Source organism: Ornithinimicrobium cerasi, from assembly GCF_003702705.1.
Taxonomy (GTDB): domain Bacteria; phylum Actinomycetota; class Actinomycetes; order Actinomycetales; family Dermatophilaceae; genus Ornithinicoccus; species Ornithinicoccus cerasi.
The window spans coordinates 54972-109803 of sequence record NZ_QZMN01000007.1 but is presented as its reverse complement, the minus strand read 5'-3'; the positions used below and the strand labels follow the sequence as shown (position 1 = coordinate 109803).

Genomic DNA, 54832 nt, shown 5'->3' with positions numbered 1-54832 from the left:
ACGCCGGGGACGGCATACCCCGGGACCCACCGACCGAAGGACTGCATGACCGCCACGCCGCAGGAGAACCCCACCACCGCCGAGCGCGCCCGCCGGGCGTCCGTGCTGGAGCGCCGGGCCGAGGCCCTCGTCGACGACCGCGACATCGAGCTGCGGGGCGACGACTGGGGCAGCTGGGGGGAGGACGGGGACGAGGGCTACGACGGTGACCAGCTCGACCGCGAGGAGCGCGCGGCGCTGCGCCGTGTGCAGGGCCTCTCGACCGAGCTCGAGGACGTCACCGAGGTCGAGTACCGCCAGCTGCGGCTGGAACGGGTCGTGCTCGCCTCCGTCTGGGAGGACAACGGTCGTACCACCGCCGAGGACGCCGAGAACTCGCTCCGCGAGCTGGCCGCGCTGGCCGAGACGGCCGGCTCGACGGTGCTCGAGGGCGTGATGCAGCGGCGCCTCAAGCCGGACCCGGCCACCTGGCTCGGTTCGGGCAAGGCCAAGGAGCTGCGCGACATCGTCGCCGCCGAGGGCGCGGACACCGTCGTCTGCGACGGTGAGCTCGGGCCGTCCCAGCGCCGCGCGCTGGAGGACATCGTCAAGGTCAAGGTGATCGACCGGACCGCGCTCATCCTCGACATCTTCGCCCAGCACGCCAAGAGCCGCGAGGGACGGGCCCAGGTCGAGCTGGCCCAGCTGCAGTACCTCCTCCCGCGGCTGCGCGGCTGGGGCGAGTCCATGTCCCGGCAGGCCGGTGGACGGGTGGCCGGCGGTGAGGGCATCGGCTCGCGCGGCCCCGGTGAGACCAAGATCGAGCTCGACCGGCGGCGCATCAACACCCGCATCGCCAAGCTGCGCCGCGACATCAAGGCGATGAAGACCGTCCGCGACACCAAGCGGTCCTCGCGCAAGGACAACAAGGTGCCCAGCGTGGCCATCGTCGGCTACACCAACGCGGGCAAGTCCTCGATCCTCAACCGGCTCACCGGTGCGGGCGTGCTCGTGCAGAACCAGCTGTTCGCGACCCTGGACCCCACGGTGCGGCGGACCGAGTCCGCCGAGGGGCGCGTCTACACCCTGACCGACACCGTCGGCTTCGTGCGCTCGCTGCCCCACCAGCTCGTCGAGGCGTTCCGCTCGACCCTGGAGGAGGCGGCCGACGCGGACGTGCTGCTGCACGTCGTCGACGGGTCCCACCCGGACCCCGAGGGGCAGGTCGACGCCGTTCACCAGGTGCTGTCCGAGGTGTTCGAGAAGCGCGCGGGCGCCCCGGCGGTGCCGGAGATCGTCGCGGTCAACAAGGCCGACCTGGCCGACGAGGAGGTGCTGGACCGGTTGCGCCGCGCCTACCCGCGTGTGGTCGTCGTGTCCGCGCGGACGGGGGAGGGGATCGGGGACCTGCTCGTCGCGATCGAGGACGCGCTGCCGCGACCGCAGATCCTCGTCGACGTTCTCGTGCCCTACTCGCGGGGCGACCTCGTCGCCCGCCTGCACGAGGAGGGTGACGTCCTGTCCGAGGAGCACACCGGTGACGGGACCCGGATGAGCGCCAAGGTCGACGAGGACCTGCACGGGCACCTGGGCGGCTACGCGGTCTGAGCCTCGCCGACCGCTGTGGCAGGGTGAGGCGCGTGGATCCCCATACCCCCGCGCCCCCCGGCCCGACGACCGCCGAGCACGGCCGCCTCGCCGACGCTGACGACTCGAGGGCACCCTGGCGGCGGTGGGGCCCGTACGTCTCGGCGCGGCAGTGGGGGACGGTCCGCGAGGACTACTCCGCCGACGGCAACGCCTGGGAACACCTCCCCTTCGACCACGCGCACCTGCGCGCCTACCGCTGGGGCGAGGACGGGATCGCCGGTCTCTGCGACCTCGAGGGGCACCTCAACGTCGCCGTGGCCATGTGGAACGGGCAGGACGACCGGCTCAAGGAGCGGTTGTTCGGGCTGACCAACCCTCAGGGCAACCACGGTGAGGACGTCAAGGAGTACTGGTGGCACCTGGAGGGGCTGCCCACCCACTCCTACGCCTCCGCGCTCTACCGCTACCCGCAGGCTGCCTACCCCTACGAGGAGCTGCTGCGCGTCAACGGCGAGCGAGGCGTGCGCGACCCCGAGCACGAGCTGGCCGACACCGGGGTGCTCGCCGAGGACCGCTTCTTCGACGTCGTCGTCACCCACGCCAAGGCCGCGCCGGGGGACCTTGTCGTCGAGATCACCGCGACCAACCACGGGCCGGAGGCGGCGCCGCTGCACCTGCTGCCGCAGGTGTGGTTCCGCAACACCTGGTCCTGGGGGCTGGACGACTCACGCCCTGTGCTGTGGCGCGACGACACGGCGGCCGCGGACGGCACCGTCGTGGTCCGGGCCGAGCACGCCACGCTGGGCCCGGTCACCGTGACGGCCGACGGATCACCGCGAACCCTGTTCTGCGAGAACGACACCAACCTGGCAGCCCTCTACGGCGAGGACGCGGTGCCCCCCGAGCACACGTCATACCCGAAGGACTCGGTGGGACGCGCGGTGGTGCACGGGCAGCCCGACGCCTGCAACCCCGAGGAGCGGGGGACGAAGATGGCGTTCTGGTGGGTCTTCGACGCGGTCCCCCCGGGGGAGAGCGTCACCGTGCGGCTGCGCCTGACCGAAGGGGAGGCGCCGGCGCCCGACGCCCCCGACGCCGACGAGCTGCTCGCCCTGCGGCGGGCCGAGGCCGACGAGTTCTACGCCGCCGTCCTGCCCGAGGGCACCGATGCGGAGGACGCCCTCGTCGCCCGTCGGGCCTTCGCCGGGCTGCAGTGGTGCAAGCAGCTCTACCTCTACGACGTCACCCGGTGGCTGGCGGGCGACCCGGGCCAGCCGCCGCCGCCCCCGGAGCGGACCGAGCGCAACAGCGACTGGGGACACGTCAACTTCGCCGAGGTCATCTCGATGCCGGACGAGTGGGAGTACCCCTGGTTCGCCACCTGGGACCTGGCCTTCCACTGCGTGGCCTACGCGCACGTGGACCCCTCCTTCGCCAAGTGGCAGCTGCTCCTCATGTGCCGCGAGTGGTCGATGCACCCCAACGGCCAGCTGCCCGCCTACGAGTGGAACTTCTCCGACGTCAACCCGCCGGTGCACCCCTGGGCCGCCTGGCAGGTCTACTGCATCGACGGGTCCCGCGACCGGGTCTTCCTGGAGCGGGTCGTGCTCAAGATGCTGCTGAACTTCCCGTGGTGGGTCAACCGCAAGGACGCCGACGGCAGCCACGTCTTCGAGGGGGGCTTCCTCGGGCTGGACAACATCGGCCTCTTCGACCGGTCCGACCCCCTGCCGGACGGGCAGCGGCTCGAGCAGGCCGACGCCACCGCCTGGATGGGTCTGTTCTGCCTGAAGATGCTGCGGATGGCCATGGAGCTGGCGCGCAGGGACCCGGCCTGGGACGAGATCGCCACGAAGTTCCTCGTGCACTTCCTCTCCATCGCGCAGGCGATGGACGACCTCGGCCGCGGCCACGCCCGGCTGTGGGACGAGGAGGACGAGTTCTTCCACGACGTCCTCACCACGGAGGACTGTGGCGTGCACCGCATGCCGGTGCGCTCGATGGTCGGCCTGCTTCCCCTGTCGGCGGTGGCTATCGTCCCGGACTGGGTGGTCCACGAGCTGCCCGACCTCACCGACTTCTTCGACGGCTGGACCAGGCGTCGTCCCGAGCTGGGGGACGCCCTGCTGCACACCAACCACGACGGGTACTCCCTGCGGACCCTGTCCATGGTGGATCGCCGCCAGTGGCGGGCGGTGGTGCGGCGGATGCTCGACGAGGCCGAGTTCCTCTCGCCAGGCGGCCTGCGCTCGCTGTCGGCCGCCCACCGCGACGGGGTGCAGGTGCGGATCGGTGGATCGGAGCTGTCCCTGGCCTACGTGCCGGGCGAGTCCGACTCGGGGATGTTCGGGGGCAACTCCAACTGGCGCGGCCCGGTGTGGCTGCCGGTCAACGCCCTGCTCACCGACGCCCTGCGCACCTACGGTCGCGGCGCCGGGGTGGGTCGGCCGGTGGAGTACCCCACCGGCTCGGGTGAGGAGGTCGCGATCGAGGAGGTCGCGAGCCGGGTGGAGCAGCGGCTGGTCGGACTCTTCCGTCCGGGCCCGGACGGTCGGCGCCCCTCGACACCGCAGCACCACCCCTCCGGCCCGCTCTGGGACGCCCACCCGACCTTCAGCGAGTTCTTCGACGGCGACTCCGGCGTCGGACTCGGTGCCTCGCACCAGACCGGTTGGACCGCCCTGGTGGCGCACTTCATCTGCGCCCCCGACGGCATACCCAACCGCTGAGGGGGACTGCGGCGCGCCTACGCTGACCGCATGGTCCGGGTCACCCAACGCCGACGCGTCACCCGCCTCACCGCCGGCGGCGACGTGCGCGAGCGCGCCGACGTCCTGGCCGGCGAGGAGCCGCTGGAGGTGCGGGTCAACGGCCGGGCGCTGTCGGTCACGATGCGCACGCCCGGCGACGACTTCGACCTCGTCGTCGGGTTCCTCCACGGGGAGGGGATGCTCGCGGGCTGGGCGGACGTCGCGCAGATCGACTACCGCTCGGGCATCGGGGCCGACGGGCTGCGCGACTACAACGTCGTCGACCTCACGCTCGCCGACGGCGTCACCCCGCCGGACCCGTCCCTGGAACGGCACGTCTACACGTCGAGCTCGTGCGGGGTGTGCGGGACCGCGTCCATCGACGCCGTGCGGCGCGAGGGCGTGCATGACCTTGGGGTCGACGCCACGACATACCCTGTGGCGCAGCTGCTCTCGTTGCCTGACCGGCTGCGCGAGAGGCAGCTGGTCTTCGACCGGACCGGGGGGGTCCACGCCGCGGGGCTGTTCCTCCCGACCGACGGCGGGCTGGACCTGGCCTGCGTGCGCGAGGACGTCGGGCGCCACAACGCCGTGGACAAGGTGGTGGGGTGGGCGCTGCGCGAGCACGGTATGCCGTTGCGCGGGGCCGTGCTCCAGGTGTCCGGGCGGGCGTCGTTCGAGCTGGTGCAGAAGGCGGCGATGGCCGGGGTCCCGGTGCTCTCCGCCGTGTCGGCCCCCTCCTCGCTCGCGGCGCGGCTCGCGGAGGAGGTCGGGATGACCCTGGTGGGGTTCAACCGGGGGAGCAGCCTCAACGTCTACACCGGCCGGTACCGCGTGGTCCCGGACGGTGAGGCATGAGTCCGCGCGGGCCACGAGCCCCCCTCGCGCCCGCCGAGGTCGAGGTGGTCCCGGCCACGGGGCGCTTCGCGGACGTGGCGCGGATGGTCGGTCCCTCCGTGTCGGGGGGCCAGGCGTGCTGGTGCCTCTCGCACCGGCTCCTCACGGCCCAGCTCAAGGACGGTGGGACCGAGCGCCGGGAGGAGGTCATGAGGGAGCTGTGCGAGGGGCCGGTGCCGCCCGGGCTCCTCGCGTACGTCGACGGTGAGCTCGCCGGCTGGGTGGGGGCGGCCCCACGCTCGTCGATGAGCTACGTCGAGAGCTCGTCCAGACTGGTCAGGGCCCACGACGACGACGTCTGGGTGGTCATCTGCCTGCGGATCCGGCCGAGTTCCGCCGGCGCGGTCTGACCAGGCTGCTCATCGAGGCGGTCGTCGCGGAGGCCGCGCGGTCCGGTGCGGACGCGGTCGAGGCCTACCCGGTCGACCCCGAGGGCGGGAAGGTCGACCAGACGCTCGCCTACGTCGGCCTGACGTCGTGGTTCGAGGACGCCGACTTCGAGAGGGTGCTTCAGACGGAGGCGACGAGCGCCCGGCTGAGGCGCTGGCTGGTGCGGCGCAAGCTCTCACACCGCATGACGGCGCAGACGTGTCGGTTCGTGGTGCCACGATGGGGCCATGGCTGGCAGAGCACCGACGACCGCGCCCACCGACGTGCTGCCCACGGCATTCCTGGACACCCTGGACGAGCGACGGGCCGCGGAGGGGCGCGTCCTGCTCGCGCTGATGGCAGGGGCCACGGGCAGCGAGGGGGTGATGTGGGGACCGTCGATGGTCGGCTACGGGTCGTTCCACTACCGCTCGCCGAGCGGCGGGGCTGAGGGCACGTGGTTCCGGGTCGGCTTCTCGCCGCGCAAGGCCAGGATCACGCTGTACGGGCTGCTGGGTCACCCGCGCAGCGAGGAGCTGCTCGCGCGGGTGGGGAAGCACACGCTGGGCGTGGGCTGCGTCTACGCGACCCGGTTGGAGCACCTCGACCTCGACGTGCTGCGTGAGCTGGTGGCCCACTCCTTCCAGGACGTCACCGCGGTCGAGGTGGTCGACGACTGACGGCTGTGGACGACAGTCGGGGCTGTGGGTAGCAGCGCCTACGCTGAACCCATGCCCTCGGTGCCGGACCTCCCCACGCTGCTGCAGGCCGCCGTGACCGCGGTCGGCGGGGTGGAGCGCCCCGGCCAGGTGCAGATGGCGCAGGCCGTCGAACGGGCGGTCGAGCGGGAGGAGCACCTGCTCGTGCAGGCGGGGACGGGCACGGGGAAGTCGCTCGCCTACCTCGTCCCGGCCATCGCCCACGCCATGCGCACCGGGAAGCCCGCCGTCGTCGCGACGGCGACCCTGGCGCTGCAGGCCCAGATCGTCGACCGGGACCTGCCCCGCATCGCGGACGCGCTGGAACCGCTCGTGGGGCGGCGGCCGACGTTCGCGCTCGTCAAGGGGCGGTCCAACTACCTGTGCCAGCACAAGCTCGTGGGTGGCTTCCCGGAGGACGACGAGGAGACGCTGCTGTCCGTCGGATCGGTCGACCGCGAGCGCTCGCGGCTGGGGGACGAGGTGGTCCGCCTGCGCGCGTGGGCCGACCTCACCGAGTCCGGCGACCGCGACGAGCTCGTGAAGGGGGTGGGCAACCGGGCGTGGCGGCAGGTGTCGGTCTCGGCGCACGAGTGTCTGGGGAGCCGCTGCCCGGTGGTCGCCGAGTGCTTCGTGGAGCGCTCGCGAGAGGCGGCGAAGGAGGTCGACGTCATCGTCACCAACCACTCCTTCATGGCGATCGACGCCTTCGAGGGCCGGTTCATGCTGCCCGAGCACGACCTGCTGGTCGTCGACGAGGCGCACGAGCTCACGGACCGGATCACCTCGACCATCACCGACGAGCTGACCTCCGGCTCCGTGTCGGTCGCGGCGCGCCGCGCGGGCAAGGGGGAGGCCTCGGCCCGGCTCGGGGAGACGGTCGACCTCGTGGCCGACGCCCTCGCCGACCTGCCCGAGGGCAAGCTGACCGCCCTGCCCGAGCGTCTCGTCACCACGCTGCAGCTCGTGCGCGACGCCGCCCGGGACACGCTGTCGGAGATCAGGCCGGACAAGGGCGCGGAGGTCGACGGGGGCAAGCAGCTCGCGCTGGCCGCCGTGGACGAGGTGCACGACACCGCAGCCCGGGTGCTCGAGGAGCGTGAGCTGGACGTCGCGTGGGTCACCCACGACCAGCGACGTGGCGCCGTGCTGCGGGTGGCACCCATGAGCGTGGCGATGCTGGTGCGCGAGAAGATTTTCAGCGAGCGGACGGTCGTCCTGACCTCGGCCACCCTCGAGCTGGGCGGCACCTTCGACTCCGTCGCCGGCACCATCGGCTTGCGGGGAGCGGGGTCGCCGGCGTGGGAGGGGCTGGACGTCGGCTCACCCTTCGACTACCCGCAGCAGGCCATCGCGTATGTCGCGCGGCACCTCCCGCCGCCGGGCCGGGACGGGGCGGCCCCGGTGGTGTTCGAGGAGATCGAGGCGTTGGTGCGGGCGGCCGGGGGGCGCACGCTCGGCCTGTTCAGCTCGCGGCGGGCCGCCGAGGCCGCCGCTGAGGAGATGAGGCGGCGGCTGGCGGGCGACGGCATCCGGGTCCTCTGCCAGGGGGACGACCAGACGCCCACACTCGTGCGCGACTTCGCCTCCGACGCCCGCACCTGCCTCTTCGGCACCCTCTCGCTGTGGCAGGGGGTCGACGTGCCCGGACCTGCCTGCCAGCTGGTGATCGTCGACCGCATCCCCTTCCCCCGACCCGATGACCCGCTCTCCTCGGCCCGGACCGAGGCGATCTCCCGGATGGGGGGCAACGGGTTCATGGCGGTGTCGGCGACGCACGCTGCGCTCCGGCTGGCCCAGGGGGCGGGCCGGCTGGTGCGGCGCTCGGACGACCGTGGTGTGGTCGCGTTCCTCGACTCGCGGATGATCAGCGCCCGCTACGCCGGCTTCCTGCAACGCTCGCTCCCACCCTTCTGGCCGACCACGGACCGCGACCTCGTGCTGGAGGCGCTGCGGCGTCTGGACGCGACGGCCCCGGAGGTGGTGCCCGTCTCCGCGCCCGGGGCCCGGGGGATCGGCGGCGCGCCGCTCCAGGGCCCGGCGGCCACCGTCCCGGTCGCGCGCTCCCCGCGCACGGCAGTGACCGGGGGCCACGCCTGGACCGACGAGCAGGACGAGGAGCTGCGCGACGGGCTGGACGCCGGTGTCGCGGTCGAGGAGCTCGCGGAGCACCTCGAGCTGGCGCCGGACCTCGTCACCGCACGCATCAACCAGCTGGGCCTGGAGGTGCCGGTATGAGTGCCGGGGAGCCCGCCCGGTCGGTCTGGCACCTCGCCGAGCAGCGGCACTGGGAGGCCGCCCTGGCGTCGGGCAGCTACGAGCGCTCGACCCTCGGTGCGACGCTGCAGGAGGTGGGCTTCGTCCACGCCTCCTTCCCGGAGCAGCTGCCCGGGGTGGTCAGGGCGCACTACGCCCGGGTGGCCGAGCCGCTCGTCGTCCTCGAGGTCGACCCGCAGCTGCTCGATCAGGCGGGCGTGCAGGTCCGGCTCGAGCCGGGGGACCCCGACGACCCGGGCTCGGAACGCTTCCCCCACCTGTACGGTCCGGTGCCCGTGTCGGCGGTCACCCGCACCCGGCCGGCCGCCGTGGACCGCGGCTGGCTGGAGCTGGGGCCGTGGGAGGCCACCCGTCAGCCGAGGACGTAGGCGGCGGCGTTCAGCACGACGACGCCGACCATCACGGCGATGAGCAGACCGGCGGGCACCCAGCCGCGGGCGTCGCCCCGGCGGCCCGCCCGGTGGGCGAACCACGAGGCCAGCGCCGCCGGCACCGCGTTCAGGGCGAGCGCCGGTCCGGCGGAGGCGACCACGACCCACAGCGCCGGCCGTCCGTCGACGGCAGGATCGCCGAGGACGGAGGCCAACCACTCCCCCGACGACGAAGGCCCCCACGGTGGCCACGGGCAGGAGCAGCAGGCACAGCCAGGCGTTGCGGACGTCCTTCGGCCGGTCGTGAGCGGTGGTGCTGAGAGTGGTGGTGGCGGCCATGCCGTACCTCCTCCGACGAGGGGCTCGGGGGGTACCGGACCTGTCCCCATCCTACTCCTACGCGTCGTCGTAGTCAGGCCCGCTGTGGACGCGCACGGGAGCATGTCGGTGACGCGTGGCAGGCTGTCGCCGTGACCTCCCCACCCACGCTCGCCCTCGTCACCGGCCCGGAGGAGATCCTCGCCGAGCGCGGGGTCGCCTCGGTCGTGGAGGCCGTGCGCACGTCCGAGCCGGAGGCCGAGGTGGTGCGCCTGCAGGCGGCCACCTACGAGCCGGGTGAGCTGCTCGTCCACGCCAGCCCCAGCCTCTTCGGCGGGTGGACGGTCATCGACGTGCACGACGTCGACGAGGCCGACGACCCGCTCGTCGACGACCTCCTGCGCTACCTCGCCCGCCCCGAGGACGGCGTGACCCTGGTCCTGCGCCACAAGGTCGGCAACCGCGGCAAGAAGGTCCTCGACACCATGCGCTCCTCCGGGGCCCGCGTCATCGAGGCGAAGGCCATCAAGTCGGAGAGGGACAAGACCGAGTTCGTGCGTCACGAGTTCCGCGAGGGGCGACGCCGGATCGCCGAGGAGGCCACGGCCGCACTGGTCCTCGCGGTGGGCAAGGACGTCCGGGAGCTCGCCGTCGCCTGCGCCCAGCTCATGCGCGACGTCTCGGGCACCGTCGAGGTGGAGGACGTCCACACCTACTACGGGGAGCGGGTCGAGACCACCGGCTTCAAGGTGGCCGAGGCCGCGCTCGCCGGGGACGAGCGCACCGCGGCGAGCCTGCTGCGCCACGCCATGAACGGAGGCCTGGACCCGGTGCCGATCGTCGCGGTGCTGGCCATGCAGCTGCGCCAGGTCGGCAAGGTCGCGGCTGCCGGACGGGGCAGCTCCGCGCAGCTGGCCCGTGACCTCGGGATGGCCCCCTGGCAGGTCGACCAGGCCCGCCGGGTGGCCTCGGGCTGGGACGGGCCCCGTCTGGGGCGGGCGATCGAGGTCGTCGCGCGCGCCGACGTGGACGTCAAGGGAGGGCTGCGGACCGGGGCCACCGTGCGCAGCCCGGAGCATGCCGTGGAGCGGGCGGTCCTGGAGATCTGCCGCCTGCGCAGCGGCTGAGGGACGACACGACCCCGAGGACGGTGGCGCGGGGAGGTCGTCGTGGGCAGGATGGGGCGCGTGCACCCCGAGAGCGGTGAGGGACGGGCCGGCCGGCCCGCGGCATACCTGGACGCCGTGGACCGGGTGGCGGCGAGGTATGCCGCGCTGCCGGCCGACCGGCCCGTGCGGTTGGCCAAGCGCACGAGCAACCTCTTCCGCGCCCGGGCGGGAGACGTCTCTCGGCTCGACCTGTCCGAGATGGTGGGGGTCCTCGACCTGACGGAGGGGGAGGGCGGAGGTCCCGGGACGGCGCTCGTGGGCGGGCTGTCCACCTACGAGCGGCTGGTCGAGGAGCTGCTCCCGCGCGGCCGGATGCCGCTCGTCGTGCCGCAGCTGCGCACGATCACCCTCGGTGGCGCGGTCGTGGGCCTGGGCATCGAGTCGACGTCCTTCCGCAGCGGGCTGCCGCACGAGTCGGTCCTGGAGGCCGACGTGCTGACCGGTGACGGCAGGGTGGTGACCGCCCGTCCGGACGGCGAGCACGCCGACCTGTTCCGCGCCCTGCCCAACTCCTACGGCACCCTGGGCTACTGCCTCGGGCTCGTCGTGGAGCTCGAGCGGACCGCGCCCCTCGTCGAGCTGCGCCACGTGCGGCTCGCCGACCTCGACGAGGCCTGCGCGGTCGTGGCCGCGGTGATGGGCTCCGGCGAGCACGAGGGGCAGCGGGTCGACTTCCTCGACGGGGTGGTCTTCGGTGCGACCGAGACCTACCTGACCCTGGGGTGGTGGACCGAGGACGCGGGCGGGCGCACCCCGTCGGACTACACCGGTCAGCAGATCTACTACCGGTCGCTCCAGCACCGGCGCTCCGACCTGCTCACCGCCGAGGACTACCTGTGGCGGTGGGACACCGACTGGTTCTGGTGCTCGCGAGCGTTCGGCGCCCAGGACCCACGGCTGCGGCGGGTATGGCCCCGGCGGTGGCGGCGCAGCGACGTCTACTGGAGGGTCATGGCCCTCGAGCAGCGCTACCACGTGCAGCGTCAGCTCCGGCGCCGGCGCGGTCGCCCGGACCAGGAGCGGGTCGTCCAGGACGTCGAGATCCCGCTGGCGCGCACGGCCGAGTTCGTGCGCTGGTTCCTGGCGACCGTCCCGATCGAGCCGCTGTGGCTGTGCCCGGTGCGGCTGCGCGACGACCGGGTCTGGCCGCTCTACCCGATGCGGCCGGGGGAGGACTACGTCAACGTGGGCTTCTGGTCCGCCGTGGACATCGCGCCCGGTGGCCGCGACGGCGACGTCAACCGGATGATCGAGGACAAGGTCACCGAGCTCGGCGGGCACAAGGGTCTGTACTCGACGGCGACCTACGACCGCGACACCTTCGACCGGCTCTACGGCGGCGACGTCTACGCGCGGGTCAAGGCCGCCTACGACCCCGGCGCCCGGCTGCCCACCCTCTACGACAAGGCGGTTCGAGGACGATGACGATGACGGCGGCAGAGATCTTCGAGACGCTCGCCGGGCCGGTCGACGGGCTGCGGGTGGAGGCCTACGACGGGTCGACGTCGGGTGATCCTGCGGGCCGGGTGCTGCGCCTGCGCAGCCCCCGGGCGCTGCACCACCTCCTCACCTCTCCCAGCAGCGAGCTCGGCTTCGCCCGCGCCTACCTCATGGACGACCTGGAGATCGTCGGGATGGAGGAGGCCAACCCCTACCCCGAGCTGGTCCTGCTGCGGGACAAGGTGCGACCCACCCGGCTGCGGGGCCAGGACGCGCTCCGGGTGGCCGCCGCCGTGCGCCAGCTTCGGCCCTCCCTGCCCGAGCTGCCGCCGGAGGAGATCCCCTCGCGGACGCGGCGCCTGGCCAACGGGGTACGGCACGGCCGGCGCCGCGACGCCGTCGCCATCGCCCACCACTACGACGTGTCCAACCGGTTCTACGAGATGGTCCTGGGTCCCTCGATGACCTACACGTGCGCGGCATACCCCGACCCCGGCGCCAGCCTCGAGGAGGCCCAGGCGCACAAGCACGACCTGGTCTGCCGCAAGCTGGGCCTCCGGCCGGGTATGCGCCTGCTGGACGTCGGCTGCGGGTGGGGCGGGATGGTGCGGCACGCCGTCGAGCACTACGGCGTCACCGCGCTGGGGGTCACCCTGTCGCGGCAGCAGGCGACGTGGGGGCAGGAGATGGTCGAGCGGGCCGGCCTGGCCGGACGGGCGGAGATCCGCCACAGCGACTACCGGGACGTGACCGAGCGCGGCTTCGACGCCGTCTCCTCGATCGGTCTGACCGAGCACATCGGCGTCCGGCACTTCCCCGCCTACTTCCGCTTCCTGCACGACCGCCTGCGCGACGGCGGGATGCTGCTCAACCACTGCATCACCTGGCCGACGAGCACCAAGGACGGGATGTCGCGGCGGGCGTTCGTGGATCACTACGTCTTCCCCGACGGCGAGCTCGGCGCGTCCGGCACGATCGTCACCCAGGTCGAGCGCGCGGGGCTGGAGGTGCGTCACCACGAGAACCTCCGGGAGCACTACGCCCGCACCTGCGCCGCGTGGTCGGCGAACCTCGCGGCCAACTGGGACGCCTGCGCCGCGGAGGCCGGTCGCGGCCGGGCGCGGGTCTGGGGCCTCTACCTCGCCGGCTCGAGCCTGAACTTCGAGCGCAACGGTATGCAGCTGCACCAGGTGCTCGCCGTGCGCACCTCGGCGGACGGGGAGTCGGGTCTGGGGCTGAGGCGCGTCGTCGTGTGAGGACGGTGCCCGGGGCCGGCGCCTCGGCCGGCCCGGTGCCGACTTGGGCGGGGGGCCGGGGCGCTGCTACCGTAGACCCTTGCGGGCGCGCCTGGTCGTGCGCGCACGGAGCACCACCGCGCACGGCTCAGCCGCCAGGGCATCCCCACGCCTCAGACCTGGACCGTGCGGCCGTCGCCCTCACGACATCAGACCACCATCACGCAGGAAGAACACTTCGTGGCAAACATCAAGTCCCAGATCAAGCGCGTCAAGACCAACGCCAAGCGCACCGAGCGCAACCGCGCCTACAAGTCCGAGCTGCGCACCTGGATCCGCAAGTTCCGCGAGGCCGCGGACACCGGTGACACCGCGAAGGCGGGCGACGCCCTCCAGGTCGCGTCCAGGAAGCTGGACAAGGCCGTGACCAAGGGCGTCATCCACGCAAACCAGGCCGCCAACAAGAAGTCGGCGATGGCCAGGAAGCTCAACTCGATCGGCGCCTGAGCCGATCGCCGGGACCTCGGGTCCCGGACCAGCAGTGCCGACAGGGCGCTCACCCCGGCCGGGGCGGGCGCCCTGTGCGCTACCATCGGGTGATCATGACCCGTTGCGTGCTCCTCCTTGTCCAGCCGCGCTGACCACGCACCACCCAGCGCGGCTGACCCCTCTGCCCGAGGGGCTTTTTTGTGCACCGAGGCACCCACGACGAGCACGAGCAGACGAAGGACGAGGACGAGATGAGCGAGCGGATCCCGGCGCACCGCTACACGGCCGCGCTGGCGAACGAGATCGAGGCGCGCTGGCAGGACCGGTGGGAGTCCGAGGGGACCTTCCGCTCCGCCAACCCGGCAGGCCCGTGGGCGGAGCCGCAGGACCCCCGCCTGGGCCGCAGCCACGTCATGGTGATGGACATGTTCCCCTACCCCTCCGGCACGGGGCTGCACGTGGGCCACCCGCTCGGCTTCATCGCCACGGACGTCTACTCGCGCTACATGCGGACCACCGGGGCCAACGTCCTGCACACCATGGGCTTCGACGCGTTCGGCCTCCCCGCGGAGCAGTACGCCGTCCAGACCGGGCAGCACCCGCGCGTGACGACCGAGGCCAACATGGAGATCTACCGCGCCCAGCTGCGCAGGATCGGGATGGGCCACGAGCAGCGACGCAGCTTCGCCACCATCGACCCCGACTACTACCGCTGGACCCAGTGGATCTTCACCCAGATCTACGAGTCCTGGTATGACGAGTCCGCGCCGGCGCGCAGGGGCGGCGGGACCGGCCGGGCCAGGCCGATCAGCGAGCTGGTGGCCCAGCTCGAGTCGGGCGAGCGCTCACCCGAGCGGTGGGACGACGAGGGTCGGGCGCTGACCTGGGGCGAGCTGTCCGCCGTCCGGAGGGCCGAGGTCCTGGACGGCTACCGGCTGGCCTACGTCTCCCAGGCGCCGGTCAACTGGTGCCCCGGGCTGGGCACCGTGCTCTCCAACGAGGAGGTCACCGCCGACGGGCGCTCCGAGCGCGGCAACTTCCCGGTGTTCAAGCGCAACCTGTCCCAGTGGATGATGCGCATCACCGCCTACGCCGACCGGCTGGTGGACGACCTGGACCGGCTGGACTGGCCGGAGAAGGTCCGGCTGATGCAGCGCAACTGGATCGGCCGCTCGGTCGGCGCGACCGTGCGCTTCAGCGCCCGGACACCGCTGGACGACGCGGTTGAGTGGCCCCTCGAGGTCTTCACGACGCGCCCCGACACCCTCTTCGGGGCGACCTTCATGGTCGTCGCGCCGGAGCACCCGTCGCTGCCCGAGATCGTCCCCGACGCCTGGCCGGAGGGGACCGACCCGCGCTGGAGCGACGGCGCGCCCGACCCGCGGACGGCCGTCGCGGCATACCAGCGGGTCGCGTCGACGAAGAGCGACGTGGAGCGTCAGGCGGACGCCAGGACCAAGACCGGCGTGTTCACCGGGGCCTTCGCGACGAACCCGGTCGACGGCCTGCAGATCCCCGTCTTCGTCGCCGACTACGTGCTGATGGGCTACGGCACCGGGGCGATCATGGCGGTGCCGGGCCAGGACCAGCGGGACTGGGACTTCGCCGTCGCCTACGGGCTGCCGATCATCCGCACCGTGGAGCCGGCCGAGGGTCACCCGCAGGACCAGGCGTTCACCGGGGAGGGCCCGGCGATCAACTCGGCCAACGACGAGGTCAGCCTGGACGGGCTGGGGATCGCCGAGGCCAAGGAGCGGATCATCGCCTGGCTGGTCGAGCGGGGGCTGGGCCGGGAGACGGTGACCTACCGCCTGCGTGACTGGCTGTTCAGCCGCCAGCGCTACTGGGGCGAGCCGTTCCCGATCGTCTGGGACGAGGACGGCGTCGCGCACAGCGTGCCCGACGAGATGCTGCCGGTGGCGCTGCCCGACGTGCCCGACTACAGCCCCCGCACCTTCGAGCCCGAGGACGCGGACAGCTCCCCGGAGGCGCCGCTGGCGCGCGCCACCGAGTGGGTCGAGGTGGAGCTGGACCTGGGCGACGGCCGCGGGACACGCCGCTACCGCCGCGAGACCAACACGATGCCCAACTGGGCCGGCTCCTGCTGGTACTACCTGCGCTACCTGGACCCGGCCAACGGCGAGGCGCTCGTGGACCCCGCGGTGGAGCGCTACTGGATCGGCCCCCGCCCGGCGCCGGTCGCGGCCGCACCCGCCGGGGCGAGCGACCCGGGCGGCGTGGACCTCTACGTCGGCGGCGTCGAGCACGCCGTCCTGCACCTGCTCTACTCGCGCTTCTGGCACAAGGTGCTGTTCGACCTGGGGTACGTCTCCTCCGAGGAGCCGTTCCGACGGCTCATCAACCAGGGGATGATCGAGGCCTACGTCTACCGCGACGCGCGCGGGTTCCCCGTGCCCGCCGCCGAGGTGGAGGAGGTCGCGGACCCGCACGGCGGGGCGCCGACCTACACCTGGGAGGGCGAGCCGGTCACCCAGGAGTACGGGAAGATGGGCAAGTCGCTGAAGAACGTCGTGACCCCCGACGAGATGTGCGAGCAGTACGGCGCCGACACCTTCCGCGTCTACGAGATGTCGATGGGCCCGCTGGAGCAGTACCGCCCGTGGGAGACCCGGGCGGTCGTGGGTTCGCAGCGCTTCCTGCAGCGGTTGTGGCGCAACGTGGTCGACGAGGAGACGGGTGCCGTCACCGTGGTCGACGTCCCGCTCGACGAGGCGACCGACCGGGCCCTGCACCGCACGATCGCGGGGGTGCGCGCCGACTACGAGGCGCTGCGGACCAACACCGCGGTCGCCAAGATGATCGAGCTGAACAACCACCTCACCAAGCTCGAGAAGGTGCCCCGCGAGGCGGTCGAGCCGCTGGTCCAGATGGTCGCCCCGGTGGCGCCGCACCTGGCGGAGGAGCTCTGGGAACGCCTGGGGCACAAGGACTCCCTGGCCTACGCCCCCTTCCCCGAGGCGGACCCGGCGAAGCTCGTCGAGGACACCGTGACCTGCGTCGTCCAGGTCCGCGGCAAGGTGCGCGACCGGCTCGAGGTGCCCGCCGACGTGGACCCCGCCACGCTGGAGGCGCTGGCGCTGGCGAGCCCCCGGGTGCAGGCCGTCCTCGACGGGGCGCCGGTCCGCAAGGTCGTCGTTCGCGCGCCGAACCTCGTCAACGTCGTCGTCTGACCCGGCGATGACCGTCCACGTCGTCACGGACACCACGGCCTGCCTGCCTCCCGCCAGGGCGCGGGAGGCGGGCGTGACCGTCGTCCCGCTGCACGTCACGGTCGCCGGGCGCGGCACGGTGCAGGCCCGGGAGATCACCCCCTCCGAGGTCGCCGAGATCCTGTCGCGCGGCAAGGACCGGGCGTCGACGTCCCGGCCCTCGCCGGGGGAGCTCGTCGCGGCCTACCGCGACGCCGTGGCGCGCACGGGTGCGTCGGCGGTCGTGTCCGTGCACCTGTCCGGCAAGGTCAGCGGCACCGTCGAGGCGGCCGAGCTGGCCCGCGACGAGCTCGTCGGCGAGGTGGAGGTCGAGGTGGTGGACTCCGGGGTGCTCGGGATGGCGATGGGGTATGCCGTGTGCGCCGGCGCGCAGGCGGCCGCCGCCGGGGCGACGGCGGGCGAGGTCGCCGCGGTGGTGCGCCGGCGGGCGGAGGCCAGCCGGACCTGGTTCTGCGTCGACACGCTCGAGCACCTGCGCCGGGGCGGTCGGATCGGCCTGGCCCAGGCCCTGCTCGGGTCGGCGCTGGCCATCAAGCCGCTGCTGACGATCCGGGACGGCGAGGTCCACCCGGTGGAGAAGGTGCGGACCCGGGCCAAGGCCCACGCCCGGCTCGTCGAGCGGGCCGTCGAGGCCGTCGAGGAGGCCCGGGCGGAGGGGCACGAGGTGCAGGTGGCCGTGCTGCAGCTCGCGGCGGAGGAGACCGCCGCCCGGCTGGCCGGCGAGGTCGAGAAGCGCACCGGCCTGGTCCCGGACCTCACCGAGCTCGACCCGGTGGTGAGCGTGCACGCGGGGCCCGGCACGGTGGGGATCGTCGTCGCCCCCGTCGTCTGAGCGGCGCCCCCCAGCCGAGCGGGGTGTGCGGGGGCGGGAGCGCTGCTACCGTCAGCGGTATGCATGGTCAGCGATTTCTGGGCCCCCGGCCGGGTGACGGCCGAGGGGTCCGCTGCGTGCCCGCAGCCGGCTGACGAGCCTCGGTAGCGCCCGGTCGGGGGTGGACCCTCCCCCTCCCGCAGCCGCTCCCGAAGGACCAGCCATGACCACGACCTACCTGACCCCCGACGAGCTCCACCACGCCCTCACCCTGCGCGACCTCAGCGACCCCGCCCACGGGCGGCACGCCATACAGGTGCTGCTGGAGGAGGTCCTCCAGGCCCTGGCGGGGCGGTGGGGCAGCACCGTCCGCGTCGTCCGCACCCCGCCGCTGGTGTCGGTGCGCGACAACTACGACCGTCTCGGCTACGCGGACCGGGACATCACCAGGGAGGCCCGCTACAGCCGCTACGCGAGCCCGACCACGATGCTGCGCAGCCACACCAGCGCCGACCTGCCGGCCACCCTGGAGGGTTATCGCACCGGCGACGGGGAGGTCGACGAGCTGATCGCCGTCCCCGGGCTGGTCTACCGCCGCGACGTGGTGGACCGGACGCACGTCGGTGAGCCGCACCAGGTCGATCTCTGGCGGCTGCGCTCGGCGTCCGGGACGGGCGAGGATGAGCTCAGCGAGATGCTCGGCGTCCTCGTCGGGGCGGTGCTGCCGGGCGCCCGGTGGCGGTCCACGCCGGCGGTCCACCCGTACACGCGCCACGGGCGGCAGGTGGACGTGCTGCACCACGGCGACTGGCTCGAGCTGGCCGAGTGCGGGCTGATCCACCCGGACGTGCTGCGGCGGAGCGGGCTGGACCCGGAGCGGTGGTCCGGGCTGGCGCTGGGCATGGGCCTGGAGCGCGCGCTGATGCTCCGCAAGGAGATCCCGGACATCCGCTACCTGCGCTCGGGAGAGCCGCGGATCAGCGCGCAGATGGGTGATCTGGAGCCGTGGCGGGAGGTGTCGTCACTGCCGCCGGTGTCGCGGGACCTGTCGGTGGTGGTCGGTGCGGACCTCCCGGACGAGATCCTCGGTGACCGGGTGCGCGCCGCCGTCGGGGACCGGGTGCAGGACGTGGAGAGCGTGGAGGTGCTCACCCGGACCGGCTGGGAGCAGCTCCCCGAGCCCGCGCGGCGGCGGCTCGGGCTCCGCCCGGACCAGACCAACGCGCTCGTCCGGCTCACGCTCCGGCCGCTCGGGCGGACGCTCACCGGCGCCGAGGCCGACGACCTGCGCAACCAGGTGTACCTCGCCATCCACGAGGGTCCGTACCTCGAGCTCGCCTGAGCGGCGGTGCCATTAGCGGGGCTTATGATCGGGGCATGCTGGATGCCGCGGGCCTGCGGGTCATGAGAGCCATCGCCGAGGCGGGGACCTTCACGGCCGCCGCCCAGTCGCTCGGGTACACCCAGCCGGCCGTGTCGCAGATGGTGCGTCGCCTCGAGGAGCGGACCGGGACGGTGCTCGTCGAGCGCTCGGGCCGGGTGGTCCGGCTCACCGAGGCGGGTGAGCTGCTGGCCCGGCACGCCACCGAGATCCTCGGGGCGCTGGAGCGGGCGGAGGCGGAGATCTCCTCGATCGCCGGCCTGCAGAGCGGCCGGGTGCGGCTGATGGCCTTCCCGTCGTCCTCGGCCACGCTGGTGCCGCAGGCGCTGGCCGCGCTCCGGCGCGACCACCCCCACGTCACCGTGCAGTTCACCGAGGCGGAGCCTCCGGAGTCGCTGGCCGCCATCCGGGCCGGCAGCGTCGACCTCGCCGTCGCCTTCTCCTACGAGGGCACCGACGCCGGTCGGGGCGAGGACGACCTCGCGGGCCTGGAGGTGATCGACGTGCTGACCGACCCGGTGATGCTCGTGCTGCCCCAGGACCACCCGCTGGCCGGTCAGGACGAGGTGGAGCTCGCCGACCTGGCCGCCGACACCTGGATCGCCGGGTGCCCCCGGTGCCGCGGCCACCTGCTCACCCTGTCCAGGCAGGCGGGTTTCGAGCCTGACGTCACCTTCGAGACCGAGGACTACGTGGCGGTGCTGGGCCTGGTGGCCGCCGGCCTGGGCGTCGCGCTGGTGCCCCAGCTCATCCTGCACACGGTCTCCCACCCCGAGGTCGTGGTGCGTCCGGTCTCGCCGCCCTCGCGGCGGGTGGTCCAGGTCGTCACCACTCCCGACCTCAAGCGGGTGCCCGCCGTGGCCGCGACCCTCGGGGCGCTCTGCGCGAGCGCGCGGGAGCTGGACGCCCGGACCTACGACTGAGGGCCGCGGCGACGTCGCCCGCCGGTGCGTCGGCGCGGTGCGTGGGCCCGCTGCCGTGGCCCCCGGGTCACCGGCCCGCCCTGGTCACCGGCCCGCTGCGTGGGCCTGGCTACGCCGGTCTGCTGCGTCAGCCCCGCTCACCGGCGTCGGTGCACCACGAGGTGCTCGCCGTCGGTGATGATCGCGACGTCACCGTCGAGATCGGTCCGCAGCACGACCATGCCGGCGTCGCGGAGGAGGTCGAGCGTCCGCGGCGCCGGGTGTCCGAAGTCGTTCTCCACCCCCACGCCGATCAGCGCCACCTCCGCGTCGGTACCGACCACCAGGTCGTCGTCCTGACGGGCGGAGCCGTGGTGGGCCACCTTGAGCACGTCGTAGTCGCGGGCCTCGACGACCGGGCGGACCGGCCGTGCCCCCTCCGGCTCGAGGTCCCCGGTGAGCAGGACGGCCAGACCTCCGACCCTCGCGTCCACAACCAGGCTGCCGTTGTTGGCCGCCGACTCCCCGACGACCGGTCGCGGACCGGGGGAGAGGGTCTCCAGACGTGCCCCGCCGGCCACGACGCGCGCCCCGGTGCGCAGCTCGACGACGGGCACCCCGACGTCCGAGAGGTGGCGCAGGGTGTCGGTCGCCGACGCGGCAGGGTCCCGGACCGGGCTCACGTAGGCGACGGCGACGGGCAGACCGTCCAGACCTGGCAGGCCGGTGACGTGGTCGGCGTGGAAGTGGCTGAGCAGGAGGGCGTCCAACCTGTCCACCCCGGCGTCGCGCAGGCAGCGGCGCACCGGGTCCGGGTCGGGTCCGGTGTCCACGAGGACCGCTGACGACGGACCGGAGCGGAGGAGGACGGCGTCCCCCTGGCCGACGTCGCACCCGATGACCACCCACCCGGGCGGCGGCCACGCGGTCAGCCGTGGGTCGGGCCACAGCAGCGCCAGCGCCCCGGCCAGCATCCCCCAGCCCGCCCAGGGTCGACGGCCCAGCTGGTGGCGCCACCAGGGTCCGGTGAGCAGCACCACCAGGGTCACGCCGGTGAGGAGCCACGCGCCGGCCACCCCGTCGACCCAGTCGAGGGTGCCCCACGGCAGCTCGGCGCAGGCCCTGGCGACCCGGCCGATCAGCCAGGCCGGCAGCGCTGCCGCCCAGGCCACGAGCCGTGCGAGCGGGACGGAGAAGGGGGAGACCACCGCGGCCAAGACGCCGAGGACGGTCGTGGGTGCGACGAGGGGTGCGGCCAGCAGGTTGGCCACGACCGCCACCGTGGTGACGCTGCCCTGGAGCAGGACGATGACGGGGGCGCACGCCACCTGAGCCGCGAGCGGCACGGCGACTGCGTCCCCGAGGAGGCTGATCCGGCGTGGCAGCCGGGCGGCGATCGCGTCGCCCCACGGGCGTGACCAGAGCACCAGGCCGAGCGTGGCGAGGGTGGACAGCGCGAAGCCGTAGGACCGGGCCAGCCACGGGTCGACGCACAGCAGCCCCACGACCGCCACCGCCAGGGCCGGCAGGCTGACCCGGCGGCGTCCGGAGGAGAGGGCGAGGAGGCCGACCGACCCCATGACGCCTGCCCGGAGCACGGACGGCTCGGGCCGGCAGAGCAGCACGAACGCCACCAGGCCGAGCAGCACGAGGGGGGTGCGCCATCGCCTCGGAACCCCCAGCCGGGCCACGAGCAGGGCCAGGGCGCCGCAGATCATCGCCACGTTGCTCCCGACAAACGTCCGTCAAGGATATGGGTCCGGTTGCACCTGTCGCTACGCTCTGAGCCATGGCGCCCGAGGATGACCCAGATCGCACGTGGCCTGCCCTGGCGAAGGTGACCGAGGCCGGACTTGAGCTTGAGAGGGCTCGGGCCCTGCTCGTCGCGCGCGCCAAGGTGGCTCTGGCGGCCGGCGCCGACGAGGCGGCCGTGGCGGAGTCCGCTGGGGTCGGGGTGCGCACGCTGCGGTTGTGGCTGACGGACCGGGCGCCGCACGCTCGGGGCTGACGTGGAGACGAAGAATTGCCCCCGCCCTTCCCGGAGGAAGGACGGGGGCAGGAGGGGCGGCGGGGGTGGCCCTCACGCTCACTGCGCGGCCAGCCGATGCCCGCCGCCGGTCTAGTGGACGCAGCCGGGGTGATGCAGCGCGTGCCAGGCGACGCGGGCGAGACCGCGCGCGGGAGCGAGGAGCAGCCCGGCCACGGTGGCGGCGAGGAAGAGCGCCAGCTGGGCGGACCCGTGCTGCACGCTGGTCAGGCCCAGGTCGGTGTCGGTCGGTTCGGTCATCGTGCGATCACTCCCATGAGGGTCCAGAGCAGGACGAGGCCGCACGCCGCCCAGGCCAGGAAGCGTGCGACGTCGCCGAGCACGGGGTCATCCCCGCGGCTCGCCCGGGTAGTGCACCGCACCGTCGGCGATGCCGTCGCCGTCGTCGTCACGGTGGTCGCCACCGGGGGTGACCTCGATGACGTCGCCTTCGCCCGGCTCGATGATGGCGTCCTGGGACGGGGTGTGCGTCGCGGCGGTGTAGCCGAGGCCGGCCGCGAGGAACGGCACGACGGCGAGCGCGACGGTGAGCCACTCGGGGGCGGGTGCGTTGATCGCGGCGTATCCGACCTGGGTGGCGCCGACGGCGAGCGAGAGCACGCCGAGCACGGCGTAGACGTAGACGCGGACCTTGGCGGGCATGGCGAGCGTGGTCATGGCTTCTCCTACTGTCCGGCCGCGACTGCGGCGGCGTTCAGCTGGGTGTCGGTGACGGCGGTGACGCCTCCGACCGCTACGACGTAGTCGGGCGCGAGGCGGTCGATCTCGGCGAGGACGGCGGCGGTGACTCCGGACCCGCCGCGGGGCACGAGGAGGACGGGGCCGTTGAGGTCGTGCGAGCCGAGCGCGAGGGCGTCGATCCCGTCTCCCGCAGTGATGTACACGGCCGTCCCGGTCGGGGTGAAGGCGATGAGTGCGGACACGATCTTGAACATGGCAGTGCTCCTAGAGTCCGGCCGCGGTGCGTGCGGCGTGGTATGCGGCGGTGGTGAGGACGGTCGTGGACCCGACGGTCACGGCTTGGCCTCGGTGCCGATGGTGAGGCGCACGTCGGCCTCGATCCTGCCGAGCGCGGACGCGACGGCCGCCTCGACGGTGGCGGAGATGGCGGCCGGGTCCAGGCCCTGCTTCGAGGCGAGCGCCTCGAGGGCGACCTTGTAGCCCTCGACGCTGGCCTCGACCTGACGGAGGCGGGCGTTCGTCTCGGACCCGCGCTGGCCGTTCATGGCGAGGTAGGTGCGGGCGTCGGACCTGACCTGCGTGGCCGGGTTGACGATGGTGGCGTCCCACACGCGGGCGGGCAGGCCGTCGACCTTGGTGGACAGGGCGTCGAGGGCGGTGAGCAGCTTGGTCATGATGACCTCCAGGTGTGCGGTAAGGGCGGCGGCGTCCTTGACGTCGCCGGTGTATCCGGTGTCTGCTGCCGTCTGCGTGGCGGCGGCGGTGGTCAGCGGCCCCGCGGAGCCGTCGACGTCGAGGGTGTGGCCGAACTCGTTGAGCAGGGTCTGCAGGTCCTTGACCTTGGGGTCGGGCGTGGGCAGGCCGGGGGTGACGACCTCGCCGCGGGTGCGGATGGCAAGCTCCTCGCGGATGAGGGGGAGCATCCCGGGGCCGCCCCAGTGGCGCTTCTCCCAGGGGAAGGTGGTGGCGAGCGCGGTGCCGACCTGGCCGGCGTCGTTGCGGTTGGCGTTGTCGAGGACCCAGTGCTCGGTGAAGCCCATCGGCCGACGGGTGCGGAGGTGCTCGAACACCTGGGCGCGGTTGAGGATCACCTGCAGGGGCCAGCCGAGCTTGGCGACGTACATGGCCCAGACGGCCGCGCCCATGCGCAGCTGGGCGAGGACGAACCAGTCCGGCTTGGTGCGCCAGTCGGTGCCCATGATGCCCATCTCCTGGCCGATCAGGAGGGAGTTGGGGTCGGCGGGTGCGTCGGAGACGCCGTGGGTCCAGGTGCGCTTCCACGTGGGCAGCAGCGGCACCCAGGAGTCGCGGTCGACGCAGTCGGGCCAGGACGCGCCGCGGTTGGCGGGGTTGAGGCCCCACGCGGTGACGTTCTCGGCCGACTGGTCGGCGGTGTTCTCGGCCAGGAACTCGGCGGTGACGGCGATGTGCTGGACGCCGCCGATCTGGGGGGCGTCGCCCCACGCGGCGCCGTACCGGTTGTTCTCGTAGACCGCGGGGTAGCCCATGCGGGGCCGCTCGAGGCCGGGGTAGTAGTCGATTTCCCCGAGGTCGGTGGCGCGGGTCTCCTGCAGGCTGTAGGACAGCGTGCGGATGCCGTGCATGGTGCGGGTGGTGGGCATGACGGATCACCCCTTCCAGGGCGGGTCGGGTGGGGCGGCGGTGACCGGCGGTCGCCGGTCAGTCGGTGGTGTGGTCGCGGTCCTGGCCGTCGTCGGCCGGGTCGGGCACTGCGTCGGTGGGGGCGGGGGGGACGAGCGGGAGGTCGGCCTCGGTGAGGCGGTGCCGCAGCGTGTAGGGGATCGGCAGCCACGGCGGGACTGTGCCCGCCGCGACACCACGGGCGGTGGCGAGGGTGTAGTCGACCAGCTCGGCGTTCTCGGCGATCGCCTGCTCTGCCACGTGGTGGGCGTCGCGGGCGGTGCTGCGGACCTCGGCGACCTCCTCGCGCAGGGCCCGGATCGTCTCGTCCTGGCGGTCCATCCGCTCGCGCGCGTCCCGCAGCTCGGCGTACATCTCGGCGTAGGGCGCGGTGCGGGCGGCCTCAGCGGTCGCGCGCGCGGTCTCGGCGGCGGTCTGGGCGGCGGCCTCGGCTGTGGCGCGTGCAGCCTCGGCCTGGGCCTGACGTGAGGAGCGGGCCGTGTACATGACCCCGATCACGCCGGCGATAGCGGTGATGGCGGTCCCGAGGATGGCCAGCCACGGGCTCACCCCCTGCCCCCTCGCGCCTCACCCTCACGCGCCACGGCCGGGCGGGGCGGGTGGTCGGGCCAGCCGGCGCAGAGGAGCACGGTCCCGCACATGAAGAGGTAGAGGACCGCGGCCCACAACCCCCGGGGGTAACCGGCCTCGCCGCCGGGGACCAGCCACACGACCCAGCCCCACAGGAAGGACACGGCGCGGATGAGCGGCGGCAGGAGCAGGAGCGCCCAGGCGGCCGTGTCCCGCAGGCGCCACGCGTGGACGATCCCGAACACCGCGGCGACGTACCACTCGCCGACCCGGACCCACGTGGGCCACTGGGTGTGGATCAGGCCGGGGACCTCGACGACGGGGCCGATGACGATCCCGGTCCCGACGTAGGCCCACAGGCCGGCCATGAGCAGCAGCATCCCGCCGCGCCTGCCCAGGCGCGGGTACCAGGTCTGGGCGTCGGGCACGGGGTCCTCCTCGAGCTGGTGGGGGTGTCACATAGCCGGACGTTCTGGGACAGGTCAGGGGGTGCTCGGCCGCGTCGGTAGACTCGACCCTTATGAGCAGAGCGGGGAACGTCGGTCTTGGTGTGCTGGCAGCGGTCGCGGTGGGGGCCTCAGCGTTCGCGTTCGTGACCGTGAACCAGCCACCGCCCGTCAGCGGCGACTACACCCCGCCGTCCGTGGCCGAGATGAACGCGGCCAACACCGTCACCGCGGAGCCGGCCGAGACCGTGGAGCCGCGGTGGACGCTCGACGACGCCCGGGCCACGCTCGACCAGGACGACGCCACGGTGCTGGTCCTCGGAGACTCCACGACGTGGGCCTGGGCGCAGGAGTGGGCTCAGCAGCTCGCGGACGAGCGCAGCGTCACGTTCGCGCCGCGCGAACCGGGGTCGGACCCGCCCACCTACCTGCCGGAGGTCACATACTCCGAGGCCGGGTCGCCTCTCATGATCTACAGCGGCGGCAGGGGCGGCACCATCGCAGAGGATGCCGTCGACCACCTTGACGACCTGATCGTGGAGGAGCCTGACCTGGTGCTGCTGAACTTCGGCCACAACTACGGCGAGAGCGGGGAGTACGCGGCGACGCAGATGACCGAACTGTTCGACGCGGTCATCACCGCCGCGCCGGACGCCGTCGTGGTGACCGTGCTGCAGCAGCCGCAGTCCGAGGACGCGAACCGGGAGGTCCGCGAGGCCATCGAGGGGGCCGCGCTCGACCATGGGGTGCCGACGCTCGACGTGGCCGGCGCGTTCCTGGCCACCGACGACGTCGATGCGCTCCTGGAGGACGACGGGGTGCATCCCAACGACGACGGTTACCGGTTGTGGGCCGACGTCACCATCGACGCGCTCAACTGAGTTCGGCGAGGCGACGGGCGATCGTCAGCCCTTCGATGGTGTGCCCGGAGCGTGCGACCGCGTCCGCCTGCTGAGTGGCGGCCCGGTCGGGGTACTCGTTGAGCGGGGCCGGGCCGACGATGACGACACCGTTCGGGGTGATGGCGCGGGCCTTGTCGACCAGCGCCTTCCAGTTGGTCGCCTGCTGGGTGCGGGACACGTTGCCGTAGGCGTCGTTCACCCACTCGAACAGGATGATGACGTCGGAGTCAGCGGGGACGTCCGTGTCGAACCGGGCCAGCAGGGCGGCCGTGTTGTTGCCGCCCACCCCGGCGTTGACGACGGTCACGCCAGGGATCGCCGCCTGCAGCTGCGCCGTCCACGCCGCGGCGCCCTGGGAGATCCACGAGTTGCCCAGGATCGTGACCTTGCCCGTGTCGGTCGGGATGGTGCGGTAGCCGTCGAGGCCGGTGTGGAACGCGACGTGGCGGGCCATCGCCAGGTAGCCTGCCGCCGATTCCGACGCGCCTGTGAGGTGGGAGGCGTTGAACCACAGCGGGCGGATGCCCTGCCCGGAGGTCACGGGGTGCTGCAGGGGCTTGACGAGGGTAAACGTGTTCCCGGCGACGGAGGCGATACGGGCGACCTGCTGCGTCGCCGTGCCCGCGCCGGTGACGATGGACACGCCTGCGGTGTAGCCTGCCGCGCTGGCGACGTCGAGCGTGGTCGCACCCGCCGCTGCCGATGCTGCGGTGGTGGCTGCCGTGCCCTGCCCGGTGACGTAGACGTTGCGGCCACCGTCGAAGATGTGCGAGGTCCACAGGTCGATGTACTTGTGCGCGGGTAGCGGCAGGGTCGCCGGGTCGGGGGGTGCGACCGCCTCCTCGACGGCGTCGATCCGCTCGACGATGGAGGCGACGGGTGGGCCGCCGAAGTCGAGGCGGGGCGGAGTCGCGCCGAAGTTGGGCAGGGACCCAGGCCCGGCGATCGTGTTGGGGCTGTCCGTCGCCATGTAGAACCCGAGGCGGTCGCCGGTGGGGTTCGTCGTCCAGCGGCGGATCGTGAGCGCACCGGCAGACGCGGACGTGATGAGCACCACCACGTACAGGCCCGCCGCGACCAGGACGGTCTGCCCCAGGGCGATGGTGGTGTCCTGGGGGGCCGTCCCGGCTGGCAGGTTGGCGGCGGGCACCGTGACGTCGGCGAGGAGCGTGGACGTGGGCGACCCTGCCGGGACGAGCTTGCTGGAGCCGAAGGTGGGCAGGGAGTAGACCCGCACCCGGTGGTTCCCCGTGCCGGTGGTGGCGATGGGGAAGGTGACCCGGTCGAACTTCGTGGTCTGCGTGACCAGCACCGGCAGGCCGTACCCGTGGAAGGTGGCGACGGTGTAGTCCAGGCTCCCGACCCGCTCGGCCTCGCCGCGTGCGTGGAGGAACCCTGGGGCGGCGTCGATCTTCTCGGTCAGCGCCTCGCGGATCGGCGCGGACAGCGACTCCTGCAGCACGACCGCGTAGGACTCGAAAGCGGTGGCTGCTGTGCCCTTCTCGACCTGGAACGTGGCGCCGTAGATCGACGTGTACGACGACGCACGCAGGTAGGCCGCGCCTGCCGGGGCGGTGCGGGTCACGGCGGCATAGGAGGGGTTGTCGACGACGCTGCCGGGGATGATCGTCTTGGTGGCGTCGTAGAACACCGCCGAGCGCGGGTTGGAGATGGTGTACGCCTGGCCGGGGGTGACGGGGATGTACCCGGTGATGAAGTAGGGGGCGGACGTGGCGACGGCGCCGGTGGTCCAGTCGAGGTACTTGCCGGTGACGACGTCAGGGTCGGCGGGGTTGTAGAGGTTCTTCCCCGGTCCGATGATCGACGCGGGCGCGGCACCGACCGTGGCGGCGTCGAGGGTGATCGCGCCGGACTCGTCCGCGGCGATCCCGTTGACCGTCACAGAAGTGCCGCTATCGGGCAGGGCGGCGATGCCTGCCTCGACGTCGTCCAGGCGCTGCTCGAGCACCGTCCGGGCGGCGCCCCAGGTCGTGGGACCGGTGGGGATGTTCGTGCTCACTAGCCCTCCAGGGGTGCGTGGTGGTAGGAGACGGTGTCCTGCGCGTGCGCGTGGAAGCTGGCCCGGGTGGAGGTGTAGCCGACCGACCAGTACCGGTTGGCCCCGACGTGCGGCGCCCACAACCGGTAGGCACCCTGGGCGCCGGCGACGTCGCGGCGGACCCGGCCCAGCGGCACCGGCAGCGCGGACTCACCACCGGCCCAGCGCAGCTCGGAGGGGGAGATGTAGAACCGGGCGTCGGTGATGGTGCCCGCCTCGTGCGCCCGGGCGAGCGCGTGACCGAGGTTGACGTGGTCGTTGTGCCAGCCGAGCCAGGTGTGCGACTTGACCCGTGCGCCGGGCCAGGTGGCCGCGACCCAGGTCATGACCTCGTCGGCCGCCTCGGGGGTCAGGGTGCCGTCGACCGCCCGCTGCGGTGCCATGACGCACTCGTCAGCGCCGAGCGCCCGGCACGTCCAGGTGAACTCGGTGTCGCGGTGGGTGGTGATCTCGGCCGGGGTCACCGGTCGGCCGAGGCGGTCCTCGATCTTGCTGCGGGCCGCGGTCGCAGAACCGTCGGTGACCAGGACGACGACGACGCGCCCCGTCTCGGCGTGCTGACGGATCGCCGAACCGAAGGTGAGGAGCTCGTCGTCCTGGTGGGCGACGACGAACACGTTGGTCGGCTGCGTGCTCGCGCTGGTCGGGACGGCGAGGAGTTGCATCACGTTCCTGCGGGAGAGGGGGCGGGCGGTGGTCAGGTCGTTGGAAGTAAGGGCTCAGATCGTCCACAGGGGCGGGTCGGTGCCCGGCGGCGGCAGGACCGGACGCACCACGGGCGGCGCGTCGAAGTCGGTCCCCACCGGGGCGGCACCGGCGCTCGTCCACTCCGAGGACAGGACCACCAGGCGCACACCCATCTGGTCCCGGTCGGACGGCAGCCGCCCCGAGATCCCCGCGACCAGCCCGTCGACCTCCAGCGTGGACCCGTCGGGGTAGGTGACGTCGGCCGTGACGTGCTCGCCCACGAACCGGGCCGGGTCCACGGCCACGGTCAGCGCCAGCTCCGGGGCGGGGGTGACGGACGCCTGCGCGAGAGCGTCCGCGATCTGCGAGCGCCACACCGAGTTCTGCGTCCACATGCCGCCGTCGTGCTCGAGGACGGGGTGGGAGGAGTCGCCGCTGACCTCGACCGACGTCACCCGGTCGGTCCAGTCGATCCGGCCCCGGCCCCGGATCTGCGGGAGCGGCTGGGACTTGCGGTGCGCCCACACCCCCACCGACCCCTGGTCCGGCATGGACGACATGCCGTAGGACGCGCCGACGTTGACGATGCCCTTGTAGAGGATCGTGGCGTGGTCGAGCACCTCGAACGCGCCCACGACCTGCCCGGAGTCGACGTCTACGGTCCACCCGTTGACGTGCGCCTCCTCGATCCACCCGACCCGGTCGCCGTCGGACTCGGTGACGCGCATCCCGCCGACCCACGACCCGACGCCCTTGTTGAACTCGTGCTGGGCCGCGGCGGGGTAGGGCGGGGCCGGGTAGGGGCGGCCGGCGAGGTAGGGCCACACGTCCGGGGACAGCCACGTCTGGTCCTGCTCGGGGTGGAAGAACTCCTCGAGGGTGTCGCCGTGGTCGTGGTTCTTCTGCCCGCCGACCGCCAGCAGCAGCGTGGGTGAGGTGCGGACCTTGGTGACACCGAAGCGGCACCGGACGTCCACGCGGGAGTACGGGCCGGACGGGGGCACCGCCCAGCGCACGTCGTCCAGCGCGGTCCCGGTCGACGTCGTGGAGAAGTGGCCCGTCACCGGTTGGGCGGCCAGATACGCCGGGTCTGCCTGCACGAGGCGTCCGGCCGTGTCGATCCACACCCACAGCGGCATCCCCATGAGGGACCGTTCGGCGTCGGCCTGGTCCTGCAGGACGGTCAGTGCGGGAGTGTCGGGGACGAAGTCGAACCCGGGCAGGGACCGCTCGGAGAACGTGGACCGCAGGATTCGGGCGGACACGGCCTGGGTGGTGAGGAACGTCGAGTCGGAGCGGGTCACCTGCACCGCCGACACCGGCCCCTCGGAGGTCACGATGACCGTGCCGGCCGCTGCGGTGGTCGGCATGGCGATGCCCGTCCCGGTCAGTGCCAGCGCGGCCGTGCGGCCACCTGAGCCGTGCAGGGTGGCCGTGCCGTCCTCGCGGACCACGACCGACCAGCGCATCGTGTAGACGCCGCCAGCGTCAGCGCGGGCGACCGATCCGAGGAGCGCCGTCGAGCCGTCCGCGTTGACCCGGTAGACGCGGATCAGGGTCTGAGTCCAGTCGAGCCGCACGCCCGTGCCCGAGGCGACCGGGGTGGGGCGCAGGTCCACCCGCCCCGTGTGGAAGACGGTTGGCGCGTCCGAGGCCATGTCCACGGTCAGCTGCCACGACGTGAACCCGGAGTTGCGGCGGGTGGTGGTGGAGGCGACGGTGAACACGTCCTCCATGCAGGGGACGTTGGTGCCCTGGAACACTCCCGGGGCGGCGTTCGGGTTCCCGATCCGGTGCGACGTCGTCAGCGAGCCGAGAGTGTCGGTGACGTGGTCGGGGTGCGGCGCCAGCCACGTCGACCCGGCCATCGACTGGTAGTAGATGCTCGACGTCTGCCTGCCCTGCGCCGCCTGGAACGCCGCGCCCTGCATCGCCAGGTGCGTCAGCCACGTCCCCCACAGCCCGACCCGGCGCAGGCCCGCACCGGGGACGCGCGGGTTCGAGGGCATGGTGAACGCGACCGGCGGCAGCTTTACCTTGGTCGAGAGGCGCGACGCCCAGTCGACGAGCGCCGAGGACGACCCGTCGAGCAGGCCGCCGCCGGTCGAGTCGATACGGCCCGTGAAGACGCGATGCGTGGTGGGACCGTCCGTGACGTCGACGGTGACCGGCGCCCCGTTGGTGCGGGTCCAGCCCGGGCGCATCGGGTGCGCCACCTGCGAGGCCGGGACCACCCCTGCGCCCTCGGCCCAGTCGACGGAGGCGTCGGAACCGACGACGTCGCCGGCGCGCAGGTTCACCCCGTGATCCCACGACACGCCCTCGACCGGGGTCGAGACACCGCCGACCTTGATGTCGACCGACTGGGCGCGCACGGGAGCGGTCACGCGGGCACCTCCCTGACGACGTAGCGGAACCCGGACAGCTGGGCGGTGGCGTGCGCGACGAGCAGGGACTCGTCCACCGGGGAGAGGACGACAGACTCGGCACCGCGGCCGACGGCGAACCGGCGCGGGCCGGGCGTCCAGGTGATCGACGGCCAGGCGTAGCGGGTGCCGCCGGAGACGACGATCCTGGCCCCGTAGGCGCCGGCCGGGGCGATCGTGGACATGTTGGTGCGGGCCAGGGCCGCGTTGGTGGTGGTGACGAGCGTGACGGCCGCTCCGAGGTTGGCGCCGGCCGCGTCGACCCACTGCACGGACAGGGTCACGGTGCCCTGGGCGAAGATGGCGACGGTGACGGGGTAGCCGGGACGCACGGGCACCACGGGCGAGGACAGAACGGTCCCGGTCGTGGCGGGGGTGACGGTGATGGCGGCGACGGAGTCGACGGTCACGACGGGCGGGCCACCCTCGATCGGGGTGCGCGCGTCCAGCGGCGTGCTCTCCAGCAGGACGGTGCCTCCGCCGACGTCCTCGGCGGAGGCGGTGTAGAGCGTCGAGATCGTGCGGTCGCCGGTCCACCCGGTGAGGTCGAGCGAGGCCGCGGGGGTGAGAGCGTTGGTGTGGTGCGCCTCGCACGCCAGCATCCGGTAGGTGCCGCCGTGGACGGCCTGGCGGTAGACCAGGGTCTCCAGCGCTGCGAGCTCGCCGGGGGGCTTGACCCCGATCGTGCACGACCAGACCCGGGAGGACGGGCCCTGCGCGACCGCGCGCGGCTGGGTCAGCGTGCCGGGCCCACCGCCGTGGACGGTCCGGTCGGGGCGGGACACCTGCAGCCCGGACAGGCACGCGGTCTCCACCATGGCGCCGATGGTGCCGATCCACACGCTCATCCGCGCCTCCCGATCCTCGTCCTGTCCGACGTGGTGATGCGACCACCCAGGAGCGCGGTGCCGAGTGCTGCTGCGCGGCCGATCTCGCGGGAGTCGACCTGGATGGTGGAGTGCAGCTCGATCCGCTCGGGAAGGGTCGCCACGGCGGTCCCGGTGGGTGCCTGGGCGGGCCCGACCGGCCCACCGTCGGCCATGCGGACCGCACCAGTGCCGCCCATCCAGTCGCGGACCGCGCCGGACTGGATGAGGGAGCGCAGCGCGAACACCTCGGCCTGCCCGCCCACGTCCAGGACGTCGTCGGCGGTGAGGACGTGCTCACCGTTGGAGAGCTGGAACTGGATACCGGACGGGTGAGAGGCGGGCACGTCGTCGGACGTGCCCGTGCCCGGGCCGACGACGGACCCGCCACCAGCGAAGCGGGTCTGCATCGCCCCGGCCGCCAGGACGTCCACGTCGCCACCGGTGGCCACGGCCACGTCCTGGTAGCGCAGCGCCTGGTAGACGGTGACGGTGCGCCCGGAGTTGTCCTGGATCCAACGGTTGAGGTTGTAGGACGCGCCGGAGGTGTCGGCGTAGACGCTGACGGTGCCGGAGGAGTTGTTGATCTGGTTCACCAGACCGCCCAGGACGGACTCGGCCGGGTAGTCGTTGCCGTTGATGGTGACGGTCTCGGCCGAACCGCCGATGACGCCGAGCAGCTGCTCCAGCGTCATGTCAGCCGGGACCTTGTTGCCGTTGATGGTGACCGTGCCGTCGGAGGCGTTGACGTTGCCGATGAGGTCGCCCAGGGTGGAGGACGCGGGCACCTTGTCCCCGTTGATGGTGACGGTGCCGGACGCTGCGTCGACCTCGACGACGAGGTCGTTGAGGTCCATGCGGGCCGGTGCCGTCTCCAGCGCCACCGACGTCTCGATCATGGTGGGGACCGCGCCGTAGGCCTCGGCCAGGGCGAGCGCCTCCTCGCGGGAGTAGCCCATGGCCTCCAGCTGGGCGACGATGGCGTCGCGGCCGTCGGTGAAGCGCTGCGCGAGGGACTCCTGTCCCTCGCCGGCGGCCTGGGCGGCGCCCTGCACGTCGCCGAGGGAGGCGATGGCGGCGCGCAGCTGCTCGTCGAGCATGGCGCCGGAGGTGGTGGCGGTGTCGAAGAGGCCGTCCATGCCGATGCCGGCCAGTCCCTCGACGGCCTCGCCGACGGCGCCGATGTCGGAGACGAGGCGGGTGGTCATGTCGTGGACCTGGGCGTTGAGGATCTCCACCCCGAGGCCCTCGTTGAAGCGTTCCTGCAGGACGTCGATGCCGTTGGTGATGAGGTTCTCGCGCAGGGCGTCGGCGGCGATCGCGGACTCCAGGCCGAAGGTGTGCATCCCCTGCTGCATCCCGCGCAGGTTCTCCACGGCGGAGTCGTCGATGTCGATGCCGGGGATCTCGTCGATGGCCTCGATGATCGAGATGACCATGCCGACCATCTGCGGGCCGACGGTGGAGACGAAGTCGCCGAAGGACGTCATGAGGCCGGCGACGACCTCGACGCCGGCGGCGCCCATGTCGAAGAACCCGTTGGCGATGTCGCCGAGGAACTCCAGCACCCCGGCCCGGTTCTTGGTGACGAAGTCGGCGAGGTTGCCGATGTCGTCGGAGAAGGCGGACGCGAGGGCACCCTTGATGCCCTCGCCGGCCAGCTCGATCGAGCGGCGCGCCGACTCCATCTGGGAGGCGGCGTTGTCGGACAGGGTGGTCATGGCCTCGCCGGCGCGGCCGGCGACGTCGCCCAGCTCCTCCAGCTCGGACACCGCGGAGGCGGTGTCCATGGCGTAGAGCGCGTCGCCGAGGTCCTCGGCCTTGGTGCCGAACAGGCCGACCGCGGCCTCGTTGCGCTTGACCGGGTCCTCCATGTCCCGGAGCCGGTCCAGGACGGTGCCCAGGCCGCCGGAGGCGTGCTCGCCCCCGCGGGCGATCTTGGCCGTCATCTCCTCCGCGTCGAGGCCGAGCAGCTCGAACGCCTCACCGGACAGCTTGGAGCCGTCCGTGGCGCGGATCTGGAACTCCTTGAGCGCGTCCGCGGCGTAGTCGGTGTCGCGGGCGCCGGCCTGCATCGCCTGGGAGATGAGGCCCATGGCGGTCTCGCCGTCGAGGCCGAGCCGTTCGAACACGGCCGGGTACTCGGTGAAGGTGTCGAGGAGGTCCTCGGAGACGTTGGCGCCGGCCTGGGTGCCGGCGACGAGGATGTCGAAGGCGTCCTGGGCGGAGTCGGCCAGGCCGGTCTTGAGCATGACGCCGGCGGAGCGGGACAGGCGGGGGATGTCCTCGCCGAGGATGTCGGAGACGGCCGAGAGGGAGGAGATGATCTCCTCGACCTCGGCGGTGGTGGCGTCGGCGTCGATGAGGCCGCCCTGCAGCGCCTGGCGGGCGGTGTCGAGGTTGGCCTCGACGGAGTCGCCCCACGCGGAGCCGTAGGCGTTGCCGGCGGCCTGTCCGAACTTGGCTGCGGTCGCGGCGTCGAGGCCGGTGCGTGCGGAGAAGAGGTCGCGGCCCGCCTCCTGCTGCAGGCCGTCGCTGATGGCGTCGAAGAGGCCGCGCGCGATGGTGGCGCCGAGGATGGCGACACCACCGGCGATGGGGATGGCGGCGAGCCCGGCCATGATGCCGGCGGACATGCCCTGCCCGGCCTCGTCCCCGGCAGCCTCACCCTCGTCACCGAGGCCGTCGATGGCGGACTCCGCGGGGGAGACGTCGGCGTCGACCTTGACCTGGACGGCGTCGCCGTCGAGGCGGCGCAGCATCGACTCCACCGCGCCGATCGCGGCGTCGGCCTGGCCGGTGTCGCCCTGGACGGCGACCTCGGCGCGCATCCCGTCCAGGGTGCCGGTCAGGAACGTCTCCAGCGCACCCAGGTCGCGGGTGGCCGCCTCGGTGTCGGCGCCGACCTGGACGTCCTTGACCTGGCGGCCCTCGAGCTTGGCCAGCGCCTGGTCGACGGTGGCGTACTTGCGGTCGAACTCGGCGATGTCGAGCTCGACCTTGCCGGAGAGGGTGCCGAGGTCCAGGGTCACGGGTCACCTCTTCCGGTTGGTCGCCCGCCAGGTGCGGGTGGAGGGGTCGGTGAGCAGGCCGCGGATGCGGGCCCGCAACCACCGCCAGGTGCGGTCGGGCAGGCCGTCGAGGTCGATCCCGTACAGCTGGTGCAGGTCGGCCTCGATGAGCTCGAACAGGTCGAACAGGGTGCCCCACGTGGCGGGGGGTGGGCCCTCACCGGAGAGGCGTGCTACCTCGGAGTCGACGCGGGACGGGGGGATGTCGTACCACTGGTAGAGGCCGGTGGCGGGGTCGTAGGTGCCTCGTCCGTAGTCGTCGAGGCTTTTGGGCCCGACCCGCCCTCCTCGAGGTCGAGGCCGAGGACGGCGAGGGCGGCACGTTCGGAGCCGGTGACGATCCAGATGTGCGCGGCCGCCGCGGCCCGCTTCAGGTCGGGCAGGGTCAGGTCGTCCTGCATGGCCTCCCAGGCGTCGCCGAGGGCGTCCTGGTCCATCTCGTGCTGACCGGTGCCGTAGCGGGCGGTGTAGCGGTCCACGGCGTAGGGGGGTGGGGGGGTGCCCTTGCGCTTGGCCGCGGCGATGGTGAACGCCGCGGCCTGCGCGAGGCCGACCCGGGCCGGTGGCGAGGCGATGGTGTAGGTGCGCCCCGCCACCGGCAGGTCGAAGGTGTCGCTCACTGCAGGGGTCCTTCTCTCAGGTCAGGGGGTGGGCTCGGTCACGGGGCGTCGGGGTGCGCCACGCTCTCCGGCTTGCCCTGCACGTTGAGGGTGATGTTGATGTTCTGCAGGGTGGTCTGGTTGCCGCCCTGGGGGGCCCACTGCGCGTAGGCGTCGGCCTCCTTGGACTCGCCGCCGACGAAGCCGGAGTCGTACCACCGGTAGCGCAGCAGCGACCCGTCCTCGGCGGAGACCCGCACGAGCTCCTGCCCGGCGTCGTAGGCGGTGCCGTCGTGGCGGCGGATGACGGTCGCGGTGACGGCGACCTTCTTCTGCGTGGGCACGTCGGAGCCGTACTGGCCGGAGTTGAAGTCGGAGTTGTCGGCGGTGGTGGTGGCCGTGGTGGGGGAGAAGGAGTTGAGGCCGGCGATCGGGGTCCACGTGGTCCCGTCGTCGTCGGAGACGTCGAGGCGGTAGGAGCTGTTGAAGACAGCCTCGGTGGCGGTGATGCTCATGGTGTCCTCCTGGTGGACGTGGAGACGACCGGCCAGGAGGCTTCCTGTCCGGGGATGGTGGGCCCGCTCAGCGGGTGTGGGGGGTGGGCTTGTCAATCAACAGGTAGTAGTTGGCCGTGGCCAGCCACCGGTCGTTGTCGTCGCGGCCCAGGGAGGCGTGCGACTGGCGCCAGATCTTCTTGACCTTCACGGCGGCCAGGGTGGTGCCCTCGCCCAGGGGCGTGCCCTCGCCCATCGGTGGGGAGTCGCCGAGCCCGGGCAGGGTGAGGGACTGGGCGGAGTGCAGCACCTGGTAGATGGCGTCGTCGAGGTCGTCGACGTCGGTGGGCAGGCCGTCGGCGCGCGTGCGGACCTGCAGGCCCTGCACGGAGTGGCCCTCGGGGGTGTCGGAGACGGTGTAGGCGGTGAGGACGATGGCGCGGGCGGGTGCGTGCGGCATGACCTTGGTGGTGATGGCGGTGGCGCCGGGGGGGAAGACGCCGGTGGGTGCCCAGTGCCCGACGCCGGCGTCGTGCAGGAGGGTGGCGAACCCGACGAGCAGGTCAGTCGTCGTCGCCACCGGGCTCGTCCTGGTCGGCGGTGGTGGGGGTGAACGCGGCGATGCCCTTGCGGTCCTTGCCCGCGGCCTCGGCCGCCTGCACCCGCCCCCGCTCGGTCGCGGACGCGCGTCCCAGGTGGTCGAGGACCTCCTCGACGGTGTGCGCGCCGGGGTCGTAGTCGGGCTCGACCCGGTAGCCGTTGCGGCGGAAGGGGGTGACGCCGATGCCGTCGGGGGAGGTGGCGACGCCGTCGACGAAGTCGAGGCGGATCCCGTGCAGGGACGCGGGGCCGGTGTAGCCGGGGGTGGGGTGGTGGACGCGCATGGGGTTACTGCTCCATTCGGTCGCGGATGGCCTGGGCGATGAGGGCGCGCGCGGTGCCCGCCTCCTGGTTCATGGCGTTCTCGAGGTACTTGGCCTCGCCCCCGCGCGGGTGGTTCCAGTCGAGCTCCTCGTGCTGGCGTGCCGCGTAGGGGGTGTCGAAGGAGACGGCGCCGACGAGGCCGTCCTGGGACGCGGCGCCGGTGCCGCGCAGGATGCCTTCCTCGATGGGGGCTTTCTGGGTGGCGACGCCGGCGATGTGCTCGGTGGCCAGGACGATGCCGCGTTCTCCGCCCTCGCGGACCGCTTGGCGGGGGTCGCCGGTGGCTGCGCGGATGCGCTTAAAAGTGCCCATATTCCTATTCGCGACCTATTCGCAGGCTGCTTCGACGTGCTCGGGCATCCCGTCGAGGCCGGGCATGGTCTGCACGGAGGACGACAGGACGGTGGTGGTGTCGCCGGTGGGGAGGGTGACGCGGGTGCCGACGACCAGGGAGGGTGCCTGGGCGACCCGGGCGACGATGGTGGTGGTGGAGGTGGCTTCGGACCCGGTGGCGGTGCGGACGAGGCGGGTGGTCTCGTCGACCATGACGCCAGTGCCGTCCTCGGGGGAGAGCGTGAGCGGGTCGCCGTAGACCTTGCCGTAGGAGCCGGTGCCCAGCAGGGGCTCGACGGTGATCGTGTGGGCGAGGAAGTCGGCCAACTCGTCCATGCTCACGACCTGGCGATGACGGCGTCCGCGAGCCAGCCGTAGACAGCGGCACGGACCTTGCGGCCCGCCCGGTCGGCGTCGTACCAGCGGAGGTAGAGGCCGTGCCAGAGCCGCTCGGTGCGGGTCAGGGTGTCGCAGGCGGTGCAGGTGTGCATGGGGTCAGTCCTCGTCGTCGGAGTGGGATGGGGCGTGGGTGGCGGTGAGCGTGCAGAGCCCGACGATGGTGGGGACGGGTGCCTGGGCGATGTATCCCCAGTTGCCGCCGCTCTCCCCGTTGTCGGTGATGCCCGCCGTCTCGTAGGCGAGGACCCAGCGGGTGGCGACCATGCCGTCCTCGAACTCCATCTCGCGGAGCAGGTCGGTGACCCGCTCGCGGACCTGGTCGTCGTCCATGCTCACCCGTAGACCGTGACGGGCCCGCCGAGCAGGCCCGCGTCCGCCAGGACCAGCCGTGCCTCCGCGCACAGGGTGGTGGCCACCCGGGCGCGGTCCTTGGCGGACTCCGCGTAGACGGCGTACTGGATCGTGGCCGACCGCAGGCTCTTCGACGCGACGACGCCGGACGCGGCACCGGTGGACCCCTCGTCAGGGTCGATGCCGGTGCGGTGCCAGCACAGCACCTGTTCCACGGTCGCGTCCCGCAAGGCCTCGAGGAGGGTCTCGTCGGTGGGCAGGCCGGTGGGGTCGGTGTCGTAGACGGCGGTGCGGGTGGCGTGGCGGACCCAGCGGGACGCGACGACCAGGCGCCGGGCGACGTTGGCCGGGACGTCCTCGTCGGTGGGGGTCTGTGCTTCGACGTCGGCCTCGGTGGCGTAGGTCAGGGGCACCGGTCACACCTCCAGAGGGGGTTCGTGGGGCGGGGCGCAGGAGGGTCGATGACAGACGGCGAAAGGACCGGGCGTGAGACCGTCCCGACGGACCTTCGTGCGTGGATCGGGGGTGCAGGTTCCGTGCCCGGCGCGCGTTGACGCCCCGGCCCCACGGGTTCTTGGGGTGCCACCCCGCCCGGCCAGCAGCACAGCCGGGTCGGGCGGGGTGGGCTTGGGTCAGACCTCCGGCGGGACGGTCTCGGGCTGCCAGGTGGCCAGGTGCTCGTGCTCGGCCGCGTCCTGGGTGGCGGCGACGCCGGAGACGTCGCCCGGACGGATCGGGCGCACGCCCTCGGAGCCGTGGATCTCGGGGGAGACCACGGACGGGCCGTGCGGGTTGCCCAGCTCACCGACCTCCCCCGCGTTGGTGGGGGCGAGGAAGTCGCCGGCGCTGGGGTCGACCGCGGCGTCACGCAGCTTGGTGCCGACCTGGGTGTCGGTGACGTCGCGGGGGTCCATGACGCTCACGCTGCGTCACCTCCGCCCTGCTCCCGTGCGGCCTTCTTGGCGGCCTCGCGCTCCGCGGCCTCCCTGGCGACAGCCTCGCGGGTCTCGACCCACTTGGCCACCTTCTGCCGGGGACCGTTCTCACGCTCGGCTTCGGCGGCGAGCACGCGGGCGCGTTCCTCGTCGTCGACGTCCTCACGCTCCAGGTGCTCGATGACCTGGTCCTGGTTGTGCTTGGACGGGTCGAACGGACCCTCGTCCTCCTCGGCCACGGTGTAGCCGGTGCGCTCGAGGTAGGCGCGCGCGCCCGCAGGCAGGCTCTCTCCCTCGGGCACCTGCGCGGTGCCGTCCTTGAAGTCGAGCGCGAACGGGCCGAAGTGGGTCCGGCCGGTGAACTTCTTGATGGGGCTGGTGATCGTGGTTGCCATGGTGTGCCCTCCTAGGGCTCAGTCGGACTTGCGGACGATGCTCTGCCACCAGCGGAAGGACGCCACGACGGCGCCGTCCTTCCACACCTGCAGGGACCCGTCCGGGCTGTTGTAGTCGAGGCTGTCGGCCTCGACGGTGGTCTCGTCGTCCCGGTCCGTCGTGATGACATAGGTGCCGGGCTCGTTCATGCCGTGGACGGACACGTCAGGCCTCCTGGCCGTCAGGGGCGGGGCGCGAGGATCAACCCCACGCCCCGCCCGCTGGGGGTCGGGTCAGGCCGCGGCGACGCGGACGTTGCGCGCGACCGCGGCGGCCTTGGTCTTCTTGAGCGCGACCGCGACCGGCCCCATCTCGACCTCGCCGGTCTTCACGGCGCCGGCCCTGGTGAAGTCCGGCAGCCAGGTCTGCACCAGCGGGGCGCCGGCCATCGAGACGCCGTGGAAGGCGTCGAGCCCGAACCGGACGGCGTACAGCTCGGTGACGCCGGCGGTCACCGGGATGACGTCGGCGTTGGAGCCGGCGCGCTTGCCCGCGTCGATGAGACGGGCGGGCCCGTAGGACTCGACGTAGGTGTCCCGCGGCCCGGGGGTGCGGGTGTACATCGAGGTGCGGCGGGCGGCGGAACGGACCTTGGCGATCGCCTTGGCGTTCGTCAGGATCGCGCCGGGCTGGCCGTCCAGGAGGGCGAGGACCTCGTCGAGCGCGTCGAGCACGGCGAAGGAGTTGTCCTCGTTCATCGTGGCCGACCAGTCGATGGCCGTGGTGACCTCGGTGGTGGACCCGGCGAGGGCCTTGGACAGGCCGTCGAAGGAGTCCCCGTCGGCGCTGGTGTCGCCGTGGATGACGGCGTAGCCGAACTCGGCCTGGGTGGCGCGGATCTTCTCGCCCATCTGCAGGGCGACCTCGCCGGAGGCGGCGGGACCGACGCGGCCGAGGACGCGGTCGATCTGGAAGGCGCCACCGAGGGGCTTGAGGTCCACGGAGTGCTTGGTCGTGGTGACCTCGGTCGGCACGTACTCGGCGTTGATCGCGCGGAACGCGGCGGTGCCGAGGGTGGCGAGACGGCGGTAGCCGTAGGTGAGGGTCCCGCCTCCGCCGACGGGGTTGACGACGTCGTCGAAGGTGATCAGGTCCATGATCTGGTTGGTGCGGAACTCGTCGATGACGGAGACGTCGACGTCGTCGGCGGCGTTCTGCTGGGCCTGGGCGAGGGTGACGGGCATGGTGACCTCCTGGGGTCAGGTTCTAGGCCGTGCCGTATGCGCTGGCGACGGCCTCGTGGAGAGGGCGGGGGGTGCGGTTGCTTCCCTCGCCGGACCCGCCGGCGTGGTCTGCTGCGCTCGCGCCGACCGCCGGGGCCGCCTTGAGCTTCGGGTTGGTGGTGACGGCGTCCTTGATGGCGGCGTCGACCGTGGTGGTGAACTCCGCCGAGGCGGGGTCCAGGTCCGCGACCTTCGCCAGGAAGGAGCGGGAGTCGAGGAGGGCGTTGGGGTCGCCCTGGTGGGTGGGTGCGGCCTTGAAGACGGCGAGCTCGATGGCTGCCTGCCGGGCCTGGGCCTGGGTGGCGGTGAGCTGCTCGGTGAGCTGGGCGGGGTCGGGGGCGGTCTCGCCGGGCAGCTCGATGCCGGCGGCCTTGGCGAGGGCGCGGATGGCGTCCTGCTGGGCCTGCTCGGCGGCGGTGAGCTTGGTGCGGCGGTCGGCGGACTCGGCGCGCAGGTCGCGGATCATCTTCTGCACCGGGTCGGGGAGGGACTCGACCTTGCCGTCCCACTCCCCTGCGGCGGATTGTGCGCCCGCCTGGGCGCTGCCCTGCGTGGCTGCGGCTCCCTGGCCCCCGGTGGTGCCGTTCGCGGCTCCCTCCTGGCCGCCCTGGCCAGCCGGTGCGCCATCCCCGGTGGCGGCTGGTGCACCCTCGCCACCCTCGAAGAAGCGCAGCCCGTGCGGGTTGGCCGGGGAACGGAAGTCGATCAGGCCGGGGGTGATGCGTGCGTCGTGCATAGTTGCCTCCTGGGCATGGTGATGGCCCGCGCCTGGCGGGTAGGGTGACTGCATGGTCTGGTGGTTCGTCATCGCAGCCGCGTGCATCCTCATCGCGGCCACCCCGGCGGTCGTGCTCTTCCTGTGGCGGATCAGCGCCCAGCTGCAGACCCTGATCGAGCTGCAGGCCGCAGACGTCGACGACCGGGTCTAGCGCGCCCGACCGACCTGCTCGCGCGCACGCTGCCGGGACAGACCCTCGTGCGCGGCGACGTGCTCACGCAACCGTGCCTGCCACACCCGCACCTTGGCCGCCGCGGCCGCCTTGGCCTCCGGGGTGAGCGCAGCCGCCTCGCGGGTCTTCCACGCGCGCACGCCCCGCTCGAGGTAGCGCTGCTGCTGGCCCTGCTCGTACCGGTCCTGGGTGTCGGCGGTGTCCCGGGCGGGCCGTGATGCCCCGGGGACGTAGGCGGAGATCGAGTGACGGCAGTTCGGGTGCTGAAACCCGTCCGCACGGGCCTGGTCCAGCGTCGCGGCCACCCGGACCCTGACCGTGTTCCCGGACGTCGCGGACGGCGTCTCGATCGTGCCCGCCACCGCCCCGCCGATGGAGAGGATCTTGCCCTCCCACGGCCGGCACAGGTCGCACTCGCGCGGGTGGTCCGACACCATGACCAGGTCCAGCCCGACGGCCTGCAGCTGGTCGACGTGGCCCTGCACCGCGGCACGACCGGCCCCGGTGCGCACGGCCATCTCGACGTAGGACTCCGACGTCCACCGCCGCCCCGCCGTGTCCGTGAAGGACCGGATCCCGTGGGAGGTGAGCCGGTCCAGGGTGGTCTGCGCGGCGTCGCGGCGGGTCCCGGCACCGAGGAGCACCTGCGAGGACGCCTCGGCGACCACCTGGGTGTAGACGTCCAGGCTGGCCCGTAGGAGCCGGGCGCCGACGGGGGCGACGACACGGATGGTCTCGGCGGCGAGGCGTTCGATCGCGGCCGCCCGGGCCGGGGGGAGACGCACGTCGAGGTCGAGGTCGTCCAGGTCGGCGACGGCCAGGGCCTGCCCGGTGGTCCACGCGCCGGCGATGACGGTTCGGATCTGGCCGACGGCCTGCTCGGACAGGGCGCCCACGTCCTGGCCCATGCGGGCGCGGAGCAGGTCGAGCTGGGCGAGCTTCTCGACCGCCCAGGTGGGGGCGTCGATGCCGTGGGTGAGGGCGGCGGCGATGCGGCGGAGGAGGGTCAGCTCGGCGTCGGCGTAGAGCTGGGAGACGGTGCGGGCTAGGCGTTCGCCGTAGCCGGGGTCGACGGGCATGGCCGGGGGCCTCTCATCGTCTCAGGCTAGCCGAACAGGGCGGGGTCGGCCGGGTCCGACACCGGCCCCATGGAGTGCTCGGCCATGACCCGGTCGGTCTCCCTGGTGACCTCGTCATCGGCCCAGTCCGGGTGGACCATGCGCACCTTCGTCTCCACCGACACGGCCTTGGCCCGCTCCAGCGCCTCGACGGTCTGCGCCAGCTGCAACGGAGAGTCGTGGACGGTGTCGCCGAAGTCGACCGTGACACTGCCCGGGTCGATCCCGGACCGGTTGAAGACGGACTGGTCGGTCAGCAGCATCTTCGTGAAGAGATCCTGCAGGGCCGGACGCTCCAACCGAATCTTGCGGCCCCGGGTGAGCAGGGAGCGGCCCTTGCGGGCCATCGTCTCCGTCGCGGTCGCCGCGGCGCCCTCCTCGTCCTCGCCGAAGGTGGCGGCGGAGTAGCCGGCCGAACGCAGGATCTGTTCGACGAGGTCCTGCGCGGTCTTCTGGTGCTCCTCGACGCGGATGTCGAACTGCTGCGGGGTGATCTGCGACTGCCCGTCCTCCGGCAGCGGGATGTCCAGCGGCGTCACGATCTCGTCGTCCAGGTCGAAGTGCGACCCCCGGCCAGGCCCCTGGGTCTTGAGGTACGCCTGCGGCACGATGAGTCGAGCCTTGGCCAGGCGCACGTCACGCATCCACGACGTGTAGGTCTCGTCCAGGGCGTCCATGAGGCCCTCGACGCCGTCGAAGTCAGACCGGCCCAGGTACTGCCCCACCGGGTCGGTCCGCCATGCCCGGTTCGGTGTCATGTTCGGCACGTGCACCACGGACAGGCCAGGCGTGCGGCCCTCCAGGAGCGCACCGTCCGCACCGACCTGCGTGGCCAGGTGCGCCGTCGAGGCGTGGTCGGTCAGCGGGACGGGGCGGCCCAGGTCGGTCGCAGAGCCCTGGTAGAGGCCGTGCAGGACGATCCCGTCCCCGCCGGCCAGCTCGTGCCGCTCGAGGTGGCGCACGACGAGCTGGTTGTCGCGGTGCACGACCGTCCAGAACGTGGCTGCGACGAGGCGGCCGAAGCGGAACTCCGGCAGCGCGGCGTCGTAGTGGACGGTGGAGATGAACGGGCGCGGCGAGAGCTCGCGGTCCCAGGTCACCCGGTGGTATCGGCCGCCCAGCGCCGCGCCGATCTCCGCGCCCTCGGCGAGGACCTGGATGGCGGTGTCGTCGATGATGTCCTGCAGCGCGGCCGCCGTCGTCTCGTCGTCGCTGGTGACGGTGGGCGGGTCGGCGTACAGCAGGTCGGAGGACGCCTGTGCGAGGTCCGCGGCCAACGGCACGTGCAGCTGGGCGGGGCGCCGGCCGTTGATGGCGGGCTTTCCCCAGAACCACCTGGCCACAGCGCCGACGACGCCGCCGGAGTGCTGGGCTGGGCGGGTGCGGGTGGTGCTGGTGTAGGCGCGGTTGAGGCCGTCGGGGGTGCCGACGTACCAAGCGTCCCAGCGGGCCATCGCGGCGAACTGGTCCTCGTGGCCCTTCGGCGGCCAGGCGGTCCCACGGTCAGGAAGCGGCACGGTGGTCCTCCTCCTGTGCTCGGTGCTTGGCCTCGCAACGGCGGGCCAGCGAGGGGACGGGGTAGGCGGTGGTGCAGGTGGCGCACCGCCACGGGTCGGTCACGCAACGAGCGGGATGTTCGGGACGCGCTTGGGGCGCACGGTGATCTCCATCTCCGGCAGCGGCTCGGGCTTATCCGGGCCGTAGGTCGCCAGGTAGAGCCGTCGCAGTTCGCGCCACGGCTTGCACGGCCAGTGGGTGCGGCAAGACGTGCACCACCACTCGCTGCCTGAGCCGCCGTTGCCGATGTCTGCCCATTGGCCGGGGTATGGCTTGTGCTGCTCGTGCATCTCACGGACGAGGCCACGCACGTTGCCGAGCGTCTTCTCCTGGCGCTGCAACTTGTCATCGGCCGCCGCGACGGCATCCCGGGCGCGGTCGAACGCACGCTCTGCTCGGGCTCGGGTGATGAAGGGGAATCTCATGCTGCCTTCCCGGTCTTGCGCGCGTAGGCGCGTGCCTTGGTCGCCGCCCGGCACGCCCGGCACTTGCGGGTGCCGTTCGGCGCGACGTAGGTGTTGGCCGCGTCGAACTCGTGCCCGTTGACGCACTCGGTCTGCGCCGCCTTCAACGTCGCCCGCGACGTCGGCGCGCGCAGGTTGTTCACCCGCTGCGTCACCGCCTCCAGGTGCGTCGGCCGCCAGCACGCACGGTTGCGGCACAGGTGGTCGATCGTCAGCCCGGCAGGGATGGGACCGACGAACTCGGTGTAGGCGATCCGGTGGACGTAACCCTTGGCCTCGTCCTTCCAGAACGTGCCGTACCCGCCAGGGACGGACGAGCCGGTGTAGGTCCAGCACTCACCGAGACGGGGTGCGTGGGCAGGAGGGGGGTCGATGCGCGTCTTGGCGTTCAGACGGTCGAGCCACGTACTACGCTGGGCCATGTCAGCCTCTCATCCAGGTTGGCCACGCCCCCGGAGTGTTGACGCACTCGCGGGGGTCCTTCCGTCCATTCTCGCACGTCAGGACTGCCCCCGTCAGGCTGCCGCGCCGTCCTCGGTGTCCTGGTCGGCGTCGTCGGCCGGCGTCAACGGGATCAGGTCACGCCAGTCATGGCGAGAGGTGTATACGCAGTACCTAAGCGCGTCGACCTCGTCGTCAGCCGCCTTCACCGGCTCCGTCACCCCACGCGCCGCCGCCTTGTCACTCCACACGTACCCGGGCAGACGCTCGATCAGGTGGGTGCACGTGTCGGCCACGACCAGCTTGTCCACGGCCAGGGCTGCGGAGACGGTGCGGATCCCGGCCAGGACGTTCTTGTGGGCGTTGCGCACGTTCGTCATGCCGTCGTGGAAGAGCTGGTGCTTGAAGGACGCGGCCGCGCTGTCGACGGCGACCCAGGCCGGGTCCCGCCACGCCTGCGGCTGCTCGGCGAGCCAGCGGCGCAGGTCGGTGGAGTGCTGGCCGATGGTCATGCGCCCGGGCGCCCACTCGGACAGGACGTAGAGCCGGTAGCCGCCGTTGACGGGGTCCGGGCCCAGGCCCAGCAGGTAGCCGCGGGTGGGGTGGACGTCGCCGTAGTCGACGCCGGCGAGCAGGACCTGGTCCATGACGGGGAGCTGGTCGACGGTGACGACGTGCCGGGCCGGGTCCCAGGTGTCGTAGACGGCACCCTCGGCCTGCACCCACTCGCCGAGGATGAACCGGCGGTACCACAGCCCGACGAACTCGCGACTGATCTGGGCGACGTACTCGGCGGCCAGGTGGGCGTTGTCCGCCAGGCGGAACCGGAACACCTGGTAGCCGAGCTCGGTCGCGCGGTCGACCACCTGCCGCTTCAGCCAGTGCGCAGGCCCGTCGGGGTTCGTGGTGGCGAACAGCCGGGCCCCGGGGACGGACATGCGGCCCAGGAGCTGGGTCCAGAACGCCTCGGAGACGAGTGTGGCCTCGTCGACGTAGGCCCCGGCGACGGTGAGGCCTCGCAGGACCATCTCGGCGCGGGTGTCGGAGGCGCCCAGGACGTGCACGGTGCGGCCCAGGATCTTCCCGGTGGGGGCGCCGGCGGTGTAGGACACCTGCCGGGACAGGACCCCGAAGAGGGTCGGGTCGGTGAGGGGTCCGAAGACGTTGCGGGCGATGGACTCGCGGGTGCGGCCGACGACGACGAGCTCGCCGCCGCGGGGGGCGTGGGAGACGAAGATGAGCCAGGCGAGCAGGGACGCGATGGTCTTGCCGGAGCGGATGCTGCCCGTCCAGAGATTGACCCGGGCGACGGCCCGGGCGATCGACCAGACCTGCTTGGGGGACAGGCCGGCCAGGACGGCCGACAGGACCGCGGTGGCGGTGACGAGGGCGGTCATGCCGGGTCGGGCATGGTCGCGGCGGCGGCCTTGATCGCGTCGGCGATCTTGTCGAGCATCCCGACGGCGTCGGCCACCCCGTTGTCGCCGTCGAGCTTCTCGAGGCGGTCGTAGGAGGCGAGGTAGGACGCGAGCGCACCGGAGAGTGCCTTCTCGTCGTCGGGCGGCACGAACGGCAGCGTCTTCGACGCCTGGACGCCGGGGCCGTCGGGGACGAGGGTGGTGAACTCGGTCGCCTCGAGGCGGGACAGGAGGTGCTCGGCGCGGGACAGGAGGCGCAGCTTGACGTCGGCGCGGCGGGCCTTGGCGTCGACCACCTTCGCCTGGGTGGCGTTGGCGACCTGGTCGCGCGCCCACGACAGCGGCGGGTCCATCTCGGCGGCCTTGGCGGAGATCGTGGCCTTGCCACGGCCCATCTCGCCGGCGATGGCGTGCAGGGTCCTGCCCTGGGCGTGCAGGGCGCGCAGGGTGTCGTCGTCGGCGGGGGTCCAGCGGCGGGGAGCGGCCATCGTCCTCACCGCCTCGCGTGGGTGGGTGGGGGGGTTGTGCCCGCCGGTGCTCGGCTCCGGGTCGGTGTCCGCACGATGCAGCGGGCGTCCAATCCCGGTTCGCGCGGCAGGGGGTGACGCCTCGGGCGGCACCGGCGGGCAGATCCGGGGGGGGAAAGAAGGAGCCCCGACGCTCACGCGGTCGGGGCTGGGTCAGGAGACACCTGTCCCCTGCATGGCTGACACGGTAGCACCCAGCACGTCCTCCCGGTGGTACCGCACCTCACGGCGTGTCCCCGTGCGCCGCCAACCCTCGCGGGCCGCGCGCTGCCACACCGCCACCCGGGAGACGCCCAGCAGGTGCGCCGCGTGCTCGGGCGTCACCCACTCGGTGCGCGACCCCCACCGCTGCCACTGCTCGCGGGGGATGCGTGACCCGCATCCGGAGCAGACGAGGTCGCCGTCGACCTCGGGGCCGGTGATGGTGGCGACGTACTCGCCGCGACAGGCGGTGTCCAGGCACAGGCTCGCGGTGCGCACGACCCTGGTGCCACGCTTCGACAGCCGGCGCAGGGTGAGCAGGTGCTCGCGGGCGTCCAGGCCGATTGCGTAGCGCAGGTGGGCGTCGCCGTGGTGCTCGAGGTGCTCGGCCCAGCGGGAGGCGAGGCGCAGCCGGCTTGGGGTGGTGTCGGGCAGGGCGCCGAGGCCGTCGAGCTCGTCGAGGAGGACGTGGGCGAGGAAGAGGGCCCACTCGTCGACGGCGGCGAGGCCGCGGTGGTATTCGTCGGCGTCGAGGAGGTCGGCCGCGCCCGGGGGTGGCTTCGACCCGGGCTTGCCGGCGAGGCGGGCGACGGCGACCCGCTCGACGACGGTGGGCAGGGCCGCGACGGTCTCGTAGGTGGTGGCGGTCTCGTCGAGGACGAGCGACAGGGGCAGGGTGTCCAGGCTCACGGGTGGTCCTCCTCGGGTGGGTCGGGGGTCTCGGCGTCGAGGTCGGCGGCGATGGCGAGGAGCCGGTTGGCGACGGCCCGCAGGTGCGGGTGGACCAGGGCCCGGACCTCGACGACGGCGGCGGCGGCGCGCAGGACGGAGGCGTCACTCATCGGCGGTCCATTCGAACCCTGCCCAGCGGTGCGGACCCTCATGGCCGCGGTCTTCGTCGCACCAGTAGGTGCGACGCCCGTGGATGCTCTGCGCGATCTGTGGCATCTCGTGCGGGCCGACGTCGTGGCACCGGCTGTCCACGTGCGCCCGGACCTTCGCCGCCAGCTCCTCCAGCCGGTCCTGGTCGATGCTGCCGTTCACGCGCACCGTGCTGCCGTCCGCCAGGGTGCGCACCTCGCAGCCGCTCACAGCCCCGCCGCCCCGTACAGCAACCGACCACCCACGCGCGCCCCTCCCGGCGAACGTTCGGGCCCGTTCGGCACCTCGGCCGCCATGGTGTCGGCGGCGTAGACCGCCAGGGCGTAGGCCTGCCAGACGTCGGCGCGGAAGCCGTGGAACCATCCCGGTTCGGCCTTGGTGCCCTTGCCGTGGTTGGGCTGGCCGGGTGCGAAGCGATCGACGAGGGCCTGGCGGATGTTGGTGTCCTTGGCCTTGGCGGAGTGGCAGTGGTGAACCTTGACGGGCTGGCGCTTCACGAGCTCGACCACGTTCTGGGCGAGCCCGTGGCCCTGGAGGAAGCGGCCGACCCAGACGCAGGTCTCGAAGACGTCGGCGCCGACGGCCATGCCGTAGGAGGCGACCATCTCGATCACGGTCCGGTGCTGGCCGAGGTCCTCGTCGAGGATGCGGTCGAGCAGTTCGTAGTTCTCGGTCTTGCCGAACTCGATCGGCTTTCGGGTGTCTGCGTCGATGACGCACCACCCGGACTCGGTGTTGCCGGGGTCTATTGCGAGGATTCTCATGCTGCTATTCCTTCCGGTGCGTGAATGCATTGCGGGGTGCTCGGTGCAGCTGCTCGACCTGGCGCTGCCTCGTGCGTGTGCGCGCGAGCACGCGCATGCACGCCCCCGGGTGCGCGCCCGCAGGTGCGCATCCCCGTAGGGGTGATTCATGAATCACTGAATCAAGATCGGTGTTTGCGCAGGTCAGGGGCTTGCGGCCGGTGGGCTGATTCACGGCCCTTCCGGGGTGGTTTCGGGTGTTTGTGCAGGTCAGGGGCTGATTCACGGGTTTGGCCGGTTTTGAATCACGGGGGCGTTTCCGCAGGTCAGGCCGCTGATTCACGGTCTGTGAATCAGCGTGAATCATGTGAATCAGATCACCGTGGGGCATCGCCGGTCAGCCCTCCAGCTCGTGGCGGTGGTTGAGGACGGTGACCTCGCCGGCGTGCTCGGCCATGACCCGGGAGACGGTCGCCTGGGGGATCTTTGTGGCGTCGGCTATTTCACGCTGGGTGAGTTTCTTCGGCGCGTCCTGAATGACCCGTTGGATTTGCATCCACCGCATTTCCGCGACATTGATAACGGGATTCCACGGCCAGGTGCCGCCCCTGTTGAAATGCATCGGGATGTCGCGTTCGTCGCGCATCCCGCGCCAGTGGGTGAGGTCCCCCTCCTCGGAGAGGTTGAGGCCGAACTCGGGCCAGCGCAGCCACCCGGACCACCCGTAGGGCTCCTTGGGGCGCTTGCCGCCGCCGTTGGCCTTGGCGGAGTGGGCCTCGATGAGGAGGGTGAGGTCGTGCTCGGCGCGGAGGCGGTCCAGGGCCATGGCGGCGGGCTTGGAGTCCTCCTCGCGGGTGGGGTCTCCGCCGGCGAGCTTGTAGACGGGTCCGGTGATGAGGAGGTCGGGCTGGTGGTGGCTGACGAGGCGGGAGAGCCAGGTGGCGTCGGTGTCGGTGGTGAGGTCGAGTCCGTCGACCTTGCAGACGACGACGAGGTTGGCGGGGTCGAGGTGTGCGCCGGCCTGGATCCGCAGGGGGCGGAGCTTGCGGCGGGTCTGGCGTTCGGAGTTCTCGAGGTCGAGGAGGAGGACCTTGGCGGGGGTGTGGTGCTCGCCGGTGAAGGGGTGGATGCCGGCGGCGGTCTGGACGGCCCACTGGCGGAGCATGGTGGACTTGCCGACGCCCTCTCCGGCGGTGAGGATGGCTCGGTCCTGGCGTTCGAGGAAGCCGGGGATGAGCCAGTCGTAGTGGTCGTCGTCGGCCTGGGCGAGGAAGGTGTCGACGTCGGTGCCGGGCAGGGTGGGTCCGTGGACGTCGCGGGCGGTCTCGGCGTCGAGGTGCTCGCGGAGGGTGGCGAGGAGCTGGTCGGGTTCGCAGCTGGCGTCGTCGCTGGCGTTCAGGAGGCGCAGGGCGAGGTTCTGGGCGCGGCGGCGGGCGGCGAGGGCGTGCAGGCCGGTGCCGGGTTCGGCGACGTAGTAGGCGGCGACCTCGGGCTGGGGTGCTTCGGCGTGCAGCTGGTGCAGGTAGGTCTGGCCGCCGGAGCGGGTGAGGGTCTTGGTGCGGCGGAGCTCCTCGCCGACGGTGAGGGGGTCGATGGGGGCTGACCTGGCGGCGAGGGCGCTGATGGCGTGCCAGATGTTCTCGTGGGCTGGTTGGTAGAAGAGGCTTGCGGTGGTGTGCTCGGCCAGGAGGGTGGGGTAGCCGCGGGGGTAGGCGAGGGCGGCGCCGAGGGCGGCGCGTTCGTAGGCGTCGTTGCCCGGGGGGTTGCGGTCGTGGGCCGGTGGTGGGCCTGCGTGGAGGGTGGTCACGCTCACCGGTCGCCCTCGGCGCGGGCGGTGGTGGGGTGGTGCTGGCGCGTCATCGGTGCGGCCCTTCCGTCAGGGGTGGGGGGTCGTGGGTGGTCTGGCTGCCTCTCGCCCGCCCGGGGCTGGGGTGGGTCCCGGGCGGGCTGGGGGCGGTCAGTCGCCCTGGACCTCGCCCGTGGATGGGTCGAAGTGGATGTCGCCGAACGCGGCGCGCATGTCCTCCTCGAGGTCGAATGGCAGGACGGTCTTGCCGGTGCGCTTCTCCAGCGCGCGGCGCAGCATCTTGGCGGCGAGCTCCTTGTCGGCCTCGGTGATGGCCTCGATGCGGCGGATGCGGGCGGTGGGCTCGACGGTGCCGTCGTCGTTGTCGGTGGTGGTCTTCTTGCAGTCGACGAGCGCGACGACGACGTGGATCTCGTGGGGGGAGTCGATGAGGTTGCGGGCGAGGGCGTCGAGGCCGTTGCCGTCGCCCTTGGGCAGTCCGCTGGCGAGCTTGGTCATGTGCTTCTCCTTGGGTGGGGGTGGGGCGGTTTGACTAAATGCGACGTCGGGTGAGGCGGTCAGAACGGCGGGTCCTCGTAGGCGCCCTGGGGCTGGCCGCCCCAGCCGCCGCCGTTCCGGACGGGCAGGGGCTGCTCGGCCTGCTGCCGGTTCCCGCCGGGGGTGGGCTGGTAGGCCGGCTGGGCGAGGTGGTCGGAGCCGGAGGTGGCCTGGTGGACGCGTGCGGCCTGGGTGCGCTGGGCGAAGCCGCCGGGGCTCTGCTGCTGACCGCCCTGGGCGCCCTTCTTCGGGTGCGGGGCGATCGACTCGGCGTCGCACTCGACGACGGTGCGGTTCTCGCCCTCGGGGGTCTGCCAGGAGCGCTGCTTGAGCTTGCCGGTGACGGTGACGCGCTGGCCCTTGACCAGGGTCTGGGCGGCCTGCTCGGCCTCCTCGCGCCAGATGGCGCAGCGCAGGAAGAGGGTGTCGCCGGCGTCCTCCCACTGGCTGGTGGCCTGGTTGTAGCGGCGGGGGGTGTCGCAGACGGTGAAGTTGGCGACGGCGTCGCCGCCGGGGGTGAAGCGGAGCTCGGGGTCGCCGGCGAGGTTGCCGGTGATGGTGATGGTGTTGGACATGCGTGGGTCCTTTCGTCAGGCGGCGGTGCCGCGGGTGGTGGTGCGGGTGTCCCGGCCGGTGTTGTTGTGCTCGCGGGGGTAGGTGGCGCGTTGTTCGACGTTGAAGTAGGTGGCGAGGTCGCGGCGCCCGGCGCGGCGTAGGGCCTGGTGGAGTGCGGGGGTGGTGAAGCCGGTGCGGGCGGCGATCATGGCTGGGTGCTCGCGGGTCTCGATAAGCCACTCGACGTCCTCGATGAGGGCGGCGTAGTCGATGCGGCGGGCCTTGGTCGTCGTGGTGGTGCTCACGCTGGCGCCCCGTCGAGCTTGTCGATGAGGTCGAGCACGATCTGCAGGGCGTCGGCGCGGTCGTAGCCGGCGTGGACGAGGCGGATGAGGGCGTCGGTGAGTCCGACGACGGCGTCGGCGGTGGCGAGGACGCGGTCGACGTCGGCGTGGCAGGTCCGCTCGAGGACCTCGTGAGGGGTGAGGAGGGTGAGCGGGGCGTCCCAGCCGCGCGCGGCCTCCGGCTCGTCCTCCTCGTACTGCGGCTGGTCGCCGTCGTCCTGCTCGGCGTTCTTCTCCTGCTCGACCTCGTCCATGAGGGCGGCCAGGCGGTCCAGGTCGAAGGGGTCAGGCTCGCCCTGGTGGCCGTTCGTGGAGGGCTGGTGGTTGGCCTGCCAGTGCTTCTCGGCTGCGCCCTTGTAGATGTAGGTGCGGTTGCACCCGGGGGCTGGGCAGGCGAGGCCGACGGGGGTCTGGATGAACGTCGGTGGGGCTGGGGTGGTGGTCATGCTGCGCTGTTCTCCTTCGTCGGGGTGGGGGTGTTCTTACGTGCGGCGGCGATGGTGCGGGGGTTGATGCCGCCCCAGATGCCGTGCTGCTGGCCGGTGGCGATCGCGTAGTCCCTGCACGCCTGCGCGACGGGGCAGCGTGCACAGACGGTCTTGGCGCCGTTGGTGCCGCCGCCCTTGGCGGGGAACCAGAGGTCGCCGCCGACCTGGGCGCAGAGGGCGTCGCGGGTCCAGTCGCCGGGGCCGGGCCCGTACTCGGTGTGCAGCTCCTCCAGGACGGCCTGGATGCGGTCGGCGTGGGTGTCGGTGCCCTGCTCGTTCATGGCGCGGGCGTGGGTCTTGGTCTGGCGGTGGCGGGTGAGGACCTGGGCGGCGGTGGAGGGGTGGGGTTGGGGGGTGCCTTCGAAGCCGCACTCGCACAGGACGGGGTGCATGGCCACGGTCGCGGTGCTCACCGCACGACCTCGCTGACGAAGATCTGCCGTGGGCGTCCGTCCTGGGTGAGCCCGACGAGGACGCCGAGCACCTGCGTACCGTCCTGGCGCTGCACGAACCGGGTGCCGGTCGTCCCGGCCAGGGCGGCGATCGCGTCAGTGCGCCGCGTGTAGCCGCGCGCCTGCGAGGAGGTGGCGACCCTTTCGGCGTTGGCGCGGGCGATGAGGCGCCACCGCCAGCGGCGGGTCAGTCCGGACCTGTAGACCTCGGCACGGTGGGCGGTGTCCAGTGTCGTGCTCATGCGACGGCGTCCTCTCGGGGGGTGGGCAGCTGGTCGGGCGACCAGCCGGGGGGTGGTGCCTGGATGGGCCAGTCGCGGGCGACGTCGTCGGTCTTGCCCTGCTTGGCCAGGTAGCGCCCGAAAGACTCGGCCTGGGCGCGCTTCTGCTCCACCTGCAGCTGGTGCAGCTCCGCCAGCGGGATCTGGACGCCGGGGTACTTGGCCGCGATGTGCCAGGCGACCCGGCCGGCGGCGAGGGCATCGGCGGCCGCGCCGTGGGCGTCGCTCTCGGCCAGGGCCACCCCGTAGTGCCTGGCGACGTCGACGAGCTTGCGGGAACCCTTGCGGTAGGTGTCGACCCACTTGTCCAGGACGAACGTGTCGACGACCGGGGCGATGCGCTGCAGCTGCTCCACGAACAACCCCAGCCCATGACGGGCGCACTCGGCCCAGAGCAGCGTGAGGTCGTAGGTGACGTTGTGACCGACGATCGGATAGCCCTGCGAGGAGAGCTCGAGCAGGTGCGCGGCGATCTCGTGGACAGCCCCGGCGGGGTCGGACCCGCTGGCGGCCTGCTCGTCGGTGATGCCGTGCACGGCAGCCGCGCCGGCGGGGATGGGGATGCCGGGGTTGAGCAGCCAGTCGGAGGTGCGGGTGGGTGCGCCGCCTCCGGCCTCGATGATGGCGGCGGTGACGATGCGGTCGCGGTGGCAGTCCACGCCCGTCGTCTCGAGGTCGAAGAGGGCCAGACGGCCGGTGTGCCACGACATCACGCCACCTCGCCGGTGGCGTAGGTGGCGAGCACGCCGCGCAGGTCCTCGGCGGTGCACTCGTGCAGGAGCTTGGAGGTAATGAACTCCACGTCCTGGGTCACGTCGCTCTGGCTGGCACCCTTGGCGCCGGCGGCGGCGAGCAGCTGCTGCCAGACGGCCATACGGTCGGCCTCCGGGTCGGCCGGGGCGTCCTCGACGACCTCGGCATCGACCGGCTCGTCGACGGGGGCCGCGGGGGTGAGCGCGCGCACCCGCTCCAGGAGCGTGTCCTTGAGGTCCTCGTCCAGGTGGCCGGCCTCGGCGGCCTGCTTCCACAGGTCGCGGACGGAGTCGACGTC

General features: G+C 72.6%; 64 protein-coding genes (1 of these 64 running past the window's edge). 18 read left to right on the top strand and 46 right to left on the bottom strand.

The annotated features are described in order from the left end of the window. Positions 1-45 precede the first annotated feature (45 nt). The 7 genes from hflX (at position 46) to D4B81_RS09715 (ending at position 8928) form a co-directional block, all read left to right on the top strand. Complete coding sequence (gene hflX, locus D4B81_RS09745) at positions 46-1587, top strand: GTPase HflX (protein ID WP_122262281.1); 1542 nt, start codon at positions 46-48, stop codon at positions 1585-1587. 32 nt (positions 1588-1619) lie between these two features. Next, positions 1620-4298 (top strand): MGH1-like glycoside hydrolase domain-containing protein, encoded by a 2679-nt coding sequence (locus tag D4B81_RS09740; protein ID WP_122262279.1) that lies wholly within the window; start codon positions 1620-1622, stop codon positions 4296-4298. A gap of 30 nt (positions 4299-4328) precedes the next feature. After that, positions 4329-5177, top strand: a complete 849-nt coding sequence (gene fdhD / locus D4B81_RS09735) for a formate dehydrogenase accessory sulfurtransferase FdhD (protein WP_122262277.1) — start codon at positions 4329-4331, stop codon at positions 5175-5177. Continuing rightward, a complete protein-coding gene (locus D4B81_RS09730; protein ID WP_161965100.1) occupies positions 5174-5566 on the top strand; it encodes a hypothetical protein in 393 nt (130 codons plus the stop codon). The genes fdhD and D4B81_RS09730 overlap by 4 nt, the downstream gene beginning before the upstream one ends. Positions 5567-5833: 267 nt before the next feature. After that, complete coding sequence (locus D4B81_RS09725; RefSeq protein WP_122262273.1) at positions 5834-6265, top strand: DUF1801 domain-containing protein; 432 nt, start codon at positions 5834-5836, stop codon at positions 6263-6265. A gap of 51 nt (positions 6266-6316) precedes the next feature. After that, positions 6317-8521 (top strand): ATP-dependent DNA helicase, encoded by a 2205-nt coding sequence (locus D4B81_RS09720; protein WP_122262271.1) that lies wholly within the window; start codon positions 6317-6319, stop codon positions 8519-8521. After that, positions 8518-8928, top strand: a complete 411-nt coding sequence (locus tag D4B81_RS09715; protein WP_122262269.1) for a DUF952 domain-containing protein — start codon at positions 8518-8520, stop codon at positions 8926-8928. The genes D4B81_RS09720 and D4B81_RS09715 overlap by 4 nt, the downstream gene beginning before the upstream one ends. Here D4B81_RS09715 and D4B81_RS09710 read toward each other — a convergent pair. Further along, the gene (locus D4B81_RS09710) at positions 8913-9146 is read right to left on the bottom strand and encodes a hypothetical protein (protein ID WP_122262267.1); all 234 of its coding nucleotides are present in this window, start codon (positions 9144-9146) and stop codon (positions 8913-8915) included. The two genes, D4B81_RS09715 and D4B81_RS09710, sit on opposite strands and share 16 nt — an antisense overlap. A 255-nt stretch (positions 9147-9401) precedes the next feature. On the opposite strand from D4B81_RS09710, the gene holA reads away from it, so the two are divergent. From holA to D4B81_RS09670, 8 genes are all read left to right on the top strand, one after another. Beyond that, a complete protein-coding gene (holA, locus tag D4B81_RS09705) occupies positions 9402-10376 on the top strand; it encodes a DNA polymerase III subunit delta (protein WP_122262266.1) in 975 nt (324 codons plus the stop codon). A 60-nt stretch (positions 10377-10436) separates the two neighbouring features. Beyond that, positions 10437-11843 carry an FAD-binding protein gene (locus D4B81_RS09700; protein WP_237565924.1) on the top strand — a complete coding sequence of 469 codons (1407 nt, stop codon included), beginning with the start codon at positions 10437-10439 and terminating at the stop codon, positions 11841-11843. Between the two features lie 2 nt (positions 11844-11845). Continuing rightward, positions 11846-13114 (top strand): class I SAM-dependent methyltransferase, encoded by a 1269-nt coding sequence (locus D4B81_RS09695; protein WP_237565923.1) that lies wholly within the window; start codon positions 11846-11848, stop codon positions 13112-13114. A 219-nt stretch (positions 13115-13333) separates the two neighbouring features. Further along, positions 13334-13600, top strand: coding sequence for a 30S ribosomal protein S20 (gene rpsT / locus D4B81_RS09690; protein WP_097186712.1), 267 nt, complete (start codon positions 13334-13336; stop codon positions 13598-13600). A gap of 233 nt (positions 13601-13833) precedes the next feature. Continuing rightward, positions 13834-16773 (top strand): leucine--tRNA ligase, encoded by a 2940-nt coding sequence (gene leuS / locus D4B81_RS09685; RefSeq protein WP_122262470.1) that lies wholly within the window; start codon positions 13834-13836, stop codon positions 16771-16773. 7 nt (positions 16774-16780) lie between these two features. Then, positions 16781-17644 (top strand): DegV family protein, encoded by an 864-nt coding sequence (locus tag D4B81_RS09680; RefSeq protein ID WP_122262260.1) that lies wholly within the window; start codon positions 16781-16783, stop codon positions 17642-17644. A gap of 202 nt (positions 17645-17846) precedes the next feature. Next, entirely contained in the window at positions 17847-18965 is a 1119-nt protein-coding gene (gene srmL / locus D4B81_RS09675; RefSeq protein WP_122262258.1) for a PheS-related mystery ligase SrmL, read from the top strand. A gap of 35 nt (positions 18966-19000) precedes the next feature. After that, a complete protein-coding gene (locus D4B81_RS09670; protein ID WP_097186709.1) occupies positions 19001-19927 on the top strand; it encodes a LysR family transcriptional regulator in 927 nt (308 codons plus the stop codon). A gap of 137 nt (positions 19928-20064) precedes the next feature. Here D4B81_RS09670 and D4B81_RS09665 read toward each other — a convergent pair whose 3' ends face one another. Continuing rightward, positions 20065-21630, bottom strand: a complete 1566-nt coding sequence (locus D4B81_RS09665) for a ComEC/Rec2 family competence protein (RefSeq protein WP_272914064.1) — start codon at positions 21628-21630, stop codon at positions 20065-20067. A 65-nt stretch (positions 21631-21695) separates the two neighbouring features. On the opposite strand from D4B81_RS09665, the gene D4B81_RS18095 reads away from it, so the two are divergent. Then, positions 21696-21914, top strand: coding sequence for a hypothetical protein (locus D4B81_RS18095; RefSeq protein ID WP_161965099.1), 219 nt, complete (start codon positions 21696-21698; stop codon positions 21912-21914). A 111-nt stretch (positions 21915-22025) separates the two neighbouring features. Here the strand turns inward: D4B81_RS18095 and D4B81_RS18090 are convergent, their stop codons facing one another. The 6 genes from D4B81_RS18090 to D4B81_RS09640 all read right to left on the bottom strand — a co-directional run bounded on the left by D4B81_RS18090 (position 22026) and on the right by D4B81_RS09640 (position 25294). Beyond that, positions 22026-22193 (bottom strand): hypothetical protein, encoded by a 168-nt coding sequence (locus tag D4B81_RS18090; RefSeq protein ID WP_161965098.1) that lies wholly within the window; start codon positions 22191-22193, stop codon positions 22026-22028. Positions 22194-22280: 87 nt separating this feature from the next. Next, positions 22281-22610, bottom strand: a complete 330-nt coding sequence (locus D4B81_RS09660; RefSeq protein ID WP_122262254.1) for a hypothetical protein — start codon at positions 22608-22610, stop codon at positions 22281-22283. Between the two features lie 8 nt (positions 22611-22618). Continuing rightward, positions 22619-22888 (bottom strand): hypothetical protein, encoded by a 270-nt coding sequence (locus D4B81_RS09655; RefSeq protein ID WP_122262252.1) that lies wholly within the window; start codon positions 22886-22888, stop codon positions 22619-22621. Between the two features lie 78 nt (positions 22889-22966). Then, positions 22967-24256, bottom strand: a complete 1290-nt coding sequence (locus tag D4B81_RS09650; RefSeq protein WP_122262250.1) for a hypothetical protein — start codon at positions 24254-24256, stop codon at positions 22967-22969. A 58-nt stretch (positions 24257-24314) separates the two neighbouring features. Continuing rightward, positions 24315-24845, bottom strand: coding sequence for a hypothetical protein (locus tag D4B81_RS18500; protein ID WP_122262248.1), 531 nt, complete (start codon positions 24843-24845; stop codon positions 24315-24317). After that, positions 24842-25294: a hypothetical protein gene (locus D4B81_RS09640; RefSeq protein WP_122262247.1), complete on the bottom strand. Its 453-nt coding sequence runs from the start codon at positions 25292-25294 to the stop codon at positions 24842-24844. Before D4B81_RS09640 ends, D4B81_RS18500 begins: the two co-directional genes overlap by 4 nt. 92 nt (positions 25295-25386) lie before the next feature. Here D4B81_RS09640 and D4B81_RS09635 point away from each other — a divergent pair, with 92 nt between their 5' ends. Next, positions 25387-26193, top strand: a complete 807-nt coding sequence (locus D4B81_RS09635; protein ID WP_122262245.1) for an SGNH/GDSL hydrolase family protein — start codon at positions 25387-25389, stop codon at positions 26191-26193. On the opposite strand, the gene D4B81_RS09630 is transcribed toward D4B81_RS09635, so the two are convergent. The 19 genes from D4B81_RS09630 to D4B81_RS09545 all read right to left on the bottom strand — a co-directional run bounded on the left by D4B81_RS09630 (position 26186) and on the right by D4B81_RS09545 (position 41752). Then, positions 26186-28234, bottom strand: a complete 2049-nt coding sequence (locus D4B81_RS09630) for an SGNH/GDSL hydrolase family protein (RefSeq protein ID WP_122262243.1) — start codon at positions 28232-28234, stop codon at positions 26186-26188. The two genes, D4B81_RS09635 and D4B81_RS09630, sit on opposite strands and share 8 nt — an antisense overlap. Continuing rightward, on the bottom strand, positions 28234-28938 hold the full coding sequence (locus D4B81_RS09625) for a PIG-L deacetylase family protein (RefSeq protein ID WP_122262241.1): 705 nt from the start codon (positions 28936-28938) through the stop codon (positions 28234-28236). The genes D4B81_RS09630 and D4B81_RS09625 overlap by 1 nt, the downstream gene beginning before the upstream one ends. A gap of 54 nt (positions 28939-28992) precedes the next feature. After that, positions 28993-31347, bottom strand: coding sequence for a hypothetical protein (locus tag D4B81_RS09620; RefSeq protein ID WP_122262239.1), 2355 nt, complete (start codon positions 31345-31347; stop codon positions 28993-28995). Beyond that, complete coding sequence (locus tag D4B81_RS09615; RefSeq protein ID WP_161965097.1) at positions 31344-32234, bottom strand: hypothetical protein; 891 nt, start codon at positions 32232-32234, stop codon at positions 31344-31346. Before D4B81_RS09615 ends, D4B81_RS09620 begins: the two co-directional genes overlap by 4 nt. Then, positions 32231-35284 carry a phage tail tape measure protein gene (locus D4B81_RS09610; protein ID WP_122262235.1) on the bottom strand — a complete coding sequence of 1018 codons (3054 nt, stop codon included), beginning with the start codon at positions 35282-35284 and terminating at the stop codon, positions 32231-32233. Before D4B81_RS09610 ends, D4B81_RS09615 begins: the two co-directional genes overlap by 4 nt. Positions 35285-35496: 212 nt before the next feature. Beyond that, a complete protein-coding gene (locus D4B81_RS09605; protein ID WP_122262233.1) occupies positions 35497-35943 on the bottom strand; it encodes a DUF7426 family protein in 447 nt (148 codons plus the stop codon). A gap of 38 nt (positions 35944-35981) precedes the next feature. Then, positions 35982-36437 carry a phage tail tube protein gene (locus D4B81_RS09600; protein ID WP_122262232.1) on the bottom strand — a complete coding sequence of 152 codons (456 nt, stop codon included), beginning with the start codon at positions 36435-36437 and terminating at the stop codon, positions 35982-35984. Between the two features lie 67 nt (positions 36438-36504). Further along, positions 36505-36996, bottom strand: a complete 492-nt coding sequence (locus tag D4B81_RS09595; protein WP_122262230.1) for a minor capsid protein — start codon at positions 36994-36996, stop codon at positions 36505-36507. Next, the gene (locus D4B81_RS09590; protein WP_122262228.1) at positions 36980-37300 is read right to left on the bottom strand and encodes a hypothetical protein; all 321 of its coding nucleotides are present in this window, start codon (positions 37298-37300) and stop codon (positions 36980-36982) included. The genes D4B81_RS09595 and D4B81_RS09590 overlap by 17 nt, the downstream gene beginning before the upstream one ends. 4 nt (positions 37301-37304) lie before the next feature. After that, on the bottom strand, positions 37305-37652 hold the full coding sequence (locus D4B81_RS09585; RefSeq protein ID WP_122262226.1) for a hypothetical protein: 348 nt from the start codon (positions 37650-37652) through the stop codon (positions 37305-37307). 15 nt (positions 37653-37667) lie between these two features. Then, positions 37668-38009 carry a hypothetical protein gene (locus tag D4B81_RS09580; RefSeq protein ID WP_122262224.1) on the bottom strand — a complete coding sequence of 114 codons (342 nt, stop codon included), beginning with the start codon at positions 38007-38009 and terminating at the stop codon, positions 37668-37670. Positions 38010-38011: 2 nt separating this feature from the next. Continuing rightward, a complete protein-coding gene (locus D4B81_RS18085; protein WP_161965096.1) occupies positions 38012-38164 on the bottom strand; it encodes a hypothetical protein in 153 nt (50 codons plus the stop codon). Between the two features lie 4 nt (positions 38165-38168). Then, a complete protein-coding gene (locus D4B81_RS09575) occupies positions 38169-38408 on the bottom strand; it encodes a hypothetical protein (RefSeq protein WP_161965095.1) in 240 nt (79 codons plus the stop codon). Beyond that, positions 38405-38836, bottom strand: coding sequence for a hypothetical protein (locus tag D4B81_RS09570; protein ID WP_122262220.1), 432 nt, complete (start codon positions 38834-38836; stop codon positions 38405-38407). Before D4B81_RS09570 ends, D4B81_RS09575 begins: the two co-directional genes overlap by 4 nt. Positions 38837-39055: 219 nt before the next feature. Continuing rightward, positions 39056-39346 (bottom strand): hypothetical protein, encoded by a 291-nt coding sequence (locus tag D4B81_RS09565; RefSeq protein ID WP_122262218.1) that lies wholly within the window; start codon positions 39344-39346, stop codon positions 39056-39058. Then, positions 39343-39753, bottom strand: coding sequence for a hypothetical protein (locus D4B81_RS09560; protein WP_122262216.1), 411 nt, complete (start codon positions 39751-39753; stop codon positions 39343-39345). Before D4B81_RS09560 ends, D4B81_RS09565 begins: the two co-directional genes overlap by 4 nt. Before the next feature lie 18 nt (positions 39754-39771). After that, positions 39772-39957: a hypothetical protein gene (locus tag D4B81_RS09555; RefSeq protein WP_122262214.1), complete on the bottom strand. Its 186-nt coding sequence runs from the start codon at positions 39955-39957 to the stop codon at positions 39772-39774. Positions 39958-40026: 69 nt separating this feature from the next. Beyond that, positions 40027-40977 (bottom strand): major capsid protein, encoded by a 951-nt coding sequence (locus D4B81_RS09550; RefSeq protein WP_122262212.1) that lies wholly within the window; start codon positions 40975-40977, stop codon positions 40027-40029. 22 nt (positions 40978-40999) lie between these two features. After that, a complete protein-coding gene (locus tag D4B81_RS09545; protein WP_122262210.1) occupies positions 41000-41752 on the bottom strand; it encodes a hypothetical protein in 753 nt (250 codons plus the stop codon). Positions 41753-41804: 52 nt separating this feature from the next. On the opposite strand from D4B81_RS09545, the gene D4B81_RS18080 reads away from it, so the two are divergent. Further along, positions 41805-41945, top strand: a complete 141-nt coding sequence (locus tag D4B81_RS18080) for a hypothetical protein (RefSeq protein WP_161965094.1) — start codon at positions 41805-41807, stop codon at positions 41943-41945. Here D4B81_RS18080 and D4B81_RS09540 read toward each other — a convergent pair. The 19 genes from D4B81_RS09540 to D4B81_RS09455 all read right to left on the bottom strand — a co-directional run. Beyond that, complete coding sequence (locus D4B81_RS09540) at positions 41942-43045, bottom strand: phage minor capsid protein (protein ID WP_122262208.1); 1104 nt, start codon at positions 43043-43045, stop codon at positions 41942-41944. The two genes, D4B81_RS18080 and D4B81_RS09540, sit on opposite strands and share 4 nt — an antisense overlap. A 26-nt stretch (positions 43046-43071) precedes the next feature. After that, positions 43072-44601 (bottom strand): phage portal protein, encoded by a 1530-nt coding sequence (locus D4B81_RS09535; protein WP_122262206.1) that lies wholly within the window; start codon positions 44599-44601, stop codon positions 43072-43074. Positions 44602-44700: 99 nt separating this feature from the next. Continuing rightward, a complete protein-coding gene (locus D4B81_RS09530; RefSeq protein WP_122262204.1) occupies positions 44701-45066 on the bottom strand; it encodes a hypothetical protein in 366 nt (121 codons plus the stop codon). Continuing rightward, positions 45063-45527, bottom strand: a complete 465-nt coding sequence (locus tag D4B81_RS09525) for an HNH endonuclease signature motif containing protein (RefSeq protein ID WP_122262202.1) — start codon at positions 45525-45527, stop codon at positions 45063-45065. The genes D4B81_RS09530 and D4B81_RS09525 overlap by 4 nt, the downstream gene beginning before the upstream one ends. Before the next feature lie 93 nt (positions 45528-45620). Continuing rightward, positions 45621-46943, bottom strand: coding sequence for a PBSX family phage terminase large subunit (locus D4B81_RS09520; protein WP_122262200.1), 1323 nt, complete (start codon positions 46941-46943; stop codon positions 45621-45623). Beyond that, entirely contained in the window at positions 46940-47452 is a 513-nt protein-coding gene (locus D4B81_RS09515; protein ID WP_122262198.1) for a helix-turn-helix domain-containing protein, read from the bottom strand. Before D4B81_RS09515 ends, D4B81_RS09520 begins: the two co-directional genes overlap by 4 nt. 192 nt (positions 47453-47644) lie before the next feature. Continuing rightward, positions 47645-48382: a hypothetical protein gene (locus tag D4B81_RS09510; protein ID WP_122262196.1), complete on the bottom strand. Its 738-nt coding sequence runs from the start codon at positions 48380-48382 to the stop codon at positions 47645-47647. Continuing rightward, positions 48379-48534 carry a hypothetical protein gene (locus D4B81_RS18075; RefSeq protein ID WP_161965093.1) on the bottom strand — a complete coding sequence of 52 codons (156 nt, stop codon included), beginning with the start codon at positions 48532-48534 and terminating at the stop codon, positions 48379-48381. The genes D4B81_RS09510 and D4B81_RS18075 overlap by 4 nt, the downstream gene beginning before the upstream one ends. After that, positions 48527-48769 (bottom strand): hypothetical protein, encoded by a 243-nt coding sequence (locus D4B81_RS09505; RefSeq protein WP_161965092.1) that lies wholly within the window; start codon positions 48767-48769, stop codon positions 48527-48529. The genes D4B81_RS18075 and D4B81_RS09505 overlap by 8 nt, the downstream gene beginning before the upstream one ends. A gap of 11 nt (positions 48770-48780) precedes the next feature. Continuing rightward, positions 48781-49338, bottom strand: coding sequence for a RuvC family protein (locus D4B81_RS09500; protein WP_202613640.1), 558 nt, complete (start codon positions 49336-49338; stop codon positions 48781-48783). 376 nt (positions 49339-49714) lie between these two features. Next, complete coding sequence (locus D4B81_RS09495) at positions 49715-51130, bottom strand: AAA family ATPase (protein WP_122262192.1); 1416 nt, start codon at positions 51128-51130, stop codon at positions 49715-49717. Between the two features lie 144 nt (positions 51131-51274). Beyond that, positions 51275-51622 carry a hypothetical protein gene (locus tag D4B81_RS09490; protein ID WP_122262190.1) on the bottom strand — a complete coding sequence of 116 codons (348 nt, stop codon included), beginning with the start codon at positions 51620-51622 and terminating at the stop codon, positions 51275-51277. A 59-nt stretch (positions 51623-51681) separates the two neighbouring features. Next, a complete protein-coding gene (gene ssb, locus D4B81_RS09485) occupies positions 51682-52236 on the bottom strand; it encodes a single-stranded DNA-binding protein (RefSeq protein ID WP_122262188.1) in 555 nt (184 codons plus the stop codon). 15 nt (positions 52237-52251) lie between these two features. After that, a complete protein-coding gene (locus D4B81_RS09480) occupies positions 52252-52521 on the bottom strand; it encodes a hypothetical protein (RefSeq protein ID WP_122262187.1) in 270 nt (89 codons plus the stop codon). Further along, positions 52518-53006, bottom strand: a complete 489-nt coding sequence (locus D4B81_RS09475; protein ID WP_122262186.1) for a hypothetical protein — start codon at positions 53004-53006, stop codon at positions 52518-52520. The genes D4B81_RS09480 and D4B81_RS09475 overlap by 4 nt, the downstream gene beginning before the upstream one ends. After that, complete coding sequence (locus D4B81_RS09470; RefSeq protein WP_237565922.1) at positions 53003-53461, bottom strand: WhiB family transcriptional regulator; 459 nt, start codon at positions 53459-53461, stop codon at positions 53003-53005. The genes D4B81_RS09475 and D4B81_RS09470 overlap by 4 nt, the downstream gene beginning before the upstream one ends. Beyond that, positions 53458-53742: a hypothetical protein gene (locus D4B81_RS09465; RefSeq protein WP_122262185.1), complete on the bottom strand. Its 285-nt coding sequence runs from the start codon at positions 53740-53742 to the stop codon at positions 53458-53460. The genes D4B81_RS09470 and D4B81_RS09465 overlap by 4 nt, the downstream gene beginning before the upstream one ends. Beyond that, complete coding sequence (locus D4B81_RS09460; RefSeq protein ID WP_122262184.1) at positions 53739-54491, bottom strand: exonuclease domain-containing protein; 753 nt, start codon at positions 54489-54491, stop codon at positions 53739-53741. Before D4B81_RS09460 ends, D4B81_RS09465 begins: the two co-directional genes overlap by 4 nt. After that, positions 54491-54832, bottom strand: the 3' end of a protein-coding gene (locus D4B81_RS09455; RefSeq protein WP_122262183.1) for a recombination directionality factor. 732 nt of this gene lie beyond the right edge of the window; 342 of the gene's 1074 nt are visible here — the last part of the coding sequence; its start codon lies beyond the right edge, outside the window; the stop codon is at positions 54491-54493. The genes D4B81_RS09460 and D4B81_RS09455 overlap by 1 nt, the downstream gene beginning before the upstream one ends.

What these genes read in the sequence shown, in the direction of transcription:
- D4B81_RS09715 (WP_122262269.1), top strand. Translation starts at nt 8,518, where the DNA reads ATGAGTGCCGGGGAGCCCGCCCGGTCGGTCTGGCACCTCGCCGAGCAG.
- D4B81_RS18075 (WP_161965093.1), bottom strand. Translation starts at nt 48,534, where the DNA reads ATGAGTGACGCCTCCGTCCTGCGCGCCGCCGCCGCCGTCGTCGAGGTC.
- D4B81_RS09670 (WP_097186709.1), top strand. Translation starts at nt 19,001, where the DNA reads ATGCTGGATGCCGCGGGCCTGCGGGTCATGAGAGCCATCGCCGAGGCG.
- D4B81_RS09660 (WP_122262254.1), bottom strand. Translation starts at nt 22,610, where the DNA reads ATGACCACGCTCGCCATGCCCGCCAAGGTCCGCGTCTACGTCTACGCC.
- D4B81_RS09695 (WP_237565923.1), top strand. Translation starts at nt 11,846, where the DNA reads ATGACGGCGGCAGAGATCTTCGAGACGCTCGCCGGGCCGGTCGACGGG.
- D4B81_RS09520 (WP_122262200.1), bottom strand. Translation starts at nt 46,943, where the DNA reads ATGACCGCCCTCGTCACCGCCACCGCGGTCCTGTCGGCCGTCCTGGCC.
- hflX (WP_122262281.1), top strand. Translation starts at nt 46, where the DNA reads ATGACCGCCACGCCGCAGGAGAACCCCACCACCGCCGAGCGCGCCCGC.
- D4B81_RS09475 (WP_122262186.1), bottom strand. Translation starts at nt 53,006, where the DNA reads ATGACCACCACCCCAGCCCCACCGACGTTCATCCAGACCCCCGTCGGC.
- D4B81_RS09530 (WP_122262204.1), bottom strand. Translation starts at nt 45,066, where the DNA reads ATGAGATTCCCCTTCATCACCCGAGCCCGAGCAGAGCGTGCGTTCGAC.
- D4B81_RS09635 (WP_122262245.1), top strand. Translation starts at nt 25,387, where the DNA reads ATGAGCAGAGCGGGGAACGTCGGTCTTGGTGTGCTGGCAGCGGTCGCG.
- D4B81_RS18085 (WP_161965096.1), bottom strand. Translation starts at nt 38,164, where the DNA reads ATGCACACCTGCACCGCCTGCGACACCCTGACCCGCACCGAGCGGCTC.
- D4B81_RS18095 (WP_161965099.1), top strand. Translation starts at nt 21,696, where the DNA reads ATGGCGCCCGAGGATGACCCAGATCGCACGTGGCCTGCCCTGGCGAAG.
- D4B81_RS09725 (WP_122262273.1), top strand. Translation starts at nt 5,834, where the DNA reads ATGGCTGGCAGAGCACCGACGACCGCGCCCACCGACGTGCTGCCCACG.
- D4B81_RS18080 (WP_161965094.1), top strand. Translation starts at nt 41,805, where the DNA reads ATGGTCTGGTGGTTCGTCATCGCAGCCGCGTGCATCCTCATCGCGGCC.
- D4B81_RS09720 (WP_122262271.1), top strand. Translation starts at nt 6,317, where the DNA reads ATGCCCTCGGTGCCGGACCTCCCCACGCTGCTGCAGGCCGCCGTGACC.
- ssb (WP_122262188.1), bottom strand. Translation starts at nt 52,236, where the DNA reads ATGTCCAACACCATCACCATCACCGGCAACCTCGCCGGCGACCCCGAG.
- D4B81_RS09600 (WP_122262232.1), bottom strand. Translation starts at nt 36,437, where the DNA reads ATGAGCATCACCGCCACCGAGGCTGTCTTCAACAGCTCCTACCGCCTC.
- srmL (WP_122262258.1), top strand. Translation starts at nt 17,847, where the DNA reads ATGACCACGACCTACCTGACCCCCGACGAGCTCCACCACGCCCTCACC.
- D4B81_RS09540 (WP_122262208.1), bottom strand. Translation starts at nt 43,045, where the DNA reads ATGCCCGTCGACCCCGGCTACGGCGAACGCCTAGCCCGCACCGTCTCC.
- D4B81_RS09650 (WP_122262250.1), bottom strand. Translation starts at nt 24,256, where the DNA reads ATGCCCACCACCCGCACCATGCACGGCATCCGCACGCTGTCCTACAGC.
- D4B81_RS09655 (WP_122262252.1), bottom strand. Translation starts at nt 22,888, where the DNA reads ATGTTCAAGATCGTGTCCGCACTCATCGCCTTCACCCCGACCGGGACG.
- D4B81_RS09560 (WP_122262216.1), bottom strand. Translation starts at nt 39,753, where the DNA reads ATGGCAACCACGATCACCAGCCCCATCAAGAAGTTCACCGGCCGGACC.
- D4B81_RS18090 (WP_161965098.1), bottom strand. Translation starts at nt 22,193, where the DNA reads ATGACCGAACCGACCGACACCGACCTGGGCCTGACCAGCGTGCAGCAC.
- D4B81_RS09585 (WP_122262226.1), bottom strand. Translation starts at nt 37,652, where the DNA reads ATGGGCACTTTTAAGCGCATCCGCGCAGCCACCGGCGACCCCCGCCAA.
- D4B81_RS09680 (WP_122262260.1), top strand. Translation starts at nt 16,781, where the DNA reads ATGACCGTCCACGTCGTCACGGACACCACGGCCTGCCTGCCTCCCGCC.
- D4B81_RS09625 (WP_122262241.1), bottom strand. Translation starts at nt 28,938, where the DNA reads ATGCAACTCCTCGCCGTCCCGACCAGCGCGAGCACGCAGCCGACCAAC.
- D4B81_RS09525 (WP_122262202.1), bottom strand. Translation starts at nt 45,527, where the DNA reads ATGGCCCAGCGTAGTACGTGGCTCGACCGTCTGAACGCCAAGACGCGC.
- D4B81_RS09615 (WP_161965097.1), bottom strand. Translation starts at nt 32,234, where the DNA reads ATGAGCGTGTGGATCGGCACCATCGGCGCCATGGTGGAGACCGCGTGC.
- D4B81_RS09465 (WP_122262185.1), bottom strand. Translation starts at nt 53,742, where the DNA reads ATGAGCACGACACTGGACACCGCCCACCGTGCCGAGGTCTACAGGTCC.
- D4B81_RS09545 (WP_122262210.1), bottom strand. Translation starts at nt 41,752, where the DNA reads ATGCACGACGCACGCATCACCCCCGGCCTGATCGACTTCCGTTCCCCG.
- D4B81_RS09580 (WP_122262224.1), bottom strand. Translation starts at nt 38,009, where the DNA reads ATGGACGAGTTGGCCGACTTCCTCGCCCACACGATCACCGTCGAGCCC.
- leuS (WP_122262470.1), top strand. Translation starts at nt 13,834, where the DNA reads ATGAGCGAGCGGATCCCGGCGCACCGCTACACGGCCGCGCTGGCGAAC.
- D4B81_RS09500 (WP_202613640.1), bottom strand. Translation starts at nt 49,338, where the DNA reads ATGAGAATCCTCGCAATAGACCCCGGCAACACCGAGTCCGGGTGGTGC.
- D4B81_RS09550 (WP_122262212.1), bottom strand. Translation starts at nt 40,977, where the DNA reads ATGCCCGTCACCCTCGCCCAGGCCCAGCAGAACGCCGCCGACGACGTC.
- fdhD (WP_122262277.1), top strand. Translation starts at nt 4,329, where the DNA reads ATGGTCCGGGTCACCCAACGCCGACGCGTCACCCGCCTCACCGCCGGC.
- D4B81_RS09460 (WP_122262184.1), bottom strand. Translation starts at nt 54,491, where the DNA reads ATGTCGTGGCACACCGGCCGTCTGGCCCTCTTCGACCTCGAGACGACG.
- D4B81_RS09590 (WP_122262228.1), bottom strand. Translation starts at nt 37,300, where the DNA reads ATGCGCGTCCACCACCCCACCCCCGGCTACACCGGCCCCGCGTCCCTG.
- D4B81_RS09515 (WP_122262198.1), bottom strand. Translation starts at nt 47,452, where the DNA reads ATGGCCGCTCCCCGCCGCTGGACCCCCGCCGACGACGACACCCTGCGC.
- D4B81_RS09490 (WP_122262190.1), bottom strand. Translation starts at nt 51,622, where the DNA reads ATGACCAAGCTCGCCAGCGGACTGCCCAAGGGCGACGGCAACGGCCTC.
- D4B81_RS09730 (WP_161965100.1), top strand. Translation starts at nt 5,174, where the DNA reads ATGAGTCCGCGCGGGCCACGAGCCCCCCTCGCGCCCGCCGAGGTCGAG.